This window comes from Stenotrophomonas sp. AG209, from assembly GCF_003550055.1.
Taxonomy (GTDB): domain Bacteria; phylum Pseudomonadota; class Gammaproteobacteria; order Xanthomonadales; family Xanthomonadaceae; genus Stenotrophomonas.
The window spans coordinates 1600252-1657541 of record NZ_QXDB01000001.1 but is presented as its reverse complement, the minus strand read 5'-3'; the positions used below and the strand labels follow the sequence as shown (position 1 = coordinate 1657541).

50 protein-coding genes and 1 tRNA gene (2 of these 51 only partly in view) are annotated in these 57290 nt (G+C 66.6%); 34 read left to right on the top strand and 17 right to left on the bottom strand.

The features are described 5' to 3' along the window. The 7 genes from DFO63_RS07735 to DFO63_RS07705 all read left to right on the top strand — a co-directional run. Nucleotides 1–2341: the 3' portion of a DUF2339 domain-containing protein gene (locus DFO63_RS07735; protein ID WP_119006724.1), read on the top strand. 338 nt of this gene lie to the left of the window's left edge; the window shows 2341 of its 2679 coding nt (coding positions 339–2679); its start codon lies off the left edge, out of view; the stop codon is at nt 2339–2341. Continuing rightward, on the top strand, nt 2338–3714 hold the full coding sequence (locus tag DFO63_RS07730; RefSeq protein WP_119006723.1) for a DUF3999 domain-containing protein: 1377 nt from the start codon (nt 2338–2340) through the stop codon (nt 3712–3714). The genes DFO63_RS07735 and DFO63_RS07730 overlap by 4 nt, the downstream gene beginning before the upstream one ends. A gap of 581 nt (nt 3715–4295) precedes the next feature. Continuing rightward, nucleotides 4296–5471, top strand: a complete 1176-nt coding sequence (locus DFO63_RS07725; RefSeq protein WP_049442696.1) for a phosphoglycerate kinase — start codon at nt 4296–4298, stop codon at nt 5469–5471. After that, the gene (locus tag DFO63_RS07720) at nt 5468–6121 is read left to right on the top strand and encodes an HAD hydrolase-like protein (protein ID WP_014038298.1); all 654 of its coding nucleotides are present in this window, start codon (nt 5468–5470) and stop codon (nt 6119–6121) included. The genes DFO63_RS07725 and DFO63_RS07720 overlap by 4 nt, the downstream gene beginning before the upstream one ends. 174 nt (nt 6122–6295) lie before the next feature. Further along, a complete protein-coding gene (pyk, locus tag DFO63_RS07715) occupies nt 6296–7762 on the top strand; it encodes a pyruvate kinase (protein WP_049442695.1) in 1467 nt (488 codons plus the stop codon). 196 nt (nt 7763–7958) lie between these two features. Beyond that, on the top strand, nt 7959–8963 hold the full coding sequence (locus DFO63_RS07710) for a class I fructose-bisphosphate aldolase (protein ID WP_006465625.1): 1005 nt from the start codon (nt 7959–7961) through the stop codon (nt 8961–8963). Nucleotides 8964–9092: 129 nt separating this feature from the next. Continuing rightward, nucleotides 9093–10235 carry a hypothetical protein gene (locus tag DFO63_RS07705; protein WP_049442694.1) on the top strand — a complete coding sequence of 381 codons (1143 nt, stop codon included), beginning with the start codon at nt 9093–9095 and terminating at the stop codon, nt 10233–10235. A gap of 90 nt (nt 10236–10325) precedes the next feature. Here DFO63_RS07705 and DFO63_RS07700 read toward each other — a convergent pair whose 3' ends face one another. Further along, nucleotides 10326–10925 (bottom strand): O-acetyl-ADP-ribose deacetylase, encoded by a 600-nt coding sequence (locus tag DFO63_RS07700; protein WP_014038294.1) that lies wholly within the window; start codon nt 10923–10925, stop codon nt 10326–10328. A gap of 271 nt (nt 10926–11196) precedes the next feature. Next, nucleotides 11197–12156 carry a cysteine synthase A gene (cysK, locus tag DFO63_RS07695; protein ID WP_046432270.1) on the bottom strand — a complete coding sequence of 320 codons (960 nt, stop codon included), beginning with the start codon at nt 12154–12156 and terminating at the stop codon, nt 11197–11199. Nucleotides 12157–12364: 208 nt separating this feature from the next. On the opposite strand from cysK, the gene DFO63_RS07690 reads away from it, so the two are divergent. From DFO63_RS07690 to DFO63_RS07640, 10 genes are all read left to right on the top strand, one after another. Next, a complete protein-coding gene (locus tag DFO63_RS07690) occupies nt 12365–13348 on the top strand; it encodes a LysR family transcriptional regulator (protein WP_101765999.1) in 984 nt (327 codons plus the stop codon). Nucleotides 13349–13960: 612 nt separating this feature from the next. Next, nucleotides 13961–14392 carry a DUF2946 domain-containing protein gene (locus DFO63_RS07680; protein WP_049442692.1) on the top strand — a complete coding sequence of 144 codons (432 nt, stop codon included), beginning with the start codon at nt 13961–13963 and terminating at the stop codon, nt 14390–14392. Nucleotides 14393–14464: 72 nt separating this feature from the next. Beyond that, nucleotides 14465–16528: a TonB-dependent copper receptor gene (locus DFO63_RS07675; RefSeq protein WP_049442691.1), complete on the top strand. Its 2064-nt coding sequence runs from the start codon at nt 14465–14467 to the stop codon at nt 16526–16528. Nucleotides 16529–16799: 271 nt separating this feature from the next. After that, entirely contained in the window at nt 16800–17906 is a 1107-nt protein-coding gene (locus DFO63_RS07670; RefSeq protein WP_014038290.1) for an efflux RND transporter periplasmic adaptor subunit, read from the top strand. Further along, nucleotides 17903–21028, top strand: a complete 3126-nt coding sequence (locus DFO63_RS07665; RefSeq protein WP_049442690.1) for an efflux RND transporter permease subunit — start codon at nt 17903–17905, stop codon at nt 21026–21028. The genes DFO63_RS07670 and DFO63_RS07665 overlap by 4 nt, the downstream gene beginning before the upstream one ends. Continuing rightward, complete coding sequence (locus DFO63_RS07660; RefSeq protein WP_049442689.1) at nt 21021–21617, top strand: GNAT family protein; 597 nt, start codon at nt 21021–21023, stop codon at nt 21615–21617. The genes DFO63_RS07665 and DFO63_RS07660 overlap by 8 nt, the downstream gene beginning before the upstream one ends. 213 nt (nt 21618–21830) lie before the next feature. Then, entirely contained in the window at nt 21831–23342 is a 1512-nt protein-coding gene (locus DFO63_RS07655; protein ID WP_049442688.1) for an alanine/glycine:cation symporter family protein, read from the top strand. After that, nucleotides 23343–24179 (top strand): TrmH family RNA methyltransferase, encoded by an 837-nt coding sequence (locus DFO63_RS07650; protein ID WP_101765994.1) that lies wholly within the window; start codon nt 23343–23345, stop codon nt 24177–24179. A 256-nt stretch (nt 24180–24435) separates the two neighbouring features. Beyond that, nucleotides 24436–25428, top strand: a complete 993-nt coding sequence (locus DFO63_RS07645; RefSeq protein WP_101765993.1) for a hypothetical protein — start codon at nt 24436–24438, stop codon at nt 25426–25428. Nucleotides 25429–25438: 10 nt separating this feature from the next. Next, entirely contained in the window at nt 25439–26890 is a 1452-nt protein-coding gene (locus DFO63_RS07640) for an alanine/glycine:cation symporter family protein (protein ID WP_049442685.1), read from the top strand. Between the two features lie 126 nt (nt 26891–27016). Here DFO63_RS07640 and DFO63_RS07635 read toward each other — a convergent pair whose 3' ends face one another. From DFO63_RS07635 to DFO63_RS07615, 5 genes are all read right to left on the bottom strand, one after another. Beyond that, a complete protein-coding gene (locus DFO63_RS07635) occupies nt 27017–28438 on the bottom strand; it encodes a M28 family peptidase (protein ID WP_049442684.1) in 1422 nt (473 codons plus the stop codon). A gap of 165 nt (nt 28439–28603) precedes the next feature. After that, nucleotides 28604–29161, bottom strand: a complete 558-nt coding sequence (locus DFO63_RS07630) for a hypothetical protein (RefSeq protein WP_147416411.1) — start codon at nt 29159–29161, stop codon at nt 28604–28606. A 154-nt stretch (nt 29162–29315) separates the two neighbouring features. Beyond that, entirely contained in the window at nt 29316–29720 is a 405-nt protein-coding gene (mscL, locus tag DFO63_RS07625) for a large-conductance mechanosensitive channel protein MscL (RefSeq protein WP_049442682.1), read from the bottom strand. A 55-nt stretch (nt 29721–29775) separates the two neighbouring features. Beyond that, a complete protein-coding gene (locus DFO63_RS07620; RefSeq protein WP_119006721.1) occupies nt 29776–30492 on the bottom strand; it encodes a fumarylacetoacetate hydrolase family protein in 717 nt (238 codons plus the stop codon). Nucleotides 30493–30567: 75 nt separating this feature from the next. Then, complete coding sequence (locus tag DFO63_RS07615; protein ID WP_119006720.1) at nt 30568–30849, bottom strand: hypothetical protein; 282 nt, start codon at nt 30847–30849, stop codon at nt 30568–30570. Between the two features lie 178 nt (nt 30850–31027). Here DFO63_RS07615 and DFO63_RS07610 point away from each other — a divergent pair, with 178 nt between their 5' ends. Continuing rightward, nucleotides 31028–31363: a Rieske (2Fe-2S) protein gene (locus tag DFO63_RS07610; RefSeq protein WP_119006719.1), complete on the top strand. Its 336-nt coding sequence runs from the start codon at nt 31028–31030 to the stop codon at nt 31361–31363. A gap of 312 nt (nt 31364–31675) precedes the next feature. Here the strand turns inward: DFO63_RS07610 and DFO63_RS07605 are convergent, their stop codons facing one another. The 4 genes from DFO63_RS07605 to thiS all read right to left on the bottom strand — a co-directional run bounded on the left by DFO63_RS07605 (nt 31676) and on the right by thiS (nt 35398). Beyond that, nucleotides 31676–33523 (bottom strand): SLC13 family permease, encoded by a 1848-nt coding sequence (locus DFO63_RS07605; protein WP_049442680.1) that lies wholly within the window; start codon nt 33521–33523, stop codon nt 31676–31678. A gap of 27 nt (nt 33524–33550) precedes the next feature. Continuing rightward, nucleotides 33551–34285, bottom strand: a complete 735-nt coding sequence (trmB, locus tag DFO63_RS07600) for a tRNA (guanosine(46)-N7)-methyltransferase TrmB (RefSeq protein WP_008268324.1) — start codon at nt 34283–34285, stop codon at nt 33551–33553. Then, nucleotides 34285–35079 (bottom strand): thiazole synthase, encoded by a 795-nt coding sequence (locus DFO63_RS07595; protein ID WP_005418798.1) that lies wholly within the window; start codon nt 35077–35079, stop codon nt 34285–34287. The genes trmB and DFO63_RS07595 overlap by 1 nt, the downstream gene beginning before the upstream one ends. Before the next feature lie 118 nt (nt 35080–35197). Beyond that, complete coding sequence (gene thiS, locus DFO63_RS07590; protein WP_014038278.1) at nt 35198–35398, bottom strand: sulfur carrier protein ThiS; 201 nt, start codon at nt 35396–35398, stop codon at nt 35198–35200. A 208-nt stretch (nt 35399–35606) separates the two neighbouring features. Between thiS and DFO63_RS07585 the strand changes: the two genes are divergently transcribed. Beyond that, entirely contained in the window at nt 35607–37442 is a 1836-nt protein-coding gene (locus DFO63_RS07585; RefSeq protein WP_049442679.1) for an autotransporter domain-containing esterase, read from the top strand. Between the two features lie 115 nt (nt 37443–37557). After that, nucleotides 37558–37631: transfer RNA gene (locus DFO63_RS07580), tRNA-Gly, on the top strand. 194 nt (nt 37632–37825) lie between these two features. On the opposite strand, the gene DFO63_RS07575 is transcribed toward DFO63_RS07580, so the two are convergent. After that, a complete protein-coding gene (locus tag DFO63_RS07575; RefSeq protein ID WP_119006718.1) occupies nt 37826–38422 on the bottom strand; it encodes a helix-turn-helix domain-containing protein in 597 nt (198 codons plus the stop codon). A 184-nt stretch (nt 38423–38606) separates the two neighbouring features. Here DFO63_RS07575 and DFO63_RS07570 point away from each other — a divergent pair, with 184 nt between their 5' ends. From DFO63_RS07570 to DFO63_RS07530, 9 genes are all read left to right on the top strand, one after another. After that, complete coding sequence (locus DFO63_RS07570; protein ID WP_182474394.1) at nt 38607–39944, top strand: serine hydrolase domain-containing protein; 1338 nt, start codon at nt 38607–38609, stop codon at nt 39942–39944. 137 nt (nt 39945–40081) lie between these two features. Then, a complete protein-coding gene (locus DFO63_RS07565; protein ID WP_041863763.1) occupies nt 40082–40300 on the top strand; it encodes a hypothetical protein in 219 nt (72 codons plus the stop codon). 177 nt (nt 40301–40477) lie between these two features. After that, complete coding sequence (rimK, locus tag DFO63_RS07560) at nt 40478–41356, top strand: 30S ribosomal protein S6--L-glutamate ligase (protein WP_005418651.1); 879 nt, start codon at nt 40478–40480, stop codon at nt 41354–41356. Between the two features lie 258 nt (nt 41357–41614). Further along, the gene (locus DFO63_RS07555) at nt 41615–42094 is read left to right on the top strand and encodes a hypothetical protein (protein WP_049442673.1); all 480 of its coding nucleotides are present in this window, start codon (nt 41615–41617) and stop codon (nt 42092–42094) included. Between the two features lie 95 nt (nt 42095–42189). After that, nucleotides 42190–42660 carry a hypothetical protein gene (locus DFO63_RS07550; protein WP_014038273.1) on the top strand — a complete coding sequence of 157 codons (471 nt, stop codon included), beginning with the start codon at nt 42190–42192 and terminating at the stop codon, nt 42658–42660. 115 nt (nt 42661–42775) lie between these two features. After that, a complete protein-coding gene (locus DFO63_RS07545; RefSeq protein WP_119006716.1) occupies nt 42776–43237 on the top strand; it encodes a hypothetical protein in 462 nt (153 codons plus the stop codon). 163 nt (nt 43238–43400) lie between these two features. After that, on the top strand, nt 43401–44078 hold the full coding sequence (locus DFO63_RS07540) for a response regulator transcription factor (RefSeq protein ID WP_005410804.1): 678 nt from the start codon (nt 43401–43403) through the stop codon (nt 44076–44078). Next, nucleotides 44041–45411, top strand: coding sequence for a HAMP domain-containing sensor histidine kinase (locus DFO63_RS07535; RefSeq protein ID WP_075676409.1), 1371 nt, complete (start codon nt 44041–44043; stop codon nt 45409–45411). Before DFO63_RS07540 ends, DFO63_RS07535 begins: the two co-directional genes overlap by 38 nt. 481 nt (nt 45412–45892) lie before the next feature. Beyond that, nucleotides 45893–46279 carry a hypothetical protein gene (locus tag DFO63_RS07530; protein ID WP_119006715.1) on the top strand — a complete coding sequence of 129 codons (387 nt, stop codon included), beginning with the start codon at nt 45893–45895 and terminating at the stop codon, nt 46277–46279. A 146-nt stretch (nt 46280–46425) separates the two neighbouring features. On the opposite strand, the gene coaE is transcribed toward DFO63_RS07530, so the two are convergent. Genes coaE through DFO63_RS07515 form a run of 3 tightly spaced genes read right to left on the bottom strand, consistent with a single transcriptional unit; the run spans nt 46426 to nt 49179 of the window. After that, complete coding sequence (gene coaE, locus DFO63_RS07525; protein WP_119006714.1) at nt 46426–47037, bottom strand: dephospho-CoA kinase; 612 nt, start codon at nt 47035–47037, stop codon at nt 46426–46428. Between the two features lie 11 nt (nt 47038–47048). Further along, on the bottom strand, nt 47049–47912 hold the full coding sequence (locus DFO63_RS07520; protein ID WP_005418626.1) for an A24 family peptidase: 864 nt from the start codon (nt 47910–47912) through the stop codon (nt 47049–47051). 7 nt (nt 47913–47919) lie between these two features. Continuing rightward, on the bottom strand, nt 47920–49179 hold the full coding sequence (locus DFO63_RS07515; RefSeq protein WP_119006713.1) for a type II secretion system F family protein: 1260 nt from the start codon (nt 49177–49179) through the stop codon (nt 47920–47922). Between the two features lie 356 nt (nt 49180–49535). Here DFO63_RS07515 and DFO63_RS07510 point away from each other — a divergent pair, with 356 nt between their 5' ends. The 3 genes from DFO63_RS07510 to pilB all read left to right on the top strand — a co-directional run bounded on the left by DFO63_RS07510 (nt 49536) and on the right by pilB (nt 52421). Beyond that, the gene (locus DFO63_RS07510; protein ID WP_119006712.1) at nt 49536–49943 is read left to right on the top strand and encodes a pilin; all 408 of its coding nucleotides are present in this window, start codon (nt 49536–49538) and stop codon (nt 49941–49943) included. 115 nt (nt 49944–50058) lie between these two features. Next, nucleotides 50059–50466 (top strand): pilin, encoded by a 408-nt coding sequence (locus tag DFO63_RS07505; RefSeq protein ID WP_119006999.1) that lies wholly within the window; start codon nt 50059–50061, stop codon nt 50464–50466. 224 nt (nt 50467–50690) lie between these two features. After that, nucleotides 50691–52421, top strand: a complete 1731-nt coding sequence (gene pilB / locus DFO63_RS07500; protein ID WP_119006711.1) for a type IV-A pilus assembly ATPase PilB — start codon at nt 50691–50693, stop codon at nt 52419–52421. A 125-nt stretch (nt 52422–52546) separates the two neighbouring features. Here the strand turns inward: pilB and DFO63_RS07495 are convergent, their stop codons facing one another. Next, entirely contained in the window at nt 52547–53920 is a 1374-nt protein-coding gene (locus DFO63_RS07495) for a sigma-54 dependent transcriptional regulator (RefSeq protein WP_014038262.1), read from the bottom strand. 60 nt (nt 53921–53980) lie between these two features. Next, nucleotides 53981–55594, bottom strand: coding sequence for an ATP-binding protein (locus DFO63_RS07490; protein WP_087923443.1), 1614 nt, complete (start codon nt 55592–55594; stop codon nt 53981–53983). Nucleotides 55595–55999: 405 nt separating this feature from the next. On the opposite strand from DFO63_RS07490, the gene sucC reads away from it, so the two are divergent. Together sucC and sucD are read left to right on the top strand one after the other, a co-directional pair. After that, entirely contained in the window at nt 56000–57169 is a 1170-nt protein-coding gene (gene sucC, locus DFO63_RS07485; protein WP_004154430.1) for an ADP-forming succinate--CoA ligase subunit beta, read from the top strand. A gap of 20 nt (nt 57170–57189) precedes the next feature. Further along, a protein-coding gene (gene sucD, locus DFO63_RS07480; RefSeq protein WP_005410793.1) for a succinate--CoA ligase subunit alpha crosses the window boundary here: on the top strand, nt 57190–57290 show its start. It continues 775 nt past the right edge of the window; only the first 101 of its 876 coding nucleotides appear in the window; it begins with the start codon at nt 57190–57192; the stop codon falls past the right edge of the window.

Genomic DNA, 57290 nt, shown 5'->3' with positions numbered 1-57290 from the left:
GCCGCTGCCTTCCGAACCGGCACTGCCCAACGTCATCGAGCGCGGCATCGGTGCGGTCAAGCGCTGGTTTACCGAAGGCAACGTGCCGGTCAAGATCGGCATGCTGGTGCTGCTGGCCGGTGTCGCGGCACTGCTGAAGTACGTCAGCGACCAGGGCTGGCTGGTGTTGCCGATCGAGCTGCGCATGGCCGGTATCACCGTGGGTGCGCTGGGCCTGCTGGCCTTCGGCTGGCACCAGCGCGAGCGCCGGCGCCTGTTTGCGCTGGCGTTGCAGGGCGGTGCCGTCGGCGTGCTGCTGCTGACCATCTTCGCGGCCTTCAAGCGCTTCGACCTGATTCCCCCGGGCTTTGCCTTCGTCAGCTCCATTGCACTGGTGGCCGGGCTGTGTGTGCTGGCGGTGGTGCAGAACTCGCGCACGCTGGCCGTGCTGGGCATCCTGGCCGGCTTCATGGCACCGCTGTGGCTGTCCACCGGCAGTGGCAACCACGTGGGGCTGTTCAGCTATTACGCCGTGCTCAACGCGGGCATCTTCGCCATCGCCTGGTTCCGTCCATGGCGCGCGCTGAACCTGCTGGGCTTCGCCTTCACCTTCGGCATCGGCACCTTCTGGGGCGTGCTGCAATACGCACCGGACAAGTTCAGCAGCACCGAGCCGTTCCTGGTGCTGTTCTTCGTGTTCTACCTGTTGATTCCGCTGCTGTACGCGCGCCGCCAGCCGGCCGGCCGGCGCGAACTGATCGATGGCAGCCTGGTGTTCGGCACGCCGCTGGTCGCGTTCTCGCTGCAGGCGGGCATGCTGCACGAGCAGCCGATGACGCTGGCACTGTGCGCGCTGGGCCTGGCCGCGATCTACGCGGTACTGGCGCGGGCACTGATCGCACGTGCGTCGTACACCATGCTGGCGCAATCGCATGCCGTGCTTGCGGTGGGCTTCGCCACGCTGGCGGTGCCGCTGGCACTGTCGGCGCGCGCCACCGGTGCCGTGTTTGCACTGGAAGGTGCAGGCCTGGCCTGGTTGGGGCTGCGCCAGAAGCGCTGGCTGCCGCAGGTGTCCGGCGCGTTGCTGCAGATCGGCGCCGCATTCGCCTTCGTTGCCGGCGGTGACCACTGGCACGAAGACCTGCGCTTCCTGATCAACCCGACCGCCATTGGCGCGCTGTTGCTGGCCCTGGCCGGCTTCGCGTCGGCGTGGAGCTATCAGCGCAGGCCGCGTCATGAGGTCGCACTGGTGTATTACCTGTGGGGCCTGCTGTGGTGGTTGGGCGGCCTGGTCCATGAGATCACCCGCTTCTTCCCCTACCGCACCGAAGTGGACGCGTTGCTGGTGCTGGCTGCGGTCACTGCCTGGCTGGCCGCCGAAGTGCAGCGTCGCCAGCCGGCGCGTGCGCTGGGCGTGACCGCACTGGCCATGCTCGCGCTGGGCTTCCCGCTGGCGCTGATGCAGAGCGATGCGCACCACCAGCCGTTCGCCGGCTACGGCGCGCTGGCCTGGGCGGTGTTCGCGGTGCTGGGCGTGCGTACCCTGCTGTGCCTGCGCAAGGGCGGTGACACCGTGGCCCGCATCGCGCAGTTCCTGTGGTGGCTGCTGTGGCCGTCGCTGCTTTCGCTGCTGGCCCTGTGGGGCGGTGGCGAAGCCGATCTGGCGCAGGGCTGGACCACCCTGCTGGTGACCTTGCCGTGGCTGCTGATGGCGGCGCTGTCGCTGTGGCGCTGGAACGCGCTGCGCTGGCCGCTGGGGCAGGCCTTCGACAGCGTGCGCGTGCCGCTGCAATGCGTGCTGTTCGGCCTGTTGTCGATCGGATGGTTGTTCGGCCAGCTGCTGCCGGGCGACGCCGCGCCGCTGTTGTGGCTGCCGGTGCTGAATCCGGCCGAGATCGGCCAGTGGTTGAGCCTGCTTCTGCTGGCGCGCTGGCTGTACGGCGATCAGCGACCACAGGCGCCGCAGGCATTGCTGAACATCCGCATGCCGCTGCTGGCACTGGCGGCCTTCGTCGCACTGACCAGCCTGGTGCTGCATGGCGTGCACCAGTGGGGGGGGCTGACCTGGAACGCGTCGATGATGCGCTTCAGCCTGGCGCAGACCAGCCTGACCGTGTTGTGGAGCGTGCTGGGCGTGATTGCCTGGGTGTGGGGTTCGCGTCGTGGCCAGCGTGTGTTGTGGATGGTCGGTGCCGTGCTGATGGGTGTGGTGCTGGCCAAGCTGGTTGTTGTCGATCGCCAGCACCTGGGCAATCTGCTCGGCATCGCATCGTTCATCGCCTACGGCCTGCTGTGCACGGTCGTGGGTTATCTGGCACCGGCACCGCCGAGCGCGGCGCCGTCCGTGGAGGAAAAACAATGAGGAAGTGGAGCAGGGCGCTGCTGCCGGCGATGTTCGGCATGCTGGCCGCCGTCGTGGTGCAGGCGGCCGACTACCGCACGCAATATGCCGAGCAATGGCCGCTGACGTTGTCCAGCGCGCAGTCCGGCGCTTACCGCATCGTGCTGGAGCCGGCGATCTACCGCCGTGCCGTGAGCCCCGACCTCAGCGATCTGCAGGTGTTCAATGCGGCCAGCCAGTTGTTGCCGTCGGCACTGCTGGCACCGGACCAGCCGCTGGCGCAACCGCCGGTGCAGCGTGAACTGCCGTGGTTCGCATTGCCGCCGCTGGCCGATGCCCAGCGCAACGACCTGCAGCTGCTGACCGAGCGCGATACCGACGGCCGCGTGCGCCGGGTCGAGGCACGGGTGAGTGGTGGGGCGGTGGCGAACGGGCAGGGCGGTTGGCTGATCGACGCCAGCATGCTCGACCAGCAGCCGTTGGCAGCGCTGGTGCTGGACTGGGCCGACAGCGGCCAGCCACTGCAGGCACAGGTGCAGCTGGACGCCAGCGAAGACCTGCAGCACTGGCGCTCGATTGGCAGCGACGTGCCCCTGGTGGATCTGCAGCGCGCCGGCAAGCGCCTGCTGCAGCGCCGCCTGCAGGTGGACGGCACTGCACGCTACCTGCGTATCCTGGCGCAGGGCGATTCGCGCCTGCCGACCCTGCGTGGCGTACTGGCGGAATTGCCGCCAGCGCCGGCGACGCTGCCGTGGGAATGGCTGTCGCTGGAGCCGACGTCGAAGGGCAAGGGCGAGTACACCTTCGAGATGGATGGCCGGTTCCCGGTGGCGCGCGCCGATGTGGCCAGCACCGACAACAGCCTGGTGCAATGGACGCTGTTCAGCCGCGATGATGAGAGTGCGGAGTGGCAGCGCCGCAGCGCGCCGTGGATCGCCTACCAGGTGCAGCAGGGCACGCAGGGCCAGCGCCAGCAGTCGGCGGCGCAGCCGCTGGGCGGCGTGCACCGCGACCGCTACTGGAAGCTGGTGGCGAATCCGGCGGAAACCGCCACCGCGCCGACACTGCGCCTGGGCTACCAGCCGGAAGTGCTGGTGTTCCTGAGCCAGGGGGCAGCGCCCTACGCACTGGCGGTGGGTAGCGCGACCGCACACCGCACGGACGCGCCGATCGGGGTGCTGATCGAAGAGCTGCGGCAGCGCAATGATCCGTCGTGGCAGCCGACGCTGGCGCGACTGGAAGGCAGCCCGGAACCGCTGGCGGGCGATGCGGCGCTGAAGCCGCAGCACGATTGGAAGGCGTGGTTGCTGTGGGCGCTGCTGGGGCTGGGCGTGCTGGTGGTGGGTGGGCTGGCGCTCAGCCTGCTTCGGCAGAAGCCTGCGCCTTCGGAATAGGTTCCAGCGAACGGCGCAGCCCCTCGTGGGTGGCCGTGTAAAGCAAAAGCAAAAGCCGCGTTTGGCCGGGCGGGGTGGGTTCGCGGGGGACGCCGCGAACCCACCCCGCCCGGCCTCTGACAGTTTCCGTGTGCGTCCATCCACGGAAGAGAAAGAAGAAGAGCAAGAGCGGAAGCGGGTCGCTTCGCTCGACGGCCCTCGGGGTCAGATCCGTTTTCCGCAGGAAAACGGATCTGACCCCTTCCTTTTCCAACCGACATCAGAAACCGCTTCTGCCTTTGCCATCCGCTCCGCCACATGAACCTGTCGAGGCCGGGGTGGTGTGGGCTGGCAGGGGTGTCAGCCGCATGGATGCGGCTGCCAAGCCTCCAAGGACGGATTCACGGCGTCCCCTGCCAGCCCACACCACCCCGGCCCAGCCCCAGCATCACGAAGCGCCAGCGCTTTGGCCGTTGCCGTTGCAGTTGCTGTTGCAGTTGCTGTGCGCCTCTGCCTGCCGCAGGCATCGGCCCTCCCACCACCCGCGATACAATGGCCGTCTGCCGTACCCGGCATCCCGTCCCTGAGCCAAAGAGTTGCCCATGTCCATCGTCCGCATGACCGACCTCGACCTCTCCGGCAAGCGCGTGCTGATCCGCCAGGATCTGAACGTGCCGATCGAGAATGGCCGCATCACCTCCGAACAGCGCATCACCGCTTCGCTCCCGACGCTCAAGCGCGCGCTGGAGCAGGGTGCGGCGGTGATGGTCACCTCGCACCTGGGGCGCCCGAAGGAAGGCGTGTGGAGCGAGGCCGACTCGCTGGCGCCGGTCGCGCAGCGCCTGTCCGAGCTGCTGGGCCGCGAGGTTCCGCTGGTGCGTGACTGGGTTGACGGTGTCGACGTGCAGCCGGGCCAGTTGGTGCTGCTGGAAAACTGCCGCATGAATGTCGGCGAGGGCAAGGACGACGAAGCCCTGTCGAAGAAGTACGCCGCCCTGTGCGATGTGTTCGTGATGGATGCCTTCGGTACCGCACACCGCGCGCAGGCCTCGACCCATGGCGTCATCCGCTTCGCCCCGGTGGCGGCCGGTGGCCCGCTGCTGATGGCCGAGCTGGACGCGCTGGCGCAGGCGTTGGACGCACCGGCCAAGCCGCTGCTGGCCATCGTCGCCGGCAGCAAGGTCAGCACCAAGCTGGAACTGCTGGCCAACCTGGTCGGCAAGGTCGACCAGCTGATCGTCGGTGGTGGCATCGCCAACACCTTCATCGCTGCCGCCGGCTACAAGGTCGGCAAGTCGCTGTACGAGCCGGACCTGCTGGACACCGCGAAGAAGATCGTGGCCGACGCCAAGGCGCGTGGCGCCGATATCCCGCTGCCGGTCGACGTGGTCACCGCCAAGCAGTTCATGCCGGATGCTGTTGCCGAAGTGAAGGCGGTCGACGCCGTCGCCGAGGACGATCTGATCCTGGACATCGGCCCGCAGACCGCTGCGCAGTACGCGCAGCTGATCGGGAAGGCCGGCACCGTGGTCTGGAACGGCCCGGTCGGCGTGTTCGAGTTCGAAGCCTTCAGCAAGGGCACCGAAGCGCTGGCCCGCGCCATCGCCAGCTCGCCGGCATTCTCCATCGCCGGCGGTGGTGACACCCTGGCGGCGGTGGACAAGTTCGATATCGCCAAGCAGGTCAGCTACATCTCCACCGGCGGTGGTGCGTTCCTGGAGTTCCTGGAAGGCAAGACCCTGCCGGCCGTCGCCGCGCTCGACGCGCGCGGCGCATGAGTGCCGACCGCAGCAAGGATGTCCTGTTCTTCGACCTCGACGGCACGCTGATCGATTCGCAGGTGGGCATCACCGCCTGCATCGCCTATGCGCTGCAGAAGATGGACCATCCGGTGCCGCCGCAGGAAACGCTGCTGGGCTGGATCGGTCCATCGCTGCGCACCACCTTCGCGCCGCTGTTCGTCGAACCGGCGCGGGTGGAACAGGCGGTGGGCTACTACCGTGAACGCTTCGACGCCGAAGGCTGGCGCGAGCACACGGTGTACCCGCAGGTGGAAGACACCCTGCGCACGTTGCATGGCCGTGGCCACCGCCTGGCGGTGGTCACTGCCAAGAACGAGCCGCACGCGCGTCGCATCCTCGCCCACCTGCCGTTCGGCGGGCTGTTTGAGGAGATCGTTGGTTCGACCCTGGATGGCTCGCGCAGCCACAAGCCGGAACTGGTCGGCGAAGCATTGCGTCGGTTGCAGGTGCAGCCTGCGCAGTGCTGGATGATCGGCGACCGCCGCATGGACATCGAAGGCGCGCGCCATCACGGCCTGCGCAGCGTCGGCGTGCTGTGGGGCTTTGGTGGTGAGGAGGAACTCACTGCCGCCGGTGCTGGCCAGCTCGCCCGTGAGCCGGTACAGCTGGAAACGCTGCTGGCCTAGTCCCCTGTAGAGCCGAGCATGGGCTCGGCTCTACCGAACTCCCTGCGCCAGCGTATGTCCGGACCATGTCCGTTCCATGACCCGCGGAGTCAGGCAGCACAAGGCTGTAACCGTATACATGCGGCGTGAAGGATGTGCTAATTTCCGTTCTTTAACGGGAGAGGCCCATCCACCATGTTCGAGCGTCAGCGTCGCACCAAGATCCTTGCCACCCTCGGTCCGGCCACTGATCCGCCGGGCGTGCTGGAGGATCTGTTCCGCGCCGGCGTCAATGTGGTGCGCCTGAACTTCAGCCATGGCGATCCGTCCGGCCAGGCCAAGCGTGCCGCCGAAGTGCGTGCTGCTGCGGCCCGCGTGGGCGTGGAAGTGGGCATCCTGGCCGACCTGCCGGGCCCGAAGATCCGCATCGAGCGCTTCGCCGAAGGCAAGGTGCAACTGAAGGCGGGCGACCGCTTCGACCTGATCGCCAGCGAGAACGCCGGCCCGGGCACGGCCAGCCAGGTGGGCGTGAGCTACCTCGGCCTGCCGCAGGACGTGGGCCCGGGTGATGTGCTGCTGCTCGACGACGGCCTGATGCAGTTGCAGGTGGTGGAAGTGCAGGGCGACCGCATCGTCAACACCGTGCTCAACGATGGCGTGCTGTCCGACCGCAAGGGCCTGAACAAGCAGGGCGGTGGCCTGTCGCTGGGCGCGCTGACCGAGCGCGACAAGGAACTGATCGGCATCGTTGCCAAGATCGGCGTCGACTTCATTGCCGTGTCGTTCTGCCGCAACGCGCAGGACATGAACGACGCGCGTGACATCGCCCGTTCGCACGGCTGCGATGCCGCGCTGGTGTCGAAGATCGAACGTACCGAAGCGATCGAGAACCTGGAAGAAATCGTCGAGGCCAGCGACGTGGTGATGGTCGCCCGTGGCGACCTCGGCGTGGAAATCGGCGATGCCGAGCTGCCGGGCCTGCAGAAGAAGATCATCAAGGCCTCGCTGGCGCAGAACAAGGTTGTGATCACCGCCACGCAGATGCTGCAGTCGATGGTGGAAAGCCCGATCCCGACCCGCGCCGAAGTGCTGGACGTGGCCAACTCGGTCATCGACGGTACCGATGCGGTGATGCTGTCGGCGGAAACCGCCGCTGGTGCCTATCCGGTCAAGGCCGTGGAAGCGATGGCGCGCATCTGCCTGGGGGCCGAGCGCCAGTTCCAGACCGAGACCGACTTCAACGCCTCGCCGCGCAACCTGGAACGTGCCGACCAGGCGATTGCCATGGCTACCATGTTCCTGTCGCAGCACGTGGGCGTGCGTGCGATCGTGGCGATGACCGAATCCGGCGGCACCGCGCGCTACCTGTCGCGTTTCCGCGCCAAGGCGCCGGTGTTCGCGGTGACCCGCCATGACGGCGCGCGTCGCCAGATGGCGCTGATGCGCGATGTCTATCCGATCAACTTCGACAGCCGCGGCCTGACCCCGCGCGAAGCCGCGCGCGGCAGCATCCGCCTGCTGGTCGAATCCGAGCTGCTGCAGGCCGGTGACCGTGTCGTGTTCACCAGCGGCGAGCACATGGAGACCCTGGGTGCAACCAACACCCTGCGCCTGCTGGAAGTGGGCGAAGATGGCCGCGCCAGCGGCCTGGGCGATCTGTAAGTAGTGTTGGCCCGGGGTCGGAGCCGCGTTGCGGGTCCGACCCCAGGGTCAGATCCCCGCAGGGGCTCCGGCCCCATGCCGCAGGACAACTTTTGTCCTGCGCCAGCGTGGAAGCGTTTCCATCCTGTCCTCCACGGCGAGGCAACGGGCAGCGGGGCTATACTTACGTTTTTCCCGCACCCGCCACAGGAAATACATGAGCATCGAACAGCTGGCTGAAACCGCCCAGGCCATGGTCGCCCCGGGCAAGGGCATCATCGCGATCGACGAATCCACCGCTACCATCGCCAAGCGTTTCGCCGGCGTCGGTATCGAGAACACCGAGGAGAACCGTCGCGCCTACCGCGAGCTGCTGCTGACCACGCCGAAGCTCAACGAGCACATTTCCGGCGCCATCCTGTACGACGAAACCATCCGCCAGTCGACCAAGGACGGCGTGCCGTTCGCCAAGTACATGGCCGACCACGGCATGATTCCGGGCATCAAGGTGGACAAGGGTGCGCACCCGCTGGCCGGCTGCCCGGGCGAGCTGGTCACCGAAGGCCTCGACGGCCTGCGCGAGCGTCTGCAGGAGTACTACAAGCTGGGTGCGCGCTTCGCCAAGTGGCGTGCGGTCATCAACATCGGCGAGAGCATCCCGTCGGGTACCTGCATCGAGTCCAACGCCCACGCGCTGGCCCGCTATGCGGCGCTGTGCCAGGAATGCGGCCTGGTGCCGATGGTCGAGCCGGAAGTGATCATGGACGGCGACCACGACATCGAGACCTGCTACGAAGTCACCGAAGCCACCCTGCGTTCGCTGTTCGATGCCCTGTACCAGCAGAACGTGCTGCTGGAAGGCACCATCCTGAAGGCCTCGATGGTCATCTCCGGCAAGGGCTGCGATGAGCAGGCCGACGTCGAGGAAGTGGCCGAGTCGACCGTGATGTGCCTGAAGAGCACCGTGCCGGCGATCCTGCCGGGCGTGGTGTTCCTGTCCGGTGGCCAGAGCGACGAGCAGTCCACCGAGCACCTGAACGCGATGAACCAGCTGGGCAACCTGCCGTGGCCGCTGAGCTTCTCCTACGGCCGCGCCATGCAGCAGGCCGCGCTGAAGCTGTGGGCCAAGGACATGAAGGGCAACTACGCTGCCGCCCAGAAGACCGTGTACGAGCGCGCCAAGGACAACGGCCTGGCCGCGCTGGGCAAGTGGAACGGTTGATCCGTTCCCTTGCAGGATGAACAGGGCAACGCCGGCTTTACGCCGGCGTTTGCTTTTGCGGGTATCTTTTCCGCCCCCACGTGCCCGGCCGGCATGCGGGAACCACATGGAAGGCCAAGGAGAAACAACATGCGTTTGGCAGCAATCACACTGGCCGTTGCCACGGTCCTGGTCGCCGGCGGTTGCAACCGCATCGGCGGCGGCGCGGATGCGGGCAAGGCCGCGTCACTCGATTTCGACAAGCCGGTGTCCGGCGAGATCACCTCGCGCAGCGGCATCAACTACAACGACGGCAGCCACCACCAGCTCTACCAGATCAAGCTGGAAGACAAGCAGCTGGTCGGGCTGAAACTGACCGGTTCGCTGAGCGGCTCGATCGCCGTGTTCAGCAACGGCAGCCTGGTGGCCAGCAGCAACACCGGCTACGAGCGCGAAGGCGATGTCTCGCTGGCCTTCCGTGCCAACGGTGGCGGCACCTATCAGGTGGCGGTCAACGCCAACGGCTCGACCGATTACGGTCCGTACCGCCTGCGCGCCGAGAAGCTGGTGCCGTATGACGGCAGGCCGCTGGCGGGTGGTGGCGAGATCGTCGACATGCTGGCCGGTGGTTCCCAGGACTACACCCTGCAGGTGGACAAGGCCGGCCTGTACGAGATCCGCCTGGTGTCGGACGTCTTCGATCCGGTGCTGAAGCTGTCGGGCCAGGGCGTGGATGCCGAGAATGACGACGGTGGCGACAGCACCAACTCGCGCCTGACCCTGTCGCTGAAGCCGGGCAAGTACACCCTGACCGCGCGTGGCCTCGGCGACGGTGTCACGGGCATGTTCACCCTGTCGGCCAACCGCATCGAGCTGCCCGGTAATCTGGTCGAGCGCGATGGCACGGCGCTGCCGAAGTCGGGCAGTGTGTACACGATGCTCGACAACGATGGCCGCCGCCGCTTCCTGCTGTCGCTGGACCGCCCGGCCGATGTGCGCCTGGATGCGATCTCCAGCCAGGTCGATACCGTGCTGCGCGTGGTCGGTGGCGATGTCGAACTGACCGATGATGACGGTGGCAACGGTACCAATTCGCGCCTGGAAGAGACCCTGCCGGCCGGTCACTACACGGTCGACGTGTCCAGCCTGAACAATGGTGCGGGCATGGTGGAAGTGCGCGTGCAGGTGGATGGCGCCAGCGCCGATGGGGCTGCGGCCTCCGCGGCACGTGCGGCTGCCGACGCGGCCGCCGTGGCCGATGACGCCGCCGCGGTGGAAGCCGCCAGCCGTTGAGCGTGATCCACGCCGCGCGTGGATGAGGACAATGGTGCAACGGAAAAGGCCGGGCAATGCCCGGCCTTTTCTTTTGCTCGCATCGCTGATTCAGTGCGCGGCGGCAAAGCCTGCATCACCCAGGGGCGGCAGCATCGACACGCGCGGTTCGCTGTCCGCGCTTTGCCCGGCGGCGCTCAACGCCTGCTGGTAGGCCTTGGCCGTAGCGGTATTGAACGCCACCAGCACGATGCGCATCGGTTGTGCATGGCTGCGCTGCCACGCCAGTGTTTCCGTCACTGCGATCTGCGCCGCCTGGTACAGCGGGTAGCCATACACGCCGCAGCTGATCGCGGGGAACGCGATCGACTGTACGCCCAGCGACTCGGCCAGTTGCAGCGATTTCCAGTAGCAGTTGGCCAGCAAGGCCGGTTCGTCGCGCTGGCCGTCGTGCCAGACCGGGCCCACCGTGTGCAGCACATGGCGCGCCGGCAACGCGTGGGCGGCGGTGGCGCGCACTTCGCCGGTCGGGCAACGCACGCCCGGGCGCAGCTCCGGCAACTGCTCGCACTCGGCCAGCAGTGCGGGGCCGGCTGCGCGATGGATCGCGCCGTCGACACCGCCGCCACCGAGCAGTGTTTCATTGGCCGCGTTGACGATCGCATCCACCGCCAGGGTCGTGATGTCGCCCTGCCAAACCTCGATCTTCATGCGTCCGTCTCCTGCCTGTGAGGTGATCCGCGCAGCATCTGCGCCGGCTGTTCCCACGGTAGGGGACAGGGCATCGATACTGCGTCATGACCGTCTCACGCGCTGCGATCCGACGGCCTTCACGCACGATGGCGGGCGACGCCTTCACGCAGGCTGAAGCAGAAAGGGGTCAGATCCTTTTCCGCGCGAAAAGGCTCTGACCCCCGAGTTCCATGGTGAGCTGGCAGGGTCAGAGCCCTTTCCCGACGGGAAAGGGATCCGACCCTGTACATCACGGCAGGCCGGCCAGCCAGTCGTCGTCGGAGCCTTCGTTCACATCGGCGAACAGCGGCGTGGAGAAATAGCGTTCACCGGTGTCCGGCAGCATCGCCAGGATCACCGAGCCCGGTTCAGCGCGCGCGGCCACGTCCAGCGCACTGGCCACGGTGGCGCCGGCGGAGATGCCGACGAAGATGCCTTCCTCGGCGGCCAGGCGGCGCGCGGTGGCGATCGCGCGGTCATCTTCGACCGAGACCAGTTCGTCCACCACATCGCGGTTGAGCACGTCCGGCACGAAGTCCGGAGTCCAGCCCTGGATCTTGTGCGGCTTCCAGTCATCGCCCTTGAGCAGGGCGGCGCCGGCCGGCTCGGTGGCGATGATGCGGGTCTGCGGGCGCGCGACCTTCAGCACTTCGCCAACACCGGTGAGCGTGCCGCCAGTGCCCCAGCCGCTGACGAAATAGTCCAGCCGCTTGCCGGCGAAGTCGCGCAGGATTTCCGCGGCGGTGGTGTTGCGGTGATAGGCCGGGTTGGCCGGGTTGGCGAACTGGCTGGCCAGGAACCAGCCGTGCTGTTCGGCCAGTTCGGCCGCCTTGCGCACCATGCCGCTGCCGCGCTCGGCGGCCGGGGTCAGGATCACCTTGGCACCATAGGCACGCATCAGCTTGCGGCGCTCGACCGAGAAGGTCTCGACCATGGTCGCGACGAACTTGTAGCCGCGCGCGGCGGCGACCATCGCCAGGGCCACGCCGGTGTTGCCCGAGGTGGCCTCCACGATGGTGTCGCCCGGCTTGAGCAGGCCACGCGCTTCGGCGTCGAGGATGATCGCCAGCGCCAGGCGGTCCTTCACCGAGCCGCCCGGATTGAACGACTCGACCTTGGCGTAGACGCTGACCTGCGGCGGTGCCAGACGCTGCAGCTTGACGATGGGGGTGTTGCCGACGGTATCGAGGATGGAGTCGTACAGGGCCATGGAAGCGCTCCGGAAACGGGGCCGCGCCGGGCTTCGGCGGGCGAAGGGGGAGGGCTGGCTGTTCAGGCCAGCGGCTGCCGGCTGACCGTAGCGCCGGCATATGACGCCCGGAAATGACCAGATACCTTTCTTAAACAACCTTTGGTTATAAGCTGGTGACGGCAATTGACCCTAGAGTGGACCTCCGCCCCACGCCGCCTGCCTGCCCATGACGCTGACCCAGCTGCGCTACCTGGTTGCCATCGCCGACGCCGAGCTGAACATCACGCTGGCCGCCTCGCGCGTGCACGCCACCCAGCCCGGCCTGTCCAAGCAGCTCAAGCAGCTGGAGGACGAGCTGGGTTTCCTGTTGTTCGTGCGCAAGGGCCGCAGCCTGGAGTCGGTCACCCCGGCCGGCACCGAGGTCATCGCCCGCGCCCGCGCGGTGCTGGCCGAGGCCAACAACATCCGCACCTACGCGGCCAACCAGCGGCGCGAGAGCCAGGGCCAGCTGATCCTGACCACCACCCACACCCAGGCGCGCTTCGTGCTGCCGCCGGCGGTGGCGGCGATCAAGCAGGCGTATCCGCAGGTGAGCGTGCACCTGCAGCAGGCCGGTGAAGCCGACGCGCTGGATCGCTTGAACCAGGGTGATGCCGACATTGCGATCATCAGCACCGCTGGCGGTGAGCCCACCGATGGCATTGCCGTGCCGCTGTTCCGCTGGCGGCGGCTGGTGGTGGTACCCAAGGGCCACCCGCTGGATCGCGCCGGACGCGCACCGGACCTGGCCGCGTTGGCCCGGCAACCATTGATCAGCTACGAATCCTCGACCCGCCCGAATTCGTCGTTGCAGCGCGCCTTCGCCGCCAATGGGCTGGTGCCGGATCTGGCACTGACCGCGCTTGATGCCGATCTGATCAAGACCTATGTGCGTACCGGCCTGGGTGTGGGCCTGCTGGCCGAAATGGCGGTCAGTTCCAACGACGAAGACCTGAGATCGTGGCCGGCGCCGGACCCGATCAGCGAGTGCATTGCATGGGCAGTGCTGCCGCGCGACCGCGTGCTGCGTGATTACGCGTTGGAGCTGGTGCATGTGCTGGCACCGCAGATTGATCCGCGCGACCTGCGGCGGGTGCTGGATGGCAACCAGGTGGCCGCGTGGCCGGTGCCACCGACCTGGGAGTCGCTGACCCAGACCATCACGGTGTGAGGTGGGTCGAGCAGGGCTTGCAGCCCTGCACCTGCTGCGGCGCGCAAGCAACAGCAACAGCAGAGGCGGCATTCCGTGGGATGGCGGGGCGGTGTGGGCAGGCAGGACACGCCGTAAACCCATCCATGGGGGCTCGATGGCGCCATCCATGGCGCCAACGGTCCTGCCTGCCCACACCGCCCCACCTCTGACAGATTCCGATGGCTGTTGGTAGGTGTCGACCTTGGTCGACACGGTAGATCCACGCCATGCCGTGGATGAAGCTGTCAGATATCGAAATACATCTGGGGTCAGATCCGTTTTCCGAAGGAAAACGGATCTGACCCCAAGAGCCGTTCCAACAGACCGCAGGAATCTGTCGAAGGCGGGGTGGGGCCGGTTGCGGGGGCGTGAGCGCCATGGAGGGCGCGACCGAGCCTACATGGACGTATTTACGGCGTCCCCCGCAACCGGACCCACCCCGCCATCCCACGGATTGCCCGCTTTTGACGTTGACGTTGATTCGGCGGGTGCAGGGCGCAGCCCTGCCGAACACCCCCGCGACGGGGTGTCGTAAATGCCTGCGACGGTTCGTCGCACGGGCAACCCTGGACCCGGCTCTACACTAGCGGGGTGACCCGCCTGTCCCGCCCGCAGCGCCTTCTGCTCCAGCTCGCCGTCCTGGCGACGCTGCTGATGGTGCTTGCGCCACTGGTCAGCCGCGCGCTGCAGGCGTCGCCGATGGACCACGCCGCGATGGCAGGCATGGACCACGCTGCCATGGGCCATGACATGCACGACATGGCCATGGCCGGGCACGATCAGCACGGCAGCGCGCCGGCAGAGCGCAACCGCCCGGTCGATCCCCACGCCATGCACGGCGAAGCCTGCGAATACTGCGTACTGGCCATGCGCCTGCTGCCGTGGCTGGCCGTGCTGGTGCTGCTGTTGCCGCTGCTGTGGCGGCCGCGGCTGGCATTCCCGTGGTCACAGCAGGTACTGCCCGCGCTGCGCTGGCCGGCGCATGCCGCGCGCGGGCCGCCGCGTTTCTCCATCGTTCGCTGATGTCCCTACCGAATCTGCCACACGACGCCTGACCGGGCGCCGTGCGCGCGTGCGTAACTTGGAGCTGTTCCAATGAAAATGACTTCCCGCCCCGCGGGCGCCTGTGCGCGCCTGCCGGTTGCCCTCGGCCTGGCCGTGGCCGCATCAGTGGCCCACGCCGCGCCCGCCGAAGAGGCGCGCACCCTCGACACGCTGGTGGTGACCGCCGCCGCACCGTCCTCGCCGCTGCACTGGGTGACCGACCCGCGCCTGCCGCGGCAGCCGGTGCCCGCCAGTGATGGCGCCGATTACCTGAAGACCGTTCCCGGTTTCTCCGCCATCCGCAACGGCGGCACCAACGGTGACCCGGTGCTGCGCGGCATGTTCGGTTCGCGCCTGAACATCCTCAGCAACGACGGCAACCTGATCGGTGCCTGCCCGTCGCGCATGGACAATCCGTTGTCCTACATCGCGCCGGAAAGCTTCGATCGATTGACCATCATCAAGGGCCCGCAGAGCGTGCGCTGGGGCGCCGGTGCCTCGGCCGGCACCGTGCGCTTCGAGCGCGATACACCGCGCTTCGAGGAACCGGGCCTGCGTGCCGATGCCAGTGCGCTGGTCGGTTCGCGCAACCGCAACGACCAGGTGCTGGACCTGACCCTGGGCAACCCGACCGGTTACGTGCGCGCCAGTGGCAACCGTTCCGAAGCCGACGACTACAAGGACGGCCACGGCGATGTGGTGCCATCGAAGTGGCGCAAGTGGAACGGTGACGTGGCGATCGGCTGGACGCCGGATGCCGACACCCTGCTGGAAATTTCTGCGGGTGCCGGTGATGCCATCGCACGCTACGCGGGACGCGGCATGGACGGGGCTGCGTTCGAACGCATCAGCTATGCCGCGCGCTTCGAGAAGCGCAACCTGCCGGGGGCGTGGGACACGGTGCAGGCCAACGTGTACTACAACGAGGCCGATCACGTGATGGACAACTACACGCTGCGCACGCCGAACCCGAACAGCATGATGCCGATGCCGATGGCCTCGAACGTGGACCGCCGTACCCAGGGCGGCCGGGTCAGTTCCGAGTGGCGCTGGCAGGACGTGCAGCTGGTGGCGGGTGTGGATGGCGAAGACAGCCGCCATCGTGGCCGCATGGGCATGGGCCGCGGCACCTATCGCCAGGCGGCCTGGGAGACCGATGCCAACTTCCGTCGCTATGGCGTGTTCACCGAGTTGACCCTCGGTGCCGGCACCGATCAGCGCTGGATCAGCGGCCTGCGCATCGACCGTGCCAGCGTGCGCGACGAGCGGCAGTCGATCCGCGGGATGATGGGCAACATGCCCAATCCGACCGCAGGCCAGCGCCGCAAGGAATGGCTCGGTAGTGGTTTCCTGCGCTACGAGCAGGACCTGGCCGATGGCCTGACCTGGTATGCCGGCCTCGGCCACAGTGAGCGCATGCCGGACTACTGGGAGCTGTTCTCGCCCGACCACGGCCCGGCCGGTGCGGTGAACGCGTTTGCCGGCATCCAGCCCGAGCGTACGACCCAGCTTGACGTCGGCCTGCAGTACAAGGGGCCGCGCGTGCAGGCATGGGTTTCGGCGTACGCCGGGCAGATCCAGGACTACATCCTGTTCACCTACCACGGCAGCGGCATGATGGGGATGAGCCAGGCCAGCAACGTCGATGCGCGCATTGCCGGTGCCGAAGCGGGGCTGGAAGTGAGCGTGGCCGAACAGTGGAAGCTGGGCGGCACGCTGGCCTATGCCTGGGGCGAGAACCGCGACCAGCAGCGTCCGCTGCCGCAGATGCCGCCGCTGGAAGCGCGCCTGAGTGCGAACTGGGAAGGCCAGCGCTGGAGCGCCGGTGCGCTGCTGCGCGCGGTGACCCACCAGCATCGTGTAGCAGATGGCCAGGGCAATGTCGTCGCACAGGACCTCGGGCCGAGCGCTGGCTTTGCCACCTTCGCGCTCAATGCCGCGTACCGTTTCAGTTCGCAGTTGCAGCTCAGCGCGGGTGTCGACAACCTGTTCGACCGTGCCTACAGCGAGCACCTGAATCTGGCCGGCAGCGCCGACTTCGGCTTCCCCGCCGATCCGGTGCGCATCAATGAGCCGGGGCGCAGCGTCTGGATGAAGCTGAATTACCGGTATTGAGGCAACGGGCAAAAAAACGGGGCCGGATCCCCGCCAGGATCCGTCCCCGCCCGACGCCCTCCGTCGGGCAGATTCGACTCTACGATGACGGCCCGGGCGGTGCACGGCTGGATACACCCCGACACACGCCGACACCGCCCGTGGCAGCCTTGCACGGAACGGGTTCAAGGCGCTATCGCGGCCTTGGTTCCACGCCGGTAAACGCTTGGCACATACCGCTTTCAGGGGCACTTGCCTACACTCGGCGGCCGTGGATCAATCAGGACCGTTCATGTTGGCTCGTATCGCTTCGACCCTGGCCCTTGGCCTCAGCCTGGCCGTGCTGGCCGGGTGCGCAGGCAAACAGGAGGCCGCCGCACGTCGGCAGGGAGAAGCGGTGCCGGTCACCGCGCAGGTCGTGCAGTCCCGCCAGTGGAGCGACACCCTGCAGGCGCTGGGCACGGCCAAGGCGCGCGAGTCGATCAGCGTGACCGCCAAGGTCAGCGAGATCGTCGAGAAAGTGCATTTCGAAAGCGGCCAGCACATTGCGGCCGGCGCGCCGATCGTGACCCTGCGCGGCCAGGCCCAGGAGGCCGCGCTGGTGCAGGCGCAGGCCACGTTCCACGAGGCCGACCAGCTGTACAAGCGCCAGCGTGAGTTGGCCACGCAGCGGCTGGTGTCGAGTGCCACACTGGATACGCAGAAGTCGATCCGCGATGCCGCCGAAGCGCGCGTGGCGCAGATGCAGTCGGACATCGGTGACCGCCGCGTGCGTGCGCCGTTCGCCGGTGTGCTCGGCATCCGCCAGGTCAGCCCGGGCACGCTGCTGACGCCGACCACGGTGATCGCCACGCTCGACGATATCGAGCACATGCATATCGATTTCCAGGTGCCTGAAGTGGAGCTGGCCGCGCTGGGCGTCGGTGACAAGGTCAGTGCCACCAGCGTGGCGTGGCCCGGCCGCACTTTCGAGGGCGTGGTCAGCACCATCGATGCGCGCATCGATCCGGCCACCCGTGCAGTGACGGTGCGCGCCGATTTCGCCAACGGCGACCATGCGCTGCGCCCGGGCATGCTGCTGGACGTGCGCCTGTTCCGCCCCGAGCGCCCGGCGCTGGTGATTCCGGAAATCGCCGTGGTGCAGGTCGGCCGCGATACCTACGTGTATCGCATCACCGCAGACGACAGCGTCGAGCGCGTGGACGTGGTGACCGGCGCGCGCCGTGCCGGCGTGGTCGAGATCAGGCAGGGCCTGGAAGCGGGCCAGCGCATCGTGGTCGATGGCACCGGCAAGTTGCGTCCCGGCCTGAAGGTTGCTGCCAAGGACGCGGCACCGGCCAGTGGTGCAAAGCCCGCTGATGCACCGGCACCGGTCGCGGCAGAGGGCCACGGCGGATGAAGCTGTCCGACATCTCCATCCAGCGGCCGGTGTTCGCCGTGGTGATGAGCCTGTTGCTGCTGGTGCTGGGCGTGATGTCCTTCACCCGCCTGACCCTGCGTGAACTGCCGGCCATCGATCCGCCGATCGTTTCGGTGTCGGTGGACTACACCGGCGCCTCGGCGGCGGTCATCGAAAGCCGCATCACCCAGGTGCTGGAAGATGCGCTGGCCGGCATCGAAGGCATCGATACGATCAACGCGCGCAGCACCAACGGCCGCTCGCAGGTCAGCATCGAATTCACTTCCAACCGCGATATCGAAGCGGCGGCCAACGACGTGCGCGATGCGGTCAGCCGTGTTGCCGACCGCATGCCGGAAGAGGCGCGGCCGCCGGAAATCGCCAAGGTCGAAAGCGATGCCGACCCGATCATCTGGTTCAACATGGTCTCCTCGACCATGGACACGCTGGAGCTGAGCGACTACGCCGACCGCTACGTGGTCGATCGCTTCTCCAGCCTTGATGGCGTGGCCCAGGTCCGCATCGGCGGCCGCCAGCGCTATGCGATGCGCATCTGGCTGGACCGCGACCAGCTGGCTGCACGCGGCCTGACGACCGGCGACGTGGAAACCGCGCTGCGCAACGAGAACGTGGAGCTGCCGGCCGGCCGCATCGAGTCGACCGACCGCGATTTCACCCTGCGCGTGGAGCGCAACTACATCAAGCCCGAAGACTTCGCGACCATCCCGCTGGGCAAGGGCCGCGATGGCTACGTAGTGCGCATGGGCGACGTGGCGAAGATCGAGCTGGCCTCGGCCGAACGCCGCGCGTACTACCGCAGCAACGGCGAGCCGGGCATCGGCCTGGGCATCGTCAAGACCTCCACCGCCAACTCGCTGGACGTGGCGCGCACCGCGCGCGCTGAAGCCGAGCGGGTGGCGCTGACCCTGCCCAAGGGCACGCAGATCTTCGTCGCCTTCGACAACACCACTTTCATCGAAGCGGCGGTGGACCGCGTCTACGCCACGCTGGTGGAAGCGATGATCCTGGTGCTGGCGGTGATCTGGCTGTTCCTCGGCAGTTTCCGCGCCGCGTTGATTCCGGCGGTGACGGTGCCGGTCTGCCTGGTCGCGGCGTTCATCGCGCTGTATGCGTTCGACTTCTCGATCAACCTGCTGACCCTGCTGGCGTTGGTGCTGTGCATCGGCCTGGTGGTGGACGATGCGATCGTGGTGGTGGAAAACGTACAGCGCCGCATCGACCTGGGCGAACCACCGCTGGTGGCCTCCAAGCGCGGTACCGCGCAGGTCGCCTTCGCGGTGATCGCCACCACCGCCGTGCTGGTGGCAGTGTTCCTGCCGGTCGGCTTCCTGGAAGGCAACACCGGGCGCCTGTTCCGCGAATTGGCAGTGGCGCTGGCCGCCGCGGTGGCGTTGTCCGCGTTCGTGGCGCTCACACTGACGCCGATGATGGCCTCCAAGCTGCTCAAGCCGCACACCGGGCAGGCGCCGCGGGGCCTGCACGGCTTCATCAACCGCAACCTGGAACGCCTCGCGGGTGCCTATGGGCGGATGCTCGATCACCATGTCGACCGCACCTGGATCTACCTGCTGGTGATGGTGGCCGCGCTGGCCGCGAGCTGGGGCCTGCTCAAGCTGCTGCCGTCGGAGCTGGCACCGGCCGAAGACCGCGGTTCGTTCCAGATCATGATCGACGGCCCGGAAGGCGCCGGCTACGACTACACCGTGCAGCAGGTGCAGCAGGTGGAAGCGCTGCTGGCCCCGCATGTCGGCCCGGACAAGCCGATCGTGCGCGCCAACCCGCGCGTGCCCGGTGGCTTCGGTGCCAGCGAGGAAATGCATACCGGCCGCGTCAGCATCTTCCTGCAGCCGTGGCGCCAGCGCAGCGAGGCCACCCCGGACGTGGCCAACGAACTGCAGAAGGAACTGAACACCATCCGTGGCGTGCGCGTGCGTACCCAGGTCGGTGGCGGCCTGGTGCGCAGTGGCGGGCAGCCGTTCCAGATCGTACTGGGCGGGCCGGAGTACGCGGAGATCGCGCAGTGGCGCGACCGCATCCTGCTGCGCATGGCCGACAACCCCGGCCTGGTCGGCCCGGACTCGGACTACAAGGAAACCCGGCCGCAGATGCGGGTGAACATCGACCGCCAGCGTGCGGCCGACCTCGGCGTGCCGGTCACCGCGATCGGTTCGGCGCTGGAAACCATGATGGGCTCGCGTCGCGTCACCACCTTCGTCGACAACGGCGAGGAGTACGACGTGCTGGTGCAGGCCGGACGTGACGGCCGCGCCAGCCCGGCCGACCTGGCCGCGATCCGCGTGCGCGCCACTTCCGGCGAGCTGGTGCCGCTGTCCAACCTGGTCACGCTGAGTGAAGTGGCCGAGGCCGGCACCTTGAACCGCTTCAACCGCCTGCGCTCGATCACCATCAGTGCCGGCCTGGCGCCGGGCTATCCGCTGGGCGAGGCCATTGCCTGGGCACAGAACGTGGCGCAGGAAGAACTGCCGCAGTACGCGCAGGTGAACTGGAAGGGCGAATCGCGCGAGTACCAGAGCGCCGGTGGCGCCGTGCTGCTCACCTTCGCCATGGCCCTGCTGGTGGTGTACCTGGTGCTGGCTGCGCAGTTCGAGAGCTTCATCCATCCGCTGACCATCATGCTGACCGTGCCGCTGGGCGTGCTCGGTGCGCTGGTCGGGTTGTGGGTGAGTGGCGGTACCGTGAACCTGTTCAGCCAGATCGGCATCGTGATGCTGGTCGGCCTGGCCGCAAAGAACGGCATCCTCATCGTCGAATTCGCCAACCAGCTGCGCGACGACGGCCGCAGCGTGCGCGAGGCGATCATCGAATCGGCGATGGTGCGACTGCGCCCGATCCTGATGACTTCGATCGCCACCGTGGTCGGCGCCATTCCGCTGGTGGTGGCCGGTGGTCCCGGTTCGGCCAGCCGTGGCACGATCGGCATCGTGATCATCTTCGGCGTGACCCTCTCGACCTTCCTGTCGCTGTTCGTGGTGCCGGCGTTCTACGCGCGGCTGGCTCCGTACACCCGTTCGCCGGAAGCGGTGAAGCGCGAGCTGGAGAAGCAGGAAGCGGAATCGCCGTCGGTGGGCGGTCATGCCTGACCGGCCTGCCGACGGGGTCGGACCAGGGGTCGGATCCCTTTCCGGAACGGAAAGGTCTCTGACCCCGCCACTACAGGGTGAAGGTTTCCTCCTGCGCCCCTGGCGCCCGGACGATCTGGAATCCCTGCTGCACCACGCCAACGACGCCGAGGTGTCGCGCGGCCTGCGCGACCGCTTCCCGTATCCGTACACGCGCGAGGATGGCGAGGCCTTCCTCGCCGGCCGCGTGCTGGCCCCGGGCACCCTGAACCTGGCCATCGAGATCGACGGCCAGGCCTGCGGCAGCGTCGGTGCCCAGCAGGGCGTGGCCGAGCGCGGACACATGGCCGAGCTGGGCTACTGGTTGGGCCAGGCCTACTGGGGCCAAGGAGTGATGACCCGGGTGGTCGGCCTGTTCGCACCCTGGGTGATGGACGAGCTTCGCCTGTTCAGGCTGCAGGCCGGGGTGGTCGACTTCAATCTCGGCTCGGCCCGGGTGCTGGAAAAGAACGGCTTCCAGGAGGAGGGCGTGGACCGCTGTGCGGTCTACAAGCGCGGCGTGCTGCACGACCTGCGCCGTTTCGCCCGGGTGCGCATGCAGCTGCCTTGAACAGGCGCGGGGTCGGATCCCTTTTCGCCAGAAAAGGGCTCTGACCCCCAACCCGCCAAACGGTAGAACCAAGGTCAGAGCCCTTGCGCAGCGCGCAAGGGATCCGACCCCATCCTTCTGGCGCTACCGCAGCGGCCTTCGATCAGGGAGAATCGACCGGTCCCTTCCAGCCGACGGGACGTCCTTACAACCCGCCGACTGGAGAGAGCGCGCGTGGAAGCAACCGTACACTTCATCAACAGCATCATCTGGAGCAAGGCACTAATCTTCGTGTGCCTGGGCGCCGGCCTGTTCTTCAGCCTGCGCACGCGCTTCATGCAGATCCGGGGTTTCCTCGAAATGTGCCGCCTCACCGTCAAGGGTGAGAAATCCGACGCCGGCGTGTCTTCCTTCCAGGCGCTGGCCATGTCGATGGCCGGCCGCATGGGCATCGGCAACATCGCTGGCGTGGCCACCGCCATCGCCTTCGGCGGCCCCGGTGCGATCTTCTGGATGTGGGTGATGGGCTTCCTCGGCGCGTCCACCTCGTACGTGGAATGCACCCTGGCGCAGATCTACAAGACCAAGGATGCCGAAGGCCGTTACCGCGGTGGCCCGGCGTACTACATCGAAAAAGCCATGGGCCTGAAGTGGTACGCGCTGGCCTTCGCCTTTGCCACGATCATCGCCGCCGGCTTCCTGATGCCGGGCGTGCAGGCCAACGCCATCGCCGACAGCATCATCAACGCCTGCCGTGGCACCGCACTGTGCGGCCCGCTCGATGGCCAGGCCTTCGGCATGGAGTCGGTGCAGGCGCTGAAGCTGGGCATCGGCATCGTGGTGGCGCTGCTGCTGGGCGTGGTGATCTTCGGTGGCGTCAAGCGCATCGCCAATTTCGCCGAAGTGGTGGTGCCGTTCATGGCAGCCGGCTTCATCCTGATGGCCATCGTCATCATGATCATCAACTACGACCGCGTGCCGGAGATGTTCAACATCATCTTCAGCAGCGCCTTCGGCACTCACGCCGCGTTCGGCGCGATGATGGGCCTGGCGGTGGAGTGGGGTATCAAGCGCGGCATCTACGCCAACGAAGCTGGCCAGGGCTCGGGCCCGCACGCGGCAGCCGCCTCGGAAGTCTCGCACCCGGCCAAGCAGGGCTATGTGCAGGCCTTCGCCATCTACTTCGACACCATGATGGTGTGCACCGCCACCGCGTTCCTGATCCTGGCCAGCGGCACCTACAACGTATATTCGGCGGCAGGCGCCAGTGCCCCGCCGATCTTCCAGGGCCTGGCCGGTATTCCGGAAGGTGCTGGCTACGCGCAGGCTGGTGTGGAAGCCGTGTTGCCGGGCTGGGGCTCGGCGTTCGTGTCCATCGCCATTTTCTTCTTCGCTTTCACCACCATCATGGCGTACTACTACATGGCCGAGACCAACCTCAGCTATGTGAACCACAACAAGAAGCGCCCGCTGACCGTGCTGGTGCTGCGCCTGGGCATCATCGCCATGGTGGTGTTCGGCGCGTTCCATAATGCGACCCTGGCCTGGGCGCTGGGTGACATCGGCGTGGGCCTGATGGCCTGGCTGAACATCATTGCCATCCTCATCATCCAGAGGCCGGCGATGCTGGCCCTGCGTGACTACGAACGACAGAAGAAGCTGGGCCTGGATCCGGTGTTCGACCCTGATGCCCTGGGCATCAAGAACGCCGATTTCTGGCGCCAGCGCAAGCAGGAGAGTGTGTAAGTGAACAACCCTTGGAACAACCGCCGCCCGTCCGCCCGTCCGCCGCGCGCAACGCCGTTGCCGCGCCCGGAGGCGCCGGCTACGGGCGGTGGTGGGCGCGGTGGCAGCGACGAGCTGCGCCTGTACGGTTTGAATGCCGTGCTGGCCGCGTTCGAAGCGCGGCCGCAGGCGCTGCGCAAGCTGTACCTGCTGGAGGCGCGCATTCCGCGCCTGCAGCCGCTGCTGAAGTGGTGCGTGGCCAACCGTGTGGGGTACCGCGTGGTTGAAGACGGCGATCTGAACAAGCTCGCCGGTACCACCCATCACGAAGGCGTGGTGGCCGATGTGCTGCGTGCTCCGGCACTGCCGCTGGCGCAGTGGCTGGAGCAGGTCGGCGACGGCCCGGCGCTGGCGCTGTGGCTGGATGGCGTGGGCAACCCGCATAACCTCGGTGCGATCCTGCGCTCGGCCGCGCACTTCGGCGCCAAGGCGCTGCTGCTGCCGGCCGGCAGCACGCTGGCGCTGTCCGGTGCCGCCGCGCGCGTTGCAGAAGGCGGTGCGGAAGCGGTGCCGCTGGTGCAACTGCCGGATACAGCCCAGGCGATGGCGCAGCTGCGTGCGGCCGGCTTCGGCCTGGCGGCGACCCTGGTGGAGGGCGGTGACGACGTGTTCCGCACTTCGCTGCCGGCCCGCCTGGTGTATGTGATGGGCGCCGAAGGCGAGGGCATGGACCGCAGCCTGGCGGGTGCATGCGACCTGCAGGTCTCGATTCCCGGCAGCGGTGCAGTGGAGAGCCTGAACGTGGCCTCGGCCACGGCGGTGCTGCTGGCGCAGTGGGCGAGCCGTCGCGCCGATTGACGCGGCTGTTTCATCGCGTGGTGACCTGGAACCCGGCCCTCGTGGCCGGGTTTTTTGCGCGGATTCCGCAATACTCGGCGTGATCGTGCGGATCGCACGCGGGATGCCACCTGCAAAGCATGCTGATTGCGACCGATCACGATGCATCAAGCATGCTTGATGCATGAGTACGCGCTTTTAGAATTTGTCTCATTGTTGAGCCGCATCCTGCATCGCACGGTGGACGTCCATCCAACGTCGAACAGGAGTGGTTCCCATGCATCGAATCCAACCCAACGCGATGCGCGCATCCCTGCTGCTGGTGCTGTGCGCGCTTGCAGCCCCCGCGGTGCAGGCCGAAGAGCGCAGCATGGACGGGGTCAATTTCACCGGGCCGTTGATCACCCCCAATCCGGCCGGCCTGCCGCAGGGCAACTGGTACATCGAACCCTATCTGGTGCGGGTCGACAGTCGCGACCACTACGACAACAACGGTGATCGCCGCCGCAGTGCCGAGCACAGCGGCGCATGGGCGACCGTGGTGCCGATCATCTATGGCTTCAGCGACCGCGTGATGGGACAGGTCAATCTCAGCGCCTCGCGCTCGGAGTCCGGTAGTGCGCGCAGCAGCGGCTTCCGCGCCGGTGACACCACCGCGCGGCTGCAGTACCTGCTGCAGGCGCCGAATGCCGATGGCACCCGTCCGGCCATCTCGGTCGCGCTGGTGCAGCGTTTCAGCACCGGCAGCCACGATCGCATCACCGGCAATCCGCTCGATGCGCAGGGCGACGGCGTGCAGCGCACCACCGCAGCGCTGGGCGTGCAGCAGGTCGTGTGGCTGGGCAATGACCGCCCCGTGCGCTGGCGTGCCCAGCTCAGTGCCGGGCCGGCACCGTCGCGCACCGCCATTTCCGGCACCAGCGTCTACGGCACCGATGACAGCTTCCAGGGGCATATCTCCCGCGGGTCGGTGCTGGGCCTGTCGGTCGGCGCCGAGTACAGCTTCAATTCGCGCTGGGTGGGCGTGATGGAGGTGGCCGCCAGCCGCGAGACAGGCCAGCGCCTGAGTGGCTTCGCACGCAACAGCAGCGGTGCGATCGAACGGATCGAAGAGCATCGCCCGGCCAGCCGCAGCGTCACCCTGGCGCCGGCCGTGGAGTACCACTTCAGCCCGTCACTGGGCCTGATCGCGGGCGTGGAGTTCAGCGTGGCCGGCCGCAACACCGGCCGCATCATCAGCCCCCAGGTCGCCCTGGGCATGTTCTTCTGAGGGGCTATCGATGAACATCGAATCCATCGTCAACGCGATCCTCGGCGTCGTCTGGAGCCCCTATCTGGTGGTGCTGTGCCTGCTCACCGGCCTGTACTTCAGCGTGCGCACGCGCTTCATCCAGTTGCGGGCATTGCCTGACATGCTGCGCCTGATGTTCCGCCATGAGCGTTCCGACGCCGGCGTCTCGCCGTTCCAGGCGTTGTCGCTTTCGCTGTCCAGCCGTGTGGGCGTCGGCAACATTGCCGGCGTCGCCATGGCCATCGCCTTCGGCGGTCCTGGTGCGATCTTCTGGATGTGGATCGTTGCCTTCCTCGGTGCGTCCAGTGCCTTCATCGAATCCACGCTTGCGCAGATCTACAAGGATCGCGATGCCAAGGGGCAGTACCGCGGCGGCCCGGCCTACTACATCGAAAAAGGCCTCGGCCAGCGCTGGTATGCGGTGCTGTTCGCACTGGTGACGGTGCTGGCGGGCGCGATGCTGGCCGGCACGCAGTCCAACGCGATCACCAGTGCGGTGAACGAAGCCTGGAACGTGCCGGTGATGACCACTACTGCGGTATTGCTGCTGGTGCTGGGCGCCATCCTCATCGGCGGCGTGCGGCGCATCGCGCGCGTGGCCGAATGGGTGGTGCCGCTGATGGCGGTGGCCTACCTGCTGGTCGCGGCGCTGGTGATGGTGCTCAACGCGGAGAAGGTACCGGAGGTGATCATGCTGGTGCTGCGCAGTGCCTTCGGCGTGGATGCGGCGTTCGGCGCAATGATCGGTACCGCCATCCAGTGGGGCGTGCGTCGTGGCGTGCTGTCCAACGAGGCCGGCATGGGCAGTGGCGCGCATCCGGCCGCCGCCGCCGAAGTCTCGCATCCGGTCAAGCAGGGCCTGGTGCAGTCGTTCTCGGTCTACATCGACACCATGGTGGTGTGCAGCGCCACCGCCTTCCTGATCCTGTCCACCGGCCTGTACAACGTCTACGACCCGGCGGTGAACGGCATTCCGGATGAGGCGCGCCTGCTGCTGGGCAGCCTGCCTGGCGTCGAGGCTGGGCCACGCTTCGTGCAGCATGCGGTGGAATCCGCGCTGCCGGGCTTCGGCCGTTCGTTCGTAGCGCTGGCGATCCTGCCGTTCGCGTTCACCACCATCCTGGCGCTGTACTACATGGCCGAGACCAACGTCAGCTACCTGTGCCGTGATCGTCCCGCGCCGTGGGCGATGGGCGTGTTCCAGCTGCTGTTCCTGGCCGCGACCGGCTACTCGGCGGTGAACAGTGCAACGATCGCGTGGTCGTTGGGCGATATCGGCGTCGGTCTGATGAGCTGGTTGAACATCATTGCCATCCTGCTGCTGCAGAAACCGGCGTTGGCGGCGCTGCGCGACTACGAGCAGCATCGCCAGGCCGGCAAGGATCCGCTGTACAACCCGAAGCTGCTGGGTGTGCGCAACACCAGCGTGTGGGAAGGCTGACAGGATCGGGGTCGGATCCCTCGCCAAGGCGAGGGATCTGACCCGCGCCATTGCCCGGTGGGTGCGAACCTCGGTTCGCACCGCTCTTTCCGCTGCGCTCGCCGGGCATGGCCCGGCGCCAGTGCATCATTCGTTCGGCGGCGTGGTCGCCTTGGCCTCGCTACCGAAGCTGCCGTCGGCTTCCGCCGCCAGGTACGCGAACACCGTGTACGCGGCGACGTTCTGTGCCAGCGCCTTCGGGTCGATCTTGTCCAGCGTGTCGTCGGCGGTGTGGTGCAGGTGGAAGTAGTCCGAGCCATCCTGCGCCAGCCACGCCCACGCACCGCCCTTGGCGGCCAGCGGGCCGACGTCCGGGCCCGGGCCACCCTTGTCGGCCTGGTACTCGATGCCCAGCGGCTTCATCACTTCGGCAATCTGCTTCGTCGCTTCACGTGAGCCTTCCGGATTCGGCGAACCGGTGTTGAAGGCATAGATGCGGCCGGCACCGAAGTCGCTCTCGGCGGCCAACTGGTGCAGGGCCACGTCCTTGGCGTGTGCCTCGGCATAGGCCTTGCCGCCGTAGAGGCCCTGTTCCTCGTTGGCGAAGGCGATCACGCGGATGGTGCGCTTCGGCGCCTGCTTCAGCTGGCCGATCAGGTGGCCGGCAGCCATGGTGATGCCCACGCCCGCGCCGTCATCCACTGCGCCGGTGCCCAGGTCCCACGAATCCAGGTGACCGCCGATCACCACCACTTCCTTCGGCAGGCTGCGGCCGGTGATCTCGCCGATCACGTTGTACGAGGTGGCGGTGCCGTCCCAGCCGCAATCCAGCGCCACCTTCACCGTGGTGCTGCCACGCGCCAGCAGGCGGGCCAGCTGGTCGGCATCGGGCACCGACAGCGCCGCCGACGGCACCGGCGTCAGGCCGTCGTCGAAGCGGGTGATGCCGGTGTGCGGCACGCGGTGCGAGTCGGTGCCGGCCGAGCGCATCAGGAAGCCGACCGCGCCCTTGCGGATCGCCTCGGACGGGCCCTTGCTGCGGATCGCGCCGCCACGGCCGTAGTCGCGGCCATCGCGGAAGGGCAGCATCTGGTAATCGACGAAGGCGATCTTGCCCTTCAGCGAACCCGCCGGTGCGGCCTGCAGCGCGGCCAGGTCGGCGAAGCGCACCACCTCGGCTTCCACGGTGCCGCCCGGGCTGCCGCCCAATGCGGTGATCTGCAGCGGCTGCGGATTCTTGCCGGTCACGGCGGCGTGTTCACTGCGGCGCTCCCACTTCGGGAAGGTCACCGGCTCCTTCCACACCTTGTCGAAGCCCAGGGCCTTGAACTTGGCTTCGGCCCAAGCCACGGCGCGGGCGTCGGCTTCGCCGCCGGCGATGCGCGGGCCGATCTCGGTGGTGAGCGATTCGACCACCTTCCAGCCGGTGTCATCGGCCAGCGCTTGGTCGCGCAGCTGTGCGGCGGTGGCCAGCGATGCCGGGGGCAGGGTGGTGGTGTGCGGCGCCGCGAAGGCCGGGGCGGCCAGCAGGGCGAGGGAGGATGCGATGGCAAGGATGCGGCGACGCATGGACAACTCCGGGAAGGGACCTAAGTCTTGGAGCTTAACAGTCGTTCAGCCCGGCGCATGGGTGGGAGGTCATGGCTGGCGCGAACGCTGTTTTCCGCCATGTCCGGCAAAGCGAAAGCCCCGCCGGGGCGGGGCTTTCACATGCTTCCATGGCGCCCGAGGGAATTACCTGGCTGCGGTATCCAGCTTCATGATGTAGCTGGCCACACCGTTGCCGGCGTTGTTGATGTAGTCGTTCAGGAACTGCTTGTCGAGCGACAACAGTGGCGAACCCTTCAGCGAATCGTAGGTGGCATCGACTGTCAGCAGCCCAAAGCGCTTCGCCAGCGCAGTCACTGCTTCATGGCGGGCCTTTGGCGAATCGCCGGCCTTCTGCAGATCGGTGGCGATCTGGTACTCGGCACTCTTGGCTTCCAGCGCCTCGTTCAGCACGCCGGCCATTGCAAACAGAGACTCGCGGGTCAGCGTCGGATCGAGGCCGCGCGCTTTCATCTGTGCCTCGATCGGCTGCGCGGCCGCCAGCAGCAGGTCGGCGTGGCTGTAGCCGTCCAGCGGCGCGGCTACGCCCTTGGGCAGTGCCATCCCCGGCTTGTAGGGCAGGTAATGGCCCTTGCCATCGGTGACAGAGATATCGCGCGCCTGCGCGGTGCCGGCCACGCACATGCAGGCAGACAGTAGCAGGGGTATGGCGAGTGCGCCCATGCGCGGGGTGGGGGGGTTCAAGCGGTGCCTCCTGGCATCCACCGCAAAGGGCGGTGGTTTCGTGCTTCCCGCGCGGTGCGAGGGCACCGCGCGGGCGCACGAGGATAACAGCAACACCGCATGGGCAGCGTCGCAGACACGCAGATGGAAAGGGCGCCCGCAGGAGCCCGTTCCGTTATCTTTTCAGGCTGTCGCGGATCTCGCGGAGCAGCACTACTTCCTCGGTCGGTGCCGCCGGCGCGGCTTCCTTCTTGCGCGACAGGCGGTTGATCACCTTGATGACCAGGAAGATGGCGAAGGCCACGATCACGAACTGGATGAGCGTGTTGATGAAATCGCCGTAGCCGATCACCACCGCCGGGATCTCCTTGCCATCGGCGCCGACGCTGGCCGGTGACAACGTCCAGGCCAGCTGCGAGAAATCCACCTTGCCGATCAGCATGCCCAGCGGCGGCATGATGATCTTCTCGACCAGTGCGGTCACGATCTTGCCGAAGGCCGCGCCGATCACCACGCCGACGGCGAGGTCGATGACGTTGCCGCGCATCGCGAATTCCTTGAACTCGGTGAGCATTCCCATTGTTGTTTTTCTCCGGTGGGGGAAGTGGACAGCGCGCAGGGTAGCGCAGGTGATGTCAGCCGGCGATCACGCCGTGGCGCTCGGCCACGTTTTCCAGGCGGGCACTGAAGCGGTCGCCGGGCTTCAGTGCAGCCACCCCGGACGGGGTACCCATGAACACCAGGTCGCCGGCGCGCAGCTGCCACAGCTTGGACAGCTCATGCAGGATCTCCGGCACGTTCCAGATCATCTGGTCGAGCAGCGCCTGCTGGCGCACCTCGCCGTTGACTTCCAGCGACAGGTTCAGCGCGGCCAGGTCGCCGACTTCCTCGGCGTGGACGATTTCGCTGATCGGCGCGGAGGCATCGAAGCCCTTGGCCGCATCCCATGGGTGGCCCTTGTCCTTGGCGGCGGCCTGAAGGTCGCGGCGGGTCAGGTCCAGGCCGACGGCGTAGCCATAGACCAGTGCGTCGGCATCGGCCACCGACAGCTCGCCGGCGGGCGCATCGCGGCCGATCGCCACCACCAGTTCCACTTCGTGGTGCAGGTTGGCGGTCGCCGGCGGGTAGGGGATGGCATCGTCGTGGCCGACCACGATCGCATCGGCCGGCTTGCTGAAGAACATCGGGCGGCCGCGGTCATCGGCCGCCGGCACGGCCGCGCCCATTTCGCGGGCGTGGTCGGCGAAGTTGCGGCCGACGCAGTAGATGCGGTGCACGGGGAAACTGCCGCCACCGGCTACCGGCACACGCGGCAGGGCTACGGCAGGGATCACATCGGAGACATCGGACATGCGGGCATCCAGGAAGGGCGTGCCCGCAGTCTAGAACGCATGGCGCCCGCCGTCAGCGGGCTCGCAACAGGTGGATCAGCGCGAGGCCGGCAACACCGGCTTGCGCACCACGCGGTACTCGCCTTCGACCACGGTCGGGTCGACCGGACGGGCGACGCCCGGCTTGCGCGAGGCCAGCAGCTTCCACGCCAGGCCGACCAGGATCATCGCCGCACCGACGAACACACCGATGAACACCATTGCCGCCAGGATCGCCAGGCCAAGCAGGCCCACGGCAACGCGCACCAGCGGGTGGCGCGGCTTGCGCGGCGCGAACAGGGTGCGGAACTGGTTTAAGGCGGATGCGCGATTGAACATGGCGGCTCGATAGGCTGGGATCAGCGAAACCAGAGTATCGGGACGCGCCACTGTCATTGAGTGAAAAACTCGTTAAATATAGCCTGTGCTTATTACGGATCAATGACTTGTGTTCATGTCGCAGCCAGTCACCTGAGTGGGCGTGCGACAATGCCGGTTTACTGTCCGAGCCTTCGCCATGACTGCCGCTGCTGCCCTGATCGCCCTTGATGCCCTTGCCGATGGCGCGTTTGCCGAGGTCGAAGCGGTGGTCGAAGGCGATGCCGAATCGCTGGTGCTGTACCGCGACGGCGCGCAGGTGTGCGCGTTCCTGAACATCTGCCCGCACGCCGGCCGCCGCCTGGACTGGGCGCCGGGGCAATTCCTGAAGAGCCGCGAGGGTCATCTGGTGTGCGCCGCGCACGGCGCCTCGTTCGCGCTGGACAGTGGTGACTGCATCGCCGGCCCGTGCAAGGGCGACCGCCTGCGCGCGGTGCCGGTGGACGTGCGTGATGGGCAGGTCTATCTGGCCTGAGGCCAGAAGCAGTCGAGCACGGCTCGACTCTACAAAAGCCGTGTCGACCAAGGTCGACAGCTACCAGAGCGAGATCCGTGCCGACCAACGGTCGGCACCCACCACCAGCCGCGTGAAACTGTCGAAGGCGGGGCACTGTGGGTTTGCGGGGTGTGAGCGGCATGGATGCCGCGACCAAGCCCCCATGGATGGGTTTACGGCGTCCCCGCAAACCCACAGTGCCTCGCCATCCCACGGAATGCCCGCTGTTGCTGTTGCTGTTGCTTCGGCTTCTGCGGGTGCAGGGCGCAGCCCTGCCAACAAACCTCAACCTCAGAACATCAGGTTGATCATCAGCACCACCACGCAGGTGTAGATCAGCGACAACGGTCCGCCGACCCGCCACATCTCGCGTGGGGTGTAGTTGGCCGGCCCCGTGATCATCGAGATCACCGGGTTGGAGGCCGTCATCAGGTTGTTGGACGCCGACAGCGCCACGATCAGCGCGAACGCGGTCGGGTTGCCACCTGCCGCCAACGCCAGGTTCACCGCGATCGGCACCATCACGATGGTCGCGCCCACATGGCTGATCACCAGCGAGAACGCCGTGGTCAGCAGCGCCAGCGCCACCTCCAGCACCCACACCGGAATGCCGGTCGGCAGCTTGTCGATGGTGTGGCCGGCCACCCACGCCGCCGCGCCACTGGAGTCCATCGCCCAGCCGAGCGGAATCAGCCCGGCCATCATGAATACCGTCTTCCAGTTGATCGAGGCATAGGCCTCGTCCATGCGCAGCACGCCGGTCAGCAGCATGCCGGCCACGCCGGTCATCAGCGTCAGCGCCACCGGCAGCTTGCTGGTCAGCGCGATCAGGATGGTCAGCGCGAAGATCGCCATCGCGATCTTGAACTTGTGCGGGCGCTGCTCGCCGGTCGGGTAGTCGGTCACCACCACGAAGTCGCGGCTGCGGGCGGCCTGCGCCAGGTCGGTCCAGATGCTGTGGAACACCAGCATGTCACCGGCGCGCAGCTGCACGTCGCGCACGTCCTCGCGGATCACCTGCTTGTCGCGGTTGATCGCCAGCAGGCTGATGCCGCGCTCCTTGCGCAGGCGCAGGTCGGCCGCACTCTTGCCGATCACGTTCGAGGTCGGCGGCACCACCGCCTCGGAAATGCCAGCGCGGCTGGGGTTGAACAGGTCGCCCAGGTGCTTCAGGCGCGAGGACATGCGCAGGAACTGGTTCTGCGCGAAGTCGCTGATCTGCTCGCGCGGGCCCATCGCACCGAGCACGCTGCCGACCCAGATGCGCATCTCCGCCGGTGGTGCCAGGCGGGTGTCGTTGCCGGTCTTCAGGGCCAGCAGCAGCGGCGCGTCGTGCAGGGTCTCGGCCTCGCCCAGGGTCATGCCCACCAGCGGGCTTTCGGCGGTCACCACCAGCTCGAACACATCGCCTTCGATGCCGTAGGTCTTGGCGAAGTAGCTCTCGGTGCGCGCCGGGGTGACCCCGTCGTTGACCAGACTTTCCTCTTCGATCAGCTTGCGGTCGCCGTAGTAGCGGAAGTACAGCAGCGAGGCGATCAGCAGCGCCACGCCGATCGGCAACGGCGCGAACATGCGCAGCGGCTCGATCGTGGCCAGGCCGGAGGGAAGGTTGTTGTTGGCCGAGGCCAGCAGATCGTTCAGCAGGATCAGCGGCGAATTGCCGACCATGGTCAGCGCGCCGCCCATCACGATTGCCGCCGAGATCGGCAGCAGCAGCCGCTGCATCGTCAGCCCGGTGCGCGCCGCCAGTCGCGAGGCGACCGGCAGGTACAACGCCATCACTGACGGGTTCTGCATGAAGGACGAGTTCAGGCCGGCAATGGCCGTGGTCATCATCAGCAGCCGCTGCTCGACACCATGGCCGCGCCGCAGCAGCCAGGCGGCCAGCCGGTTCAGCGCCCCGGTGCGGTCCAGGCCCGCACCGAGGATGGTGGTGGCGATGATGCTCATCACCGCGTTACCGGAGAAACCGCCGAAGATCTCCTCCGGCGCGATCAGGCCGGTGACACCGAGCACCACCAGCACCACCAGCGCGACCACGTCGGCGCGGATGCGCTCGAACAGGAACATCGCCATCGTGAAGCCGACCAGCCCGAGCACGAGCTTCATGTCGTTGGTCAGCGTCAGCGCGGTATCCATGTGGGGCGCAGTGTCCTCAGGCGATCGTCAGGTGCGGTCGTACAGCAGGTCCCAGACGCCGTGGCCGAGCTTCTGGCCGCGGGTCTCGAAGTGGGTCTGCGGGCGCCAGTCCGGGCGCGGCACGCTGCCACGCGGGCCGGCGCGGTTGACCAGGCCGGCGGTGGCATCGAGCACGTCCCACATCTGCTCGGCGTAGTCTTCCCAGTCGGTCGCGCAGTGCAGACGGCCACCCGGGCGCAGCTTGCGCACCAGCAGGTCGGCGAACGCCGGCTGCAGCAGGCGGCGCTTGTTGTGGCGCTTCTTGTGCCACGGGTCCGGGAAGTAGATGCGCACTTCATCGAGCGCGCCGTCGGCGATCTCGTTCTGCAGCACTTCCACCGCATCGTGGTGGTACAGGCGCACGTGGTCGGCGTTGTCGTCGGCCAGCGCATTCAGCAGCCGGCCCACGCCGGGCGCGTGCACTTCGATGCCGATGTAGTCGCGCGACGGGTCGTGCTGGGCGGCGAAGCGCAGCGCGGCACCATTGCCGAAGCCGATTTCCAGCACCTTGTGTGCCGGGCGGCCGAAGGTGGCGTCCAGGTCACGCGGCTGGCCGTTGTAGTCGATGCCGAAGCGCGGCCAGCGTTCGTCGAACGCGCGCTGCTGGGCAGGGGTGAAACGGCCCTGGCGCAGCACAAAGCTGCGTACTTCGCGGCGGCCTTCGCTGACGGTGAAGGGCTTGGGCGGGGCCTTGGAACCGGCGCTGTCAAAAGGATTGGTCATCAGCCGATCAGCCCATCCACCGGGGAGGAGGCGCTGGCGTAGCGCTTGCGCGGAATGCGCCCGGCCAGGAAGGCCTCGCGGCCGGCCTCGACCGCCTTGCGCATCGCGCTGGCCATCAGCACCGGGCTGCGTGCGCCGGCGATGGCGGTGTTCATCAGCACGCCGTCGCAGCCCAGCTCCATCGCGATCGCCGCGTCCGACGCGGTGCCGACGCCGGCGTCGACGATGATCGGCACCTTGGCGTCTTCGATGATCTGCAGCAGGTTGTACTTGTTCTGGATGCCCAGGCCCGAGCCGATCGGCGCGGCCAGCGGCATCACCGCAGCACAGCCGATCTCTTCCAGGCGCTTGGCCAGGATCGGGTCGTCGGAGGTGTAGACCATCACTTCGAAGCCGTCCTTGACCAGCTGCTCGGCCGCCTTGAGGGTCTGCATCACGTCCGGGTACAGGGTCTTCTGGTCGCCCAGCACTTCCAGCTTGGTCAGGTTGTGGCCGTCCAGCAACTCACGGGCCAGGCGGCAGGTGCGCACCGCGTCCTCGGCGGTGTAGCAGCCGGCGGTGTTGGGCAGGATGGTGAAGCGCTCCGGCGGCAGCACGTCCAGCAGGTTCGGCTCGCCCGGGTTCTGCCCGATGTTGGTGCGGCGGATGGCCACGGTGACGATCTGGGCGCCAGCGGCCTCGGTGGCCAGGCGGGTTTCTTCCAGGTCCTTGAACTTGCCGGTGCCGGTCAGCAGCCGCGAGCCATAGGTCTTGCCGGCGATCACCAGCGAATCGGGGGAGACATGAACGTTCATGGCGCGATTATCGCTTATCCGCCTGAAGATGGGGTCACGCAGAGGGCGGAGTCGAGCGTGGGGTCAGATCCCTTTGCCACCGGCAAACGGATCTGACCCCTGAACACCCGCGCAGGCGTCAGCCCCCACCCAGCGCGTGCACGATCTCCACCACGTCGCCTTCGGCCAGGACGTGCTCGCCATGGCGGCTGCGGCTGACGATCTCGCCGTTGACCTCCACCGCCACCCGGCGCTGCAGCAGCTGCTCGGCCAGCAGCAGGTCGTGGAGGGTCGCCGAAGCGGGCAGGGTACGGGGTTCGCCATTGAGCTGGATGTTCATCCGGTCATTGTCGCTGATAGCCCGCCGGGATCGGAACGTTTGCAATTTGAACCGGGCGCCAGCTCTGGCACAGCGTGTTTTCACGTGGTCAGGCGACAATCCATGCGGCGGCGCAGCGTGAGCAAAACGCGGCGCAGTGAAACCATTCACCGTGCGCCGGCGTACGTCCGCCGGGTCCTCAACGATTTCCCCCACAGGAGTTTCTTACATGCTGCTCAGCAAACGCCCGATCCGCTCCCTGATGGCGGCCGCGATCGCGCTGGCCGCGCTTCCGGCCATGGCAGGCGAATCCCCGTATTCCAAGGCCGTGTTCTTCGGTGACAGCCTCACCGATGCCGGCTATTTCCGCCCGCTGCTGCCGGCCGGCGTGCAGCCGGTCACCGGCCAGTTCACCACCAACCCGGGCTGGGTGTGGTCGCAGCAGGTCGCCAACTACTACGGCGTCAACGGCGGCGCCAACGGCAACGGCCAGAGCGGTGACAACTATGCGGTCGGCGGCGCACGCGTCGGCGTGGACGTGCCGAGCGCGATGGGCACCATCCCGTCGCTGAAGTCGCAGGCGGCCCGTTACCTGGCCGCGAATGGCGGCAAGGCTGACGCCAACGTCCTGTACACGGTGTGGGGCGGTGCCAACGATCTGTTCGCCGCCGCTGCTGCGCCGGCGCAGGCACAGGCCATCATCGGCGCGGCCGTCACCGACCAGATCGCCCTGGTGGGCGCGCTGAAGCAGGCCGGTGCCGAATACGTGCTGGTGCCGAACCTGCCCAACGTCGGCCTGACCCCGGCCTTCCGCGGCCCGAATGCCGCTACCGCCACCGCGCTGTCGGCCGGTTACAACAAGGCGCTGTACGGCGGCCTGAAGCAGGCCGGCATCGAGTTCATTCCGCTCGATACCTTCACCGTGCTGGGCGAAGTCGCTGCCAACCCGGGCATGTACGGCTTCACCAACGTCACCAGCACCGGCTGCAAGATCGATCCAGCCAACTCGACGCAGAGCATCCTGACCTGCAACCCGACCAGCTACGTCAGCCCGGATGCGGCCAACACCTACCTGTTCGCCGATGGCGTGCACCCGACCACCGCCGGCCATCAGCTGCTGGGCCAGTACGCGGTCTCGGTGCTGGAAGCGCCGCGCCTGCAGCAGGTGCTGAGCCACTCGGCACAGACCATCGGCCGCTCGCGTGCCGACCAGGTCAGCATGCACCTGGGCGGTCGTCCGGCTGACGGCCTGTCCTGGTGGGGTGGCGTGCGTGGCGACCTGCAGCGCTACGACCACGCCGACCTGTACGACGGCCTGGCCCCGGCCGGCCTGTTCGGTATCGACTGGGCGCGCGATGGCATGGTGTTCGGCGGCTTCGCCGGCTTCGGCCGCCTCAATGCCGACTTCGGCAACAGCCGTGGCGACTTCACCCAGAAGGACACCACCGCCGGTCTGTTCGCCGGCTGGTATGGGGACCGCATCTGGGTGAACGGCCAGGTCAGCTACACCTGGCTGTCCTATGACGTGAACCGCAAGGTCCAGCTGGGCCCGGCCACCCGCGAGCACGGCGGTTCGCCGGACGGCAGCAACCTGACTGCCGCCCTGAACGCCGGTTACGAGTTCGGCACCGAAGGCGGCTTCCGCCACGGCCCGATCGCCTCGGTGATCTGGCAGAAGGTGAAGATCGACGGCTACACCGAAAGCGCCGCGGCCGGCACCCTGGCCACCGCGCTGGGCTACGACCGCCAGAACGTCGATTCGACCGTCGGCCGCATCGGCTGGCAGGCCCGCTTCGATGGCGGCACCGTCAAGCCGTACGCGCAGGTGACCTACGATCACGAGTTCGAGGACACCAAGCAGGCCAGCGCCTGGCTGCAGACCCTGCCGGAACTGGGCAACTATCGCGTGCCGGGCCTGAACTTCGACAAGAACTACGCCACCGTCGTGCTGGGTGCCCGCACCGAACTGTTCGGCCTGCAGAGCAACTTCGGCCTGAGTGCTTCGACCGGCCAGAAGCGCGCGCAGGACGCCACCCTGTTCGCCAACTTCAGCGGCACGTTCTAAGCAGCAACCGCCGGGGTCGGATCCCTTTCCGCAAGGAAAGGGCTCTGACCCCTCGCGGATGCGGTGGCCACCATTGCGCTGCACCGGCCCCACCGCATAGACTTTCATCCGCGCTGCGGGCGTAGCTCAATGGTAGAGCTGTAGCTTCCCAAGCTACTGACGTGGGTTCGATTCCCATCGCCCGCTCCACTTCAATCTGCCAGTTCGCAACGAATTGACCGGATTGAAGATTCAGGCCGATTGATGATTCCGCGCTCATCCGGCGGATATGCGCGCTTCCTTGTTCCCACCGATCTTCGAGTCCTGAGCGACTCGCGTTGCCTCGTGCGCTCGAGGGGGAATCGTCGTGGGACCACGTCCGGCGGTCCCACGCCGATCAAGACTCAGCTCTTGCGCTTATCCGGCACCGAGGCCAGCACCACCGTCAACAGCAGGGGCTGGCCATCCCCGGCCGCTTCACTGCCTTCCAGGGTGGCCTGTTCGAGTTCGCCTATCAGCGCGTTGATGCGTGCCAACTGGGCAGCGTCGGCACGGAAAGCGAGATGGCGCACGGTGCAGTTGCGCTGGCTTCCCTCGAAGCACGCCGCCGCCTGCGTGGCGGCCGCCGCGAACGCGCGCAGGCTGGCGCCCACCACGCTGCTGGCCACCTTGATCAGGTTCCTGCGCCCACCCGGCGTGCGCAGCGCGTCGGCCGAAGACAGCTGCCGCGATACCACGGCATAGACCGCTTCGGGCCGGCGGCCGGTGCTGCGCCGTTCAACCACCTGCACCAGGCCCGCCGCTTCCAGCCGCTCCAGGTGGTGATAGAGCGCGGTGATCGGGCGCCCAAGGCGCTCGCTCAGCTCGCGCGCGGTGGCCTGGCCGTCGACATCGAGGCGCTGCAGGATCGCCAACCGCGGCGAAGACGCCATGGCGCCCAGCTGGTCCGGGGTCAGCTTCAGTCCGCGCGGGGCAGGGGGGCTTGCTGGGGGTCTGCTCATAATTCAAACTATAGATCAAAATTGAATAAATGGCGGCCTGGACATGCGTACTGGATACCTGTGGATCCTTGTCAGCGGCCTTGCTGCCGCTATCGTCACTTGCGGCGGCGCCTCGGCCTCGCCCCCGATGGCGTCCAGACCTGCCGGCGGCAGTGGCATTCATGCCACCGCCATCGACCCCGCCATGGCACGGCGCATCGATGCCGACATGCAGCAGGTCATGCAGCGCTTCCAGGTGCCTGGTGCGGCCATCGCGGTGACCGTTGACGGCAAGCCTGTCTATTCCAGCGCCTACGGCCTGCGCGATCGCGAGCGCGCGCTGCCGGCGCGTACCGATACACCGTTCGAGATCGGCTCGATCACCAAACAGTTCACCGCCGCAGCCATCGTGCAGCTGCAGGAAGCGGGCAAGCTGCAGCTGGACGACCCGCTGGCACGGTATCTGCCGCATGCGCCGCACGCCAGCGAGGTGACCCTGCGCCAGTTGTTGACCCATACCAGCGGGCTGCACGACTACTTCGACGGGCCGGATGCGGAAGTCGACGCTCTGGTGACCCAACCCATCGACTTCGACCACCTGATCGCGCGCATTGCCGACCAGCCGCTGGACTTTGCGCCGGGCACGCGCTGGTCGTACTCCAATACCGGCTACGCACTGCTCGGCAAGGTGATCGAAACCGTATCGGGCGAGCGCTACCGTGACTACCTGCAGCAGCACCTGCTCGCGCCGCTGGGAATGACGCACACCTTTACCCTGGCCGACACCGACCGCCTGGCCGGCATGGCCGTTGGCTACCGGCATGAGCAAGGCACGCTGCAGCGCGCGCCGTACTTCCACCCGGACTGGAGCGGCGCGGCCGGCTTCCTGGTCAGTACCTTGGACGACCTGGCGCGCTGGGACGGTGGCCTGGGCAGTGGCAAGGTGGTGTCCGCAGCCGGCTATGCGCAGATGAAGACCTCCTTCGCCACCGCCGATGGCAAGCCCGTGGGCTACGGCCTCGGCCTGTTCGTGGATTCGGTGTACGGGCAGGCGCGGGTCGGACACACCGGCGGCACGCAGGGCTTCACCACCGCCGATATGTACTTCCCGGATCTTGGCCTGCGCATCGTGGCCTTCAGCAATCTGGGCGACAAGAAACCCGAGGCCGGCATCACCATGACCAACCTGGTGTTCGCCGCACTGCATCCCGACATCGTCGCGGCCTGGGAACGGCCTGTTGCCGGCGAGGTTGCCGCCATTGGCGAAAGCGCGAAGGCATCGTTCCGCCAGCTGCAGGACGGCACCGATTACAGCGCCTTCAGCGACGACCTGCGTGGCAAGCTGGTGGCCGGCATCGGTGCCGGCATGATGCGTTCCCTGGGCCCCTACGGCGCACCGACCGCCATGGTGTTCAAGGGAACACGCCAGGGCGAAAAAGGAACGATGTACAGCTATGTGGCCGAGTTCGGCCCGGGGGCGTTCATCGGTTACACGGTACGGCTGGACGAGAAAGGCCGTGTTGCGGGATTCGCGATCGAATGACAGGGCCCTGTGCACAGACGTTTGGCGTGCCCAGCAAGGCCACTCATCTGCGGCCTTCTTCATTTCTGATTAATTTCATATCCACGGCCACCCGCGCCCGGTTAGCGTTGCCGCATTTTCTACACGGGAAGCAACGCATGGAAACGAAGGACGACGTCGTCGGCAGTATTCACGAGATCTACAAGAACTCCGGTGCCGGCACCTCCCGGCAGCTGGAAGCGTTGCGTGCATTGGGTCGCGCCGGTGGGCCGAAGGCCGCGCAGCTGCTGTGGCAGATCTACAAGAGCACCTCGGCCGGATCGGCCACGCAGATGACCTGCATCGCGGCGCTGGGTGAATCCGCGCGCGGGTTCTGAAGCAGAATCAGCCCGCATGCTGATGCGGGCATGTGGTGTATCTGGCGGCGGTTACTCCCTCGCCGGAATCGTCGCCGCAGGAGCCGACCACCGGCGGTGCAGGCAGCTCAGGCCAGGCATCATCCACCCGCCACACGCCCGCGCTATGCTTCGCGCCTGCCGACCGAACCCACCGCGATGAAGCTCGCCATCCTGTCCCGCAACAGCTCCCTGTATTCCACCCGTCGGCTGGTCGAGGCGGCGCGCGCGCGCGGCCATACCGTGCGCATCCTGGACCCGTTGCGCTGCTACATGCGCATCGCCGCCGATGGCTTTTCCATGCACTACAAGGGCCGGCCGATGACCGGCGTGGACATGGTCATCCCGCGCATCGGTGCCTCGATCACCCGCTACGGCACCGCGGTGCTGCGCCAGTTCGAGCTGATGGGCGCGCGCACGCCCAATCCGTCCGATGCCATCCTGCGTTCGCGCGACAAGCTGCGCGCGCACCAGCTGCTGGCGGCCAAGGGCATCGACATGCCGGTCACCGTGTTCGGCGACAACCCCGACGACACCGTCGATCTGCTGTCCATGCTCGGCCCGCCGCCGCACGTGGTGAAGCTCAATGAAGGCACCCAGGGGCGCGGCGTGATCCTGACCGAGAAGGCCAGTGCCTCGCGCGGCATCGTCGAAGCGCTGCGCGGCCTGTACGCCAACTTCCTGATGCAGGAATTCATCGGCGAAGCCAAGGGCGCCGACCTGCGCTGCTTTGTGGTGGGCGACCAGGTGGTGGCGTCGATGCAGCGGCAGGCACCGGAGGGCGACTTCCGCTCCAACCTGCACGCCGGCGGTACCGCCGTGGCCGCCAAGGCCAGCCGCGCCGAGCAGCAGGTGGCGGTGCGTTCGGCCAAGGCGCTGGGCCTGTCGGTGTGCGGCGTGGACCTGATCCGCTCCGCGCGCGGCCCGCTGGTGCTGGAGGTCAACTCCACGCCCGGGCTGGAAGGCATCGAAGCGGCCTGCGGGGTCGACGTGGCCACACGCATCATCGAGCATGTGGAAAAGATCAAAAAACCTTGATTATTCATTGTGTTATGAATCTCATTGGCAAATGATCCACGGCTTTAACGAGGCTTTAATCGGCCCCGGCGTAGGCTTCAGCGAACCGCAGCTCTGCCTCTCAGCAGGATCGGTATCGGGATACGACTTCAGGCCCAGGCGGGTGCACCGTCTGGGCCTTTTTTATGCCTGTCGGCCCTGTGCCCAAGGTCTCTTGTGGACGCCGCGTGACGGTCGTAGAGTTGGCCCTTCGTTCCGGGATGGATCGGGAGGTTGGCGATGTACCGCATCATGACGATCGCGTTGCTGCTGGGCCTGTCTGGCGCTGTTGCCGCCAAGCCGGAGAAGGTCGCTGTACAGATGGACCGGCAAGGGTCGGTCGCCGAGCAGGTGCGCCAGGTGGAAACCGCCCTGGCCGCCCCCGACTATGCCGAACTGTCTGCCGAGGATCGCGGCCAGGTACAGCAGTCGCTGTTGCGTATCCGCCAGCACATGGGCGAACGCCAGACCGTGCAGGAGCTGCCGCCGCAGCTGCAGGCCGAGGTCTTCAACGAGCAGGAACGCATCAACACCCTGTTGGCGCGTGGCCATGAAGACAGCCGCCAGATCTGCAAGTACGAACGCACCACCGGCAGCAACATGCCCAAGAGCCGCTGCCTGACCGTGGCCGAACGGCGCCGGATCGAAGAGAAAGGCAAGGCGCTGATCAACGACCAGCGCAGCTACAACACGCTCAGCCCACCGCCCGCCGGGCGTTGACCGCACTGCCTTCCGGTCCACCGAACGTGCTGTGATGGCATATCGGTGGCACCGCAGGGTCGATGTTCCACTCATGGAAGAACCTGGAGGTAACGATGCAGCGCATGACCCCCGTCGCCCTGATGTTGGGCCTGGCATTGGCCACCACCGCCCACGCCAAGCCCGAGAAAGGGCAGGTGAAGTTCGACGCCAACGCCCCGGTGGCCGAACAGATCCGCAGCGTTGAAGCGGCGATCAACACCGAGGACTACAGCGAGATCGGGCTGGAAGACAAAAGCCGCGTGCAGCAGGCGCTGGGCCGCATCAAGATCAAGATGGGCGACCACGAACGCGTGGAGCAGGTCAGTCCGCAGGACCGCACTGAGATCTTCAACGACCAGGAAGTGATCAACACGATCATGACTCGCGCCCACGCCGACAGCCGCATGGTCTGCCGCCGCGAACGCACCACCGGCAGCAACATGCCGCAGAGCGTCTGCCTGACCGTGGCCCAGCGCCGCAAGGCGCAGGAAGACAGCCGCAAGGCGCTCAATGACAACCAGCGCTTCAACAACTACAAGCCCTGATCGCTGCCGGACCGATCGCATGCCGCCATCGGTCACCCTGCCGTGCGTCCCTTGTGGACGCATCGGCGGAATCGTAAAGTCGAGACCCTATTCATGGACGAACATGGAGCTCGTCATGTACCGCAAGACCACTCTCGCCCTGATGCTGTCGCTGGGCCTGGTTGCCACCGTGCAGGCCAAGGCGCAGAAGGACACCGTGCAGATGGATTCCTTCACCCCGGTGTCCGAACAGATCCGCCGCGTTGAAACGGCCATGGGCAGCGAGGACTACAGCGAGATCGGGCTGGAGGACAAGAGCCGCGTGCAGCAGGCCTTGAACCGGATCCGGGTCAAGATGAATGGCCGCGAGAAGGTGGATGAGCTGGCGCCGCAGGAGCGCAACGACCTGTTCAACGAGCAGGAGATCGTCAACACCATCATGACCCGTGCCCAGGCCGACAGCCGCATGATCTGCCGCCGCGAGCGCCTCACCGGCAGCAACATGCCGACCAGCGTCTGCCTGACGGTCGCCCAGCGTCGCAAGGCCCAGGAAGAAAGCCGCCAGGCGCTGACGGACCAGCAGCGCATCAGCCGCTGAACCGGCTGACGCGGGGGCTTTTGCCGGTGTCGCCCCTTCGGTACGAAATGTTAAGAATGGAACCTGTATCGTTCAGCAGGTAGACGTCGCGTCCACTCGCACAGGGGCATCCTGAGCGGGTGGGCCTGGCCCCCCGACGACCCTTCAAGAACCAGAGGTCCCAGTGCGCATTCTCGTAATCGAAGACAACAGCGACATCGCCGCCAACCTTGGCGACTACCTTGAGGATCGTGGCCACACCGTGGACTTCGCCGCCGACGGCGTGACCGGCCTGCACCTGGCCGTGGTCCACGAGTTCGACGCCATCGTGCTGGACCTGAACCTGCCAGGCATGGACGGCATCGAAGTGTGCCGCAAGCTGCGCAACGAAGCGCGCAAGCAGACCCCGGTGCTGATGCTGACCGCCCGTGACTCGTTGGACAACAAGCTGGCCGGTTTCGATTCCGGCGCCGATGACTACCTGATCAAGCCGTTCGCGCTGCAGGAAGTGGAAGTGCGCTTGAACGCGCTGTCGCGCCGCGGCAAGGGCGTGCAGACCCGCGTGCTGGAGACCGGCGATCTGGAATACAACCTGGACACGCTGGAAGTGCGCCGCCAGGGCAAGCTGCTGCAGCTCAACCCGACCGCGCTGAAGATCCTGCAGGCCCTGATGGAGGCCGCGCCGGCCGTGGTCACCCGCCAGGAGCTGGAAACCCGCGTCTGGGGCGAGGAGCTGCCCGACTCGGATTCGCTGCGCGTCCACATCCACGGCCTGCGTGCGGTGGTCGACAAGCCGTTTGAAGTGCCGCTGATCCAGACCCGCCATGGCATCGGATACCGCATCGCCACCCCGGAAGCCTGATTCCGTGGCAACCAAGGGGGAGCGCCGGCGTTCGCCGTATCGGCGGCGCCTGCGCAGCCGCATCATCGTCTCGTTCGTGTTGTTGGGCTTCTGCCTGACAACACTGTTTGCGTTCGCCACCAACTGGGCCCGCATGCGCGTGGAAAACCAGCTGGTGGAAGACGTGATGAACCGCAACATCAACGAGTACGTGCGGCGGTTCTACGAGAGCCCGGATCGCAACCCCGACCTGCCCGTGCAGCAGATGCGTGCGCGCCTCGTCAAACCCGACAAGTTCGATGCGCTGCGCGAGGAAGAGCCTGATTGGGCAGCGTTGCCTGATGGCAACCACAATATCTCGGGCACTGACGAACGTGGGCAGCCGTACGCCTACAAGCTGGCCGTGCGCAAGACGCCCGACGCCTGGGCATTCCTGGCCTACGACATGACCGACAGCGTGCGCGGTGGGCAGCAGCTCAACCGCGCACTGGTGCTGTCGGTGCTGGTGTTCAGCCTGTTGTCGCTGGTGCTGGGCTGGTGGTCGGCGTCGAAGGTGATGAAGCCGGTCTCGGACCTGGCCGCGCGGCTGCGTGCCTATCGCGGCGGCACCAGTGACCCCGAGCCGCTGGCGCCGCGCTTCCCCGATGACGAAGTGGGGCAGCTGGCGCAGGCGCTGGATGATTACTCATCTCGGCTGACCGAAGTGGTGCAGCGCGACCGTGAGTTCAATGCCGACGTCAGCCACGAGCTGCGCACGCCGCTGGCGGTGATCCGTGGCGCCACCGAACTGCTGCTGACCCGGCCCGGCCTGGATGAGAAGGTGCTGCAGCGCCTGCAGCGCATCCAGCGCGCCGAACAACAGTGCAGCGACCTGATCGGCGCACTGCTGCTGCTGTCGCGCAACGAGCGCGGGCAGGGCACCAGCAACGTCGCCCGCGTGGCCGAACAGCTGCTGGACGCGCACCGCGCCCAGTTGGGTGGCAAGCCGCTGGAACTGGCACTGGAAGGCGAGCGCAACCTGGTGATCGATGCGCCCGAGGCGGCCTTGTCGGTGGCGCTGGGCAACCTGATCGGCAACGCGGTGAAGTACTCGCAGGATGGCGAAGTGCGCGTCTTTGTCGGCAGCAATTCGGTGTCGGTGACTGACAGTGGCCCGGGCCTGAGCGAAGAGGATGCCGCCAAGCTGTTCCAGCGCGGCTATCGCGGCACCCACGCCGGCCATTCGCAGGGCGGCGGCATCGGCCTGTCGATCGTCAGTCGCCTGTGCGATCTGTACGGCTGGCAGGTGAGCGTGCGCCCCGGTGGCGAGCGCGGCGTGATCGCCACCCTGACGTTCTCGCCGAAGCCGTTGTAAGTGGTGGGTGCCGACCTTGGTCGGCACGAACCCTGCCGACGTTGCACCGCGCCCTGTGTCGCTTGTGCCACCGCGTCACCCTCGCGGGAATGATCGGGCAGAAGCCCAACACGACATCACCGTGATCGCCGCCACGCCGCGTGCGTGCCCGCATGCACGCATTCGTGCACCCAACTGCGGCTTGAGAATTTCCTTACAGATCACGCTGCTGCGTGATGGCCAGATGGAGCGGCTGGGGCAGGTGCCCTGGCCGGGATTGGCGTCCTGAAAAAAACCAACAATTCAAAAGCTCCAGATGCGCCGCGGCCATCATGGAAAATGCATCGCCTGCCTCGTTTCGGCGGACGGTGCGTGGGGATTCATCAGAATCCGCTGGAGTCTTTTTCCTTAGCTTTTGAGTTGTTGGGTCTCCGGTACGCCAACCCGCACCGTCCGCCACCTTGCATCCGCAGGTGGCCTGCCGACTGCGAGGAGCCTCACCATGTCCGCACGCCCAATGTTCCCCCAACTGCACGCCCTGATCGGCGAAGCCGCCGACCTGCTGCCGGCCGACGTCGCCGAGCGCATCGAAACCCTGCTCGATGATCCCAAGGATCTGCTGCCCGCGCTGCTGGCCCGCATGGACGGCCGCGATGCCGCCGACGGCAGGCGATTGGAAGTGCAGGGCCTCAGCCCGGCTCAGGCGACCACCATGGCCGGGCTCAGCCGCACCTTGGCCGGTTTGAACGCACTCATGCAGGTCCTGCACGCCGCCGAAGCCGCCCGCGAGCAGGGCGGTGCCCACCAACAGCTCAGCCCGGATGTCGTCGACGGCCTGCTGCTCGGCGCCCGCGAACTGGCCCGCTATGCCCGCCTGCAGCTGGAGTAGATCCACGCCACGCGTGGATGCGCTTCGGTCATGCGTGGATTGGCTTCGGTAGTGCCGGCCGCTGGCCGGCAACCAAACCGTCCAGTAGATCCACGCCATGCGTGGATTCGCTTCGGTAGTGCCGGCCGCTGGCCGGCAACCCGGCCTCAACCCCCAGCCAACCCCAGATACCGCTCATGCAGCGCTTCCACCTGCGCCTGCAGGTCCTCGGGGTGGCCATCGTTGACCACCACATCATCGGCCAGTGCCAACCGCTGCGTGCGGCTGGCCTGGGCGGCGATCATCTTGTCGGCCAGCGCGGCGTCGATGCCGTCGCGCTGCATCAGCCGCGCGTGCTGCACGGCTTCAGGCGCATCCACAAGCAATACCCGGTCCAACCACGGGTAGGCCTGCCGCCCACCGACCTCGGTCAGCAGCGGAATGGCGGCAATCGCATAGGGGCTGGCGGCCTGCTCGCACTGCTGTTGCATCAGCAGGCGGATGGCCGGGTGGGTGATCGCTTCCAGCGCCGACCGTTCGGTCGGGTCGGCGAATACATGGGCACGCAGGCGCGCCCGGTCCAGGCTGCCGTCCGTCAGCAGCATATCGGCGCCGAAGCGCTCGGCGATGCGGCCCAGGGCGGGGCTGCCGGCAGCAACCACCGCACGGGCGGCCAGATCGGCGTCGGCCACCACGATGCCCAGCGCCTCGAAGCGCCGGGTCACCTCGCTCTTGCCGGCGGCAATGCCGCCGGTCAGGCCAACCACATACCGGCTCATGGGGATTCCCCTCAGCGCAGTCCGCTCAACACCAGGTACTGCTCCACCACGGGCGCGCCCCACATGAAGTACAGCCAGCCCGCGATGGCCAGGTACGGGCCAAACGGGATCGGCGTGGCGCGGTCACGGCCCCGGGTGTACAGCCAGATCGAGCCGATGATGGCGCCCAGCACCGATGACAGCAGGATGATCGGCAGGATGCCCTTCAGCCCACACCAGGCGCCGAGGGCGGCCAGCAGCTTGAAATCGCCGTGGCCCATGCCTTCCTTGCCGGTCAGCTGCTTGAACAGCCACCAGACCATCCACAGCGACAGGTAACCCACCGCGGCGCCGACCAAGGCAGGCTTGGCCGGCATGTACAGGTTGTCGATGTTGCCTATCAGGCCCAGCCACATCAGGGGCAAGGTCAACTGGTCGGGCAGCAGCTGGGTGCGCAGGTCGATGCCAGACAAGGCGATCAGGAAGCAGGTCAGCACGATGGCGCCGAAGCCCTGCCAGCCGAAGCCGAACTGCCAGACGCAGGCCAGCACCAGCACTGAGGTCAGGGCCTCGACCAGCGGGTACTGCAGCGAGATCGGCGCCTTGCAATGGCGGCACTTGCCGCCCTGGATGATCCAGCTGAACAGCGGGATGTTCTCGTACCAGCTCAGCTTGTGCTTGCAGTGCGGGCAGTGCGAGGGCTCGACCACGATCCCCGGTGGCGGGGGTTCGTAGAAGTCCGGTTCTTCCAGGACCTCGCGCGCATCGCGCTTCCACTGCCACTCCAGCCGCTTCGGCAGGCGCAGGATGACGACGTTGAGGAAACTGCCCAGCAGCAGCCCCAGGGCGGCCGCGGCGGGGTAGCCGAGGCCGGGATGCTGGTCGAGAAATGCCATGTAGTGATTATCCGACGACGGAAGCGAGCTTGAAGATCGGCAGGTACATGCCGATGACCATGCCGCCGACGATGGTACCAATGATCACCATGATGATCGGCTCCAGCAGGCTGCTCAGGGCGTCAACGGCATTGTTGACCTCCTGCTCATAGTACTCGGCCACCTTGAACAGCATGGCGTCCAGGGCGCCCGCCTCTTCGCCGATGCCGGTCATCTGGATGACCATGTGCGGGAACAGGGCGGTCTGCTTCATGGCCATGTTGACCGGGTAACCGACCGACACGTCGTCGCGCATGCGCAATACGGCATGCTCGTAAACCGTATTGCCGGTGGCGCCTGCCACGATGCCCAGGGCCTCCACCAGCGGCACGCCGGCCTTGAAGGTCACGGCGGTGGTACGGGCAAAGCGGGCGATCGAGCTGTTGTGCATGATCTGCCCGATGACGGGTAGCTTCAGGACCAGCCGATCTATGCTGTGCTGCATCTTCGGCGACCGTTTATAGGCGGCAATGAAGCCGACGATCGAACCGATGATGACCAACAGGATCAGCCACCACCACGAGACCATGAACCTCGACATGTTCACGATCATCTGGGTAAAGGCGGGCAGGTCCGCGCCGAATCCCTTGAACACGTCCTCGAACTGCGGCACGACCCAGACCAGCAGGATGCCACTGACCAGCAGGGCAACCGCCAGCACCATGGCGGGATAGAACATCGCCTTCTTGATCTTGCCCTTCAGGGCTTCGATGTTCTCTTTGTAGTTGGCGACAGTGTCCAGCACCGTCTCGAGGACGCCAGCGCCTTCACCAGCCCGTACAAGGTTGCGGTAGAGCTCGTCGAACTGCACCGGATACTTGCTGATGGCCTCATAGAGTGACGAGCCGCCTTCAATATCGGTACGCAGGCCATCCACCATCTTCTTCATGCGTGGGTTCTTGTGCCCGTTCGCAATGATGTCCAGCGATCCCACAATGGGTACGCCCGACTTCATCATGGTGGCCATCTGCCGGCTGAAGAAGGCGATTTCCTTCGGCGTGATCTTGCTGCCTGCAGCGCCGAACAGCGGCTTAGGCTTCGGCTTTACTGTGCCTGGGGTGATGCCTTGACGACGTAGCTCTGCTCTCAGCAGATTCGCATTCTTCGCGGTCTGCTCACCCTTCATCTTCACGCCCCGCTTGTCGGTCCCCTCCCAGACAAACGGCTGCAGTTCCGTGGTGCTGCGCGCCACGGGCTCCTTCTTGATCGCACTGCGACTGACAGACATATCGGCTCCCCAAGACCCGCCATCCCCAGGCGGGCGTCTAGCCGTCGATGGTAGCGGGTTCATGCCCGTCTGGGCAGTTGTTGGGGGCGCCATCATGCGAATTCGTGCCGGGTGCCGACCAAAGGTGACGCACTGCGTCACATTGCCGCGTCCATCGCAGATTCGCATCCGGGGGGTTCCCATCCGTGAAATAGCTGCCATCATGGGCGCGGGGAAATCCAGGGGGAGGCGTGCCGGGGTTGGCACGCAACCTGCGTTGATCCACCCGCAGGGGGCAGGACCCGCTCAGCTGGCCGCTGGCCAGACCGATCCTGTGCTCTGAAATCAACCACCACTTATCTTGGGGATGTACCAAAATGAAGAACCAGAAGGGCTTCACCCTTATCGAACTGATGATCGTCGTTGCGATCATCGCCATCCTGGCCGCCATCGCCCTGCCGATGTACCAGGACTACGTGGCCAAGTCGCAGGCTACTGCTGGTCTGGCCGAAATCACCCCGGGCAAGACCCAGGCCGAAGTGCTGCTGAATGAAGGCAAGGCCTTCGACAAGACCCCGGCGCAGATTGGCCTGAAGAACTCGGATCGCTGCGCGATTTCGGTTGACGGCGATGCGACCGCTGGCACCGCATCGATCACCTGCAAGCTGTCGGGTAATTCCAAGGTTGCCAAGGGCTCGCTGGCTCTGGCTCGTGCAGCAGATGGTACCTGGGCTTGCACCGCGACCGATCTGGACGCTAAGTACATTCCGGGCGGCTGCAAGTAATAGCTAGCAGCGGTTATGGCAAAAGGCCCCGTATATCGGGGCCTTTTGTTTAGTGGCTAATGAAATGCATAGGGGCAGACATCTCGTGAACAAGTCTCTCATTGGGGAGGGGGGCATGAAGCGAAGCAATGGCTTTACGTTGATTGAGTTGATGATTGTCGTCGCAATCATCGCAATCCTCGCTGCGGTCTCCATTCCAATCTATATGAACTATGTGTCGCGGGCGCAATTGGCCGCCGCGCTTTCCGACATACGCCCAGGTAAGACCACGCTTGAAGCGGTGGCGCAAGACAGCAGGAACGCTGCTGACGTTACTGCCGCATATATTGGATTGAAGGCGACGGAACGTTGCTCCGCAGTAAAGGCTGAGCTTACCGATGCCGGAGTGGGGAGCATCGCATGCACGGTGAGCGGAGGCGGGGCAGTGCAAGGCAAAGACCTCATCCTCCGCCGCGCAGCCGACGGCATCTGGACCTGCGACGGCAGCGCCTTCGAAGCGCGCTATCGCCCAACCGGCTGTTGATCACACTTCGGTCTGCCAATGGGATGTTGGCGGGCCGTTGACGGGGCTATCATCCCCGGGGGAGTCAGGATCGTGCCTGCCGGGCTGGGAGTGCCGGGCGTGGCAGTCATGCTGAAGGATTGGCGTCGTCGTCGGCCATCGGGTCGCGGCAGGTTCTGCTGCCCTGTGCGGTGCCCCTGGAAGGCGCGCCGCACTGCCTGACCCATGATGAGCCAAGGATCCATATGAACGCCGTAACCACCGCCAATCTCGTCGGCATCACCGGCCTGGCCCGTCGCCTGGTCCAGGATGGTGCGCTGGACGAGGCTTCCGCCCGCGATGCCATGGCCAAGGCCGCTGCCGCCCGGCAGCCGCTGCCGACCTGGTTCGCGCAGAACAAGGTGGTTGGGGCGGCCCAGTTGGCGGCCGCCAACGCGGTCGAGTTCGGCATGCCGCTGTTCGACGTGTCCACGTTCGACGCTAGCCAGAACGCGATGAGCCTGGTCAGCGAGGAGCTGCTGCGCAAGCACAACGTGCTGCCGCTGTTCAAACGCGGCGGCAAACTGTTCGTGGGCACCAGCAACCCGACCCATTCGCTGGACGAGATCAAGTTCCACACCAACCTGGTGGTGGAGCCGATCCTGGTGGACGAGGACCAGATCCGCCGCACATTCGAGCAGTGGCATGCCAGCCATGACACGCTGGGCGACGCCCTGGGCGGTGACGACGATGGCATGGGCAACCTGGACGTTGCGGCCGGAGACGAGGATCTCGGCGCCGGTGGCGACTCCGGCATCGATGCCAAGGGCGATGACACCCCGGTGGTGAAGTTCGTCAACAAGGTGCTGGTGGACGCGATCCGCAAGGGCGCCTCGGACATCCACTTCGAGCCCTATGAAGATGATTACCGCGTGCGCCTGCGCATCGACGGCCTGCTGAAGATGGTCGCGCGCGCGCCGGTGAAGCTGAACCAGCGCATCGCCGCGCGCCTGAAGGTGATGGCGCAGCTGGATATCGCCGAAAAGCGCGTGCCGCAGGACGGACGCATCAAGCTCAACCTGTCCAAGACCAAGCAGATCGACTTCCGCGTGAGCACGCTGCCGACCCTGTTCGGCGAGAAGGTGGTGCTGCGTATCCTGGACGGCAGCGCGGCCAAGCTGGGCATCGACAAGCTGGGTTACGAGCCGGACCAGCAGAAGCTGTTCCTGGAAGCCATCCACAAGCCGTACGGCATGGTGCTGGTGACCGGCCCGACCGGTTCGGGCAAGACGGTGTCGCTGTACACCGCGCTGGGCATCCTCAACGACGAGACGCGCAACATCTCCACCGCCGAAGACCCGGTGGAAATCCGTCTGCCTGGCGTCAACCAGGTGCAGCAGAACAACAAGCGCGGCATGACCTTCGCCGCAGCGTTGCGCTCGTTCCTGCGACAGGATCCGGACATCATCATGGTCGGCGAAATCCGTGACCTGGAGACGGCCGAGATCGCGATCAAGGCGGCGCAGACCGGCCACATGGTGCTGTCCACGCTGCATACCAACGACGCGCCGCAGACCATCGCGCGCCTGATGAACATGGGCATCGCGCCGTACAACATCACCAGTTCGGTGACCCTGGTGATCGCCCAGCGTCTGGCGCGTCGGCTGTGCAACAACTGCAAGCGCCCGTCCAACCTGCCCGAGCATGCGCTGCTGGCCGAAGGCTTCACCCAGGCACAGCTGGACGCGGGCATCGAGCTGTATGAGGCGGTCGGCTGCGATGAGTGTACCGAGGGCTACAAGGGCCGTACCGGTCTGTACCAGGTGATGCCGATGACCGACGAGATCGCCACGATCGTGCTGGCCGGTGGCAATGCGTTGCAGATTGCCGAGGCCGCACAGCAGATCGGGGTGAACGATCTGCGCCAGTCGGCGTTGAAGAAGGCGGCTGCAGGTGTGACCAGCCTGGCCGAGATCAATCGCGTTACCAAGGATTGAGGTAGATCCACGCCATGCGTGGATGTCGCGATGCATGAGGTTGCCGGCCAGCGGCCGGCACTACCAGGTTGGTGGCATGCGCCGGGTCAGAGCCCTTTCCTTCGGAAAGGGATCCGACCCTGGGCTTACTCCATCCCCAGCTTCTTCAGCTTGTAGCGCAGCGCGCGGAAGGTGATGCCCAGCTGCGCGGCGGTGCGGGTCTTGTTCCAGCGGTTTTCTTCCAGCGCGCGCTGGATGGCGCTGCGTTCGAGCTGTTCGATGTACGAGGGCAGGGCAGCGCTGCCGGGCTGCAGGTCCACCACGGCTTCGGCATGTGCTGCGCTGCCGGGCGTGCGCGGGGCATGCTGCGGCAGGCGCAGGTCGTCGGCACCGATGCGGTCTTCTTCGGCCAGGGCCAGCGCGCGTTCCAGGATGTTCTCCAGTTCGCGCACGTTGCCGGGGAAGGCGTACTGGGCCAGCGCGTCCAGTGCCGACGGGGCCAGCAGCGGCGTCGGGCGGCCGTGGCTGCGGGCCAGCCGTGCCAGCACCGATGCGGCCAGTTCCGGCAGGTCCTGGCGACGCTCGCGCAGCGGCGGCACCTTCAGTTCGATCACGTTGATGCGGTAGTAGAGGTCGTGGCGGAAACGACCGTCCTCGACCAGTTCGGCCAGGTCCTTGTGGGTGGCCGAGAGGATGCGCACGTCCACCGGCTCTTCGTTGGCGGCGCCGACCGCACGCACCGATTTTTCCTGGATCGCACGCAGCAGCTTCACCTGCATCTGCAGCGGCAGTTCGGCCACTTCGTCGAGGAACAGGGTGCCGCCATGCGCGGCCTGGAACAGCCCGGGCTTGTCGGCGTGGGCGCCGCTGAAGCTGCCCTTGCGGTGGCCGAAGAATTCGCTCTCCATCAGCTCGCCGGGAATGGCGCCGCAGTTGACCGGCACGAACGGGCCGGCCGCACGGGCGCCCTGGGCATGGATGGTGCGCGCGACCAGCTCCTTGCCCACGCCGGATTCACCGAGGATGTAGACCGGCGCCTGGCTGCGCGCGACCTTGCCGATGGTGGTGCGCAGCACGTCCATGGCCGGCGAGTCGCCAAGCAGGCGCGCGCCCTGTTCGGCGGCGGGCCCGGGTGCGGGGCGTTCGGTGTTGTTGAGCTCCAGCGCGTGCTTGACCAGGCCGCGCAGCACGGCGATGTCCACCGGCTTGCTGACGAAGTCGAAGGCGCCGGCCTTCAGCGCTTCCACGGCCAGGTCCATGCTGCCAAAGGCGGTGATCATCGCTACCGGCGTGCGCGGGTAGTGCTGGGCGATCTCGCTGACCAGCTCGATGCCATTGCCGTCCGGCAGGCGCATGTCGGTGATGCACAGGTCGTACGGATTGCTGGCCAGCAGTTCGCGCGCTTCGGCAAGGTTGGCTGCCGTACTGATGCGCAGCCCCATGCGGCCGAGCGTCAGTACCAGCAGTTCGCGGATGTCGCGTTCGTCGTCGACGACGAGGGCGCTGCGGGTTTCGTTCATGGGCGTGAAAGATAAACGAGGGGGCTGGAAGCGACAAATGTTTGACGCACGGAGTCGAGATCAGGTGGGCAACAGCGTATGCGGGCCGGGCAGCACCAGGCGGAAGCAGGAGCCACCGGCGGGCACCGGGATGTAGTCGAGCCGCGCCTGGTTGGCCCGGCACAGCTCGCGGGCGATGTACAGGCCCAGTCCGGTGCCATGCTCGGACGTGGTGAAGAACGGCCGGAACAACTGCGCGGCCACGCTTTCGGGAATGCCGGGGCCACGGTCCATCACGTCGATGACCGCACTGCGCTCGTGCTGGGCCACGCGCAGGCGCACCCGTGCCGGTTGCTGGCCGATGCGGCCGTACTTGAGTGCGTTGTGCACCAGCACGGTCAGCACCTGGTAGAGGTGCTTGGTGTCGACCTGGGCCAGCACCGAGGTGTCGTTGATGATCGGCTCGATGCTGTCGGTCTCCAGCGTCTGCCCCTGCTTGTACTCCAGCACGAAGCGGCGCACGAAGGCGGCCAGGTCGACGTTCTCGGGCGTGGCGCGCTCGCGCCGGGCCAGGCCCAGCACGCTTTCGACGATGCCGTTGGTACGCTGGCACTGCTGGCGGATGATCTGCAGCAGGCGGCGGTCGCTTTCGTTGAAGCCGGTGCCTTCTTCCAGCAGCTGCACCGCGTAGTTGATCGCGGCCAGCGGATTGCGGATCTCGTGGGCGAGGCTGGCCGAGAAGCGCCCCATGGCTGACAAGGTGAGCGACTCGGCGCGGCGCGAGACCACGCTGGAGTCGTCCAGGAACACCAGGGCCAGCTCGCTGCCGGCCAGCAGGCGTGCGAAGCGCGGCTGCACTTCAGGCTGGTCGGGATTGAGCTGCAGCGGCAGTTCGTCCTGCGCCCAGCCATTGCGCCAGCGCTGCAGGCGACGGGCGAGTTCCGGGGCGGCGCTGGCCAGGTCCAGGCGGCCGCTTTCGCCGCTCCCATCGCTGTCGCCGAGCAGCATCGAGGCGGCCTCGTTGGCCAGGGTGACGCGGTTGTCGGCGTCGACCACAAGCACGCCGGTACGCATGCGGCGGATGATCAACTCGTTGATCTGGAACAGGTTGGCCACTTCGTCGCCGCGCTGGTTGGCCAGCTGCTGGTTGCGGCGCGCGCGGCTGCCGACCTGGTAACTGATGAAGGCCAGTGCCAGGTAGCTGGTGGCGAACATCGCCAGCTCGGCCAGGGTACGGGTGGGGTCGCCGCCTTCCAGCAGTTTCCAGGTGTATTCGACGCCGGTGGCGAGGCTGGCGGCCAGCGCCAGGCCCAGCCCCAGGCTGAGCGGCAGCAGGGTGGCGGCGGCGGCGATGTTGAACAGCAGTGACATCGAGATGCCGGCGCTGGCACCCGGCAGGGCATGCGACAACAGGGTGGCGGCGACGATGTCCACCAGCACGCCGCTGACCACGATCGGGCGCAGCCAGCGTTCGTTGCGGCCGATCACCAGGGCCAGCAGCGAGAGCACCAGGTAGATGGCGGCGACGGTGTCAGCCAGCCGCGGGTGGTGGGCTTCGCCGACCATGGCCGACAGCGGACTGTAGAGCAGGGCGGCGATGACCGAGGCGATCAGCACCCGGTACAGCGCGAAGAAATACAGCTCACGCCGCGGAATCGATTCGATGCGGTCGATCAATGAAGCACTGGGTGACACGCCGGAACTCCCCTTCTGGCTGCCTGGGTCTGGAATCTGCGGCGGGCCTGCCCGGCGTCCCCTGAAGCCGGGCGGGCACGACGCTTCGATGTGGCCTGCGGTGGAAGCCGTCGAGCTGGCTCGACTCTACACACCTTGGTTGACCAGTATAGGGCGCCCGGCCCGGCGCCGCCGGAGCGGCCCGGATCGCGCATTTGGCCCGGGATGGATACCGGTGTCCAGTGCGCCCCCGGGCGCAACTGTCTGAATGGCGGCGGAAATCTGGCCGGGCCTGGCGTTTTGTACAGACTTCTTTGCGCCCCGGCGCTGGCTCGGCCACAATAGTGGGCCCGCCGCGGTCCATGCCGGCGCCCCGCCGGGGCCCTGAGGAATTGCGTGCGGTCGTTCCTATTCCCACGGTGACGCATGAATTTCCACGAATACCAGTCAAAACAACTGCTTGCCGAGTACGGCATCCCGGTCCCGGCCGGCAAGGTCGCTGCGACCCCGGACGAAGCGGTTGCCGCTGCCAACTCCCTGGGCCAGGGCCCCTGGATGGTCAAGGCGCAGATCCACGCTGGCGGCCGCGGCAAGGCTGGCGGCGTCAAGTTCTGCAAGACCACCGACGACGTGAAGGCCGCTGCGGCCAAGATGCTCGGCACCAAGATGGCCACCTACCAGACCGCTGGCGTTGAACTGCCGGTCAACCTGGTGCTGGTGACCACCGCCGGCGAGATCGTCAAGGAACTGTACCTGTCGGTGCTGGTCGACCGTGGCACCAAGACCATCACCTACATCGCCTCTTCGGAAGGCGGCGTGGAAATCGAGCAGGTCGCTGCTGAAACCCCGGAGCTGATCCACTCGCTGAACGTCGACTTCGTCGAAGGCGTGCAGGGTTACCACGGCCGTGATTTCGGCTTCAAGCTGGGCCTGACCGCCAAGCAGGCCGGCCAGTTCGCCAGCATCATGGTGAACCTGTACCGCCTGTTCAACGAAAAGGACCTGGCCCTGGTTGAAATCAACCCGCTGGCCATCCTGGACGACGGCAACCTGTACGCGCTGGACGGCAAGTTCGACAGCGACGACAACGCCGCGTTCCGCCAGAAGGCCCTGGTCGCCATGCGCGACAAGACCCAGGAAGATCCGACCGAAGTGATCGCTTCGGAGCTGGACATCAACTACGTCACCATGGACGGCAACATCGGCTGCATGGTGAACGGCGCCGGCCTGGCCATGGCCACCATGGACGTCATCAAGCTCAACGGCGGCGAGCCGGCGAACTTCCTGGACGTGGGCGGCGGTGCCAACAAGCAGCGCGTCATCGAAGCGTTCAAGCTGATCCTGTCCTCGGACAAGGTTGAAGGCATCTTCGTCAACATCTTCGGCGGCATCGTCCGCTGCGACATGATTGCCGAAGGCATCATCGCCGCCGTGAAGGAAGTGGGCGTCAAGGTTCCGGTCGTGGTGCGCCTGGAAGGCACCAACGTGGAAGAAGGCAAGCAGCTGCTGCGCGACAGCGGCATGGCCATCATCCCGGCTGACAACATCAACGATGGCGCCAAGAAGATCGTTGAAGCTGTCAAGAACGCTGCCTGATTCGACACCAAGGAATTCCCATGTCTGTTTTGATTAACAAGAACACCAAGGTGATCGTGCAGGGCTTCACCGGCCAGCAGGGCACCTTCCACGCCACTCAGATGATCGAGTACGGCACCCA

What these genes read in the sequence shown, in the direction of transcription:
- DFO63_RS07515 (WP_119006713.1), bottom strand. Translation starts at nt 49,179, where the DNA reads ATGTCTGTCAGTCGCAGTGCGATCAAGAAGGAGCCCGTGGCGCGCAGC.
- DFO63_RS07570 (WP_182474394.1), top strand. Translation starts at nt 38,607, where the DNA reads ATGGCACGGCGCATCGATGCCGACATGCAGCAGGTCATGCAGCGCTTC.
- thiS (WP_014038278.1), bottom strand. Translation starts at nt 35,398, where the DNA reads ATGAACATCCAGCTCAATGGCGAACCCCGTACCCTGCCCGCTTCGGCG.
- sucC (WP_004154430.1), top strand. Translation starts at nt 56,000, where the DNA reads ATGAATTTCCACGAATACCAGTCAAAACAACTGCTTGCCGAGTACGGC.
- DFO63_RS07510 (WP_119006712.1), top strand. Translation starts at nt 49,536, where the DNA reads ATGAAGAACCAGAAGGGCTTCACCCTTATCGAACTGATGATCGTCGTT.
- coaE (WP_119006714.1), bottom strand. Translation starts at nt 47,037, where the DNA reads ATGAGCCGGTATGTGGTTGGCCTGACCGGCGGCATTGCCGCCGGCAAG.
- DFO63_RS07505 (WP_119006999.1), top strand. Translation starts at nt 50,059, where the DNA reads ATGAAGCGAAGCAATGGCTTTACGTTGATTGAGTTGATGATTGTCGTC.
- DFO63_RS07615 (WP_119006720.1), bottom strand. Translation starts at nt 30,849, where the DNA reads ATGTTCAATCGCGCATCCGCCTTAAACCAGTTCCGCACCCTGTTCGCG.
- DFO63_RS07575 (WP_119006718.1), bottom strand. Translation starts at nt 38,422, where the DNA reads ATGAGCAGACCCCCAGCAAGCCCCCCTGCCCCGCGCGGACTGAAGCTG.
- DFO63_RS07725 (WP_049442696.1), top strand. Translation starts at nt 4,296, where the DNA reads ATGTCCATCGTCCGCATGACCGACCTCGACCTCTCCGGCAAGCGCGTG.
- cysK (WP_046432270.1), bottom strand. Translation starts at nt 12,156, where the DNA reads ATGGCCCTGTACGACTCCATCCTCGATACCGTCGGCAACACCCCCATC.
- DFO63_RS07720 (WP_014038298.1), top strand. Translation starts at nt 5,468, where the DNA reads ATGAGTGCCGACCGCAGCAAGGATGTCCTGTTCTTCGACCTCGACGGC.
- DFO63_RS07635 (WP_049442684.1), bottom strand. Translation starts at nt 28,438, where the DNA reads ATGCGTCGCCGCATCCTTGCCATCGCATCCTCCCTCGCCCTGCTGGCC.
- DFO63_RS07495 (WP_014038262.1), bottom strand. Translation starts at nt 53,920, where the DNA reads ATGAACGAAACCCGCAGCGCCCTCGTCGTCGACGACGAACGCGACATC.
- DFO63_RS07660 (WP_049442689.1), top strand. Translation starts at nt 21,021, where the DNA reads ATGCCTGACCGGCCTGCCGACGGGGTCGGACCAGGGGTCGGATCCCTT.
- DFO63_RS07545 (WP_119006716.1), top strand. Translation starts at nt 42,776, where the DNA reads ATGTACCGCAAGACCACTCTCGCCCTGATGCTGTCGCTGGGCCTGGTT.
- pilB (WP_119006711.1), top strand. Translation starts at nt 50,691, where the DNA reads ATGAACGCCGTAACCACCGCCAATCTCGTCGGCATCACCGGCCTGGCC.
- DFO63_RS07640 (WP_049442685.1), top strand. Translation starts at nt 25,439, where the DNA reads ATGAACATCGAATCCATCGTCAACGCGATCCTCGGCGTCGTCTGGAGC.
- rimK (WP_005418651.1), top strand. Translation starts at nt 40,478, where the DNA reads ATGAAGCTCGCCATCCTGTCCCGCAACAGCTCCCTGTATTCCACCCGT.
- DFO63_RS07610 (WP_119006719.1), top strand. Translation starts at nt 31,028, where the DNA reads ATGACTGCCGCTGCTGCCCTGATCGCCCTTGATGCCCTTGCCGATGGC.
- DFO63_RS07705 (WP_049442694.1), top strand. Translation starts at nt 9,093, where the DNA reads ATGCGTTTGGCAGCAATCACACTGGCCGTTGCCACGGTCCTGGTCGCC.
- DFO63_RS07565 (WP_041863763.1), top strand. Translation starts at nt 40,082, where the DNA reads ATGGAAACGAAGGACGACGTCGTCGGCAGTATTCACGAGATCTACAAG.
- DFO63_RS07620 (WP_119006721.1), bottom strand. Translation starts at nt 30,492, where the DNA reads ATGTCCGATGTCTCCGATGTGATCCCTGCCGTAGCCCTGCCGCGTGTG.
- pyk (WP_049442695.1), top strand. Translation starts at nt 6,296, where the DNA reads ATGTTCGAGCGTCAGCGTCGCACCAAGATCCTTGCCACCCTCGGTCCG.
- DFO63_RS07550 (WP_014038273.1), top strand. Translation starts at nt 42,190, where the DNA reads ATGCAGCGCATGACCCCCGTCGCCCTGATGTTGGGCCTGGCATTGGCC.
- DFO63_RS07595 (WP_005418798.1), bottom strand. Translation starts at nt 35,079, where the DNA reads ATGAACGTTCATGTCTCCCCCGATTCGCTGGTGATCGCCGGCAAGACC.
- DFO63_RS07535 (WP_075676409.1), top strand. Translation starts at nt 44,041, where the DNA reads ATGGCATCGGATACCGCATCGCCACCCCGGAAGCCTGATTCCGTGGCA.
- DFO63_RS07605 (WP_049442680.1), bottom strand. Translation starts at nt 33,523, where the DNA reads ATGGATACCGCGCTGACGCTGACCAACGACATGAAGCTCGTGCTCGGG.
- DFO63_RS07670 (WP_014038290.1), top strand. Translation starts at nt 16,800, where the DNA reads ATGTTGGCTCGTATCGCTTCGACCCTGGCCCTTGGCCTCAGCCTGGCC.
- DFO63_RS07690 (WP_101765999.1), top strand. Translation starts at nt 12,365, where the DNA reads ATGACGCTGACCCAGCTGCGCTACCTGGTTGCCATCGCCGACGCCGAG.
- trmB (WP_008268324.1), bottom strand. Translation starts at nt 34,285, where the DNA reads ATGACCAATCCTTTTGACAGCGCCGGTTCCAAGGCCCCGCCCAAGCCC.
- DFO63_RS07530 (WP_119006715.1), top strand. Translation starts at nt 45,893, where the DNA reads ATGTCCGCACGCCCAATGTTCCCCCAACTGCACGCCCTGATCGGCGAA.
- DFO63_RS07645 (WP_101765993.1), top strand. Translation starts at nt 24,436, where the DNA reads ATGCATCGAATCCAACCCAACGCGATGCGCGCATCCCTGCTGCTGGTG.
- DFO63_RS07730 (WP_119006723.1), top strand. Translation starts at nt 2,338, where the DNA reads ATGAGGAAGTGGAGCAGGGCGCTGCTGCCGGCGATGTTCGGCATGCTG.
- DFO63_RS07665 (WP_049442690.1), top strand. Translation starts at nt 17,903, where the DNA reads ATGAAGCTGTCCGACATCTCCATCCAGCGGCCGGTGTTCGCCGTGGTG.
- DFO63_RS07700 (WP_014038294.1), bottom strand. Translation starts at nt 10,925, where the DNA reads ATGAAGATCGAGGTTTGGCAGGGCGACATCACGACCCTGGCGGTGGAT.
- DFO63_RS07555 (WP_049442673.1), top strand. Translation starts at nt 41,615, where the DNA reads ATGTACCGCATCATGACGATCGCGTTGCTGCTGGGCCTGTCTGGCGCT.
- DFO63_RS07520 (WP_005418626.1), bottom strand. Translation starts at nt 47,912, where the DNA reads ATGGCATTTCTCGACCAGCATCCCGGCCTCGGCTACCCCGCCGCGGCC.
- DFO63_RS07675 (WP_049442691.1), top strand. Translation starts at nt 14,465, where the DNA reads ATGAAAATGACTTCCCGCCCCGCGGGCGCCTGTGCGCGCCTGCCGGTT.
- mscL (WP_049442682.1), bottom strand. Translation starts at nt 29,720, where the DNA reads ATGGGAATGCTCACCGAGTTCAAGGAATTCGCGATGCGCGGCAACGTC.
- DFO63_RS07585 (WP_049442679.1), top strand. Translation starts at nt 35,607, where the DNA reads ATGCTGCTCAGCAAACGCCCGATCCGCTCCCTGATGGCGGCCGCGATC.
- DFO63_RS07710 (WP_006465625.1), top strand. Translation starts at nt 7,959, where the DNA reads ATGAGCATCGAACAGCTGGCTGAAACCGCCCAGGCCATGGTCGCCCCG.